Genomic DNA, 57,671 nt, shown 5'->3' with positions numbered 1-57,671 from the left:
TTTACGTAAGCTACTCTACACATAAATAAAAGAAGAATTCAGCAGTGATTGTTAATTTCGTGATATTCGTTCTAGGGCTTTTAGTCCTTAGTTGGAGCGCCGACCGGTTTGTTTACGGCGCCTCCGCCCTTGCTAAAAACATAGGCGTCGCCCCTATGATGATTGGCCTAACTATTGTAGCAATGGGTTCTTCTGCGCCTGAAATTATGGTCGCTGCAACCGCGTCTTTCGCAGGCAACACCAATACTGCAGTGGGCAATTCAATCGGCTCAAATATTACCAACATCGCGTTGGTGCTTGGCATAACGGCACTTATCAAGCCACTAGTAGTGTCGTCTACCACACTAAAACGCGAGTTGCCCATCATGCTTGTGATCACTTTAATTGGTGTTTATTTTCTTGCCGACAATGAATTGTCTAGGATTGAAGGTATTGTGTTAATTACGCTTTTTGTATTAGTCATTGCAGGGATGGCAGTTCTTTCTTTTACTGTAGAAAAAAACGACCCATTAGTGGCCGAAGCAGGAACCGATGTACCGAGTGACGTAGCCATGAGCACCGCTATATTTTGGGTAGCGGTAGGGCTAATCTTACTGCCTACAAGCGCTCACTTTTTAGTCGATTCAGCGGTGGTTATTGCTAAACACTTCGGCATAAGCGATTTAGTAATAGGACTCACTATCATCGCTATAGGAACAAGTTTACCCGAACTTGCTGCATGCGTAGCAAGCGTACTAAAAGGCGAAGACGACCTTGCTCTGGGGAACATTATTGGCTCCAACATTTTCAACTTACTGGCCGTGCTCGCCATGCCTGGGCTAATCGCACCGGGGGTAATAGATGAAAGTGTTGCTAACCGAGATTCGCTGGTAATGCTAGGCTTGTCTATTCTTTTATTCGTTTTTTGCTTTAATTTGCGCGGCTCTCGGCGAATAAACCGCTTTGAAGCTGCCACTTTTCTTGTGATTTTTATCGGCTATCAATACATTCTTTTTGCATGAAATATTTATGTGAATAGAGGTATATCATTTAACACTACAACTGCATAGTGGCTAATATATGACTTACTTACAATCTGCGCACCGTACGTTTAACAATCAAATTGAGGCGCTTTCGCATTTGAAAGAAAGCCTCGATGAAAATTTCACCCTTGCCTGCGATATTTTAATGCAGTGCAAAGGTAAAGTGGTGGTGTCGGGCATGGGAAAATCTGGGCATATTGGCAACAAAATGGCGGCCACTTTTGCAAGCACTGGCACCCCGTCTTTTTTTATGCATCCAGGTGAGGCTAACCACGGCGACTTTGGTATGCTGGGCAAAGATGATGTAGTGATTGCAATATCAAATTCGGGCGAAACCCATGAACTAGTGGGACTACTACCTTCTATCAAACGCATTCAAGTACCTATAATTGCTATTACCAATAATGGCGACAGCAGTTTAGCCAAGTTTGCCGACGTAGTGCTAGCCCTTGGCGTACAAACAGAAGCTTGCTCCTTAGGCTTGGCGCCCACGACTAGCACTACCTCTACCTTGGTGCTAGGTGATGCATTAGCGATTTCCTTGCTGGAGGCAAAAGGCTTTACCGCACAAGATTTCGCCTTTTCTCATCCAGGCGGTGCTTTAGGCAAGCGTTTATTACTTACCGTTGCCGATGTTATGGTAAACGGTTACGCCGTGCCCACCACACCAGTAACTGCCACTGTCAAGCAGGCTTTATTAGACATTTCATCCAAAGGTTTAGGCGTGACTGCAATTGTCGATGAAAACAACATCTTGGTAGGAATATTCAGCGACGGTGATTTACGCAGGGCTTTAGATAAGCGCATCGACATTCATGAAACATCGGTAAGCAAGGTAATGACTATTGGCGGTGTCAGTACATCAGCCAGTTCACTGGCGGTAGATGCGGTGAACTTAATGCAAAATAATCGCATTAACGCCTTGTTTGTGTTGAACGATGAAAAGCAGCCCACCGGCGCACTTAGTATGTACATGCTGTTAAAAGCAGGAGTTGTCTGATGCCCAATATACACCCCGATATAAACTCCGATGTGAAGTCCAATACACAAACCTTATATCAAACCGTATCAAATGATTTCTTTGAGCAATGCAAACAAGTGAAGTTGGTCGTGTTTGATGTAGACGGTGTCTTTAGTGACGGTCAAATTTACCTAGGTAACAACAATGAAGAATTTAAAGCTTTCAACACTAAAGACGGTTACGGTGTAAAAGCACTGGCAAAATGTGGCATTAGCGTGGGCATTATTACCGGCAGAAAATCGGCCATTGTTGAGCAACGAATGCGCTCCTTGAATGTCCATTACTTACTGCAAGGGCGTGAAGATAAGTACGCAGCATTGACTGAACTTATGCAGTTAAGCGACTATCAAAGCCATCAAGTTGCCAGCGTAGGCGATGACATGCCTGATTTAGGCATGTTTACTTTAAGTGCGATTAAAATAGCTGTGCAAGACGCGCACCCTTTAGTGAAAAAACAAGCCAATCACATCACCACACTCGGTGGCGGCAAAGGTGCAGTGCGTGAAGTCTGTGACCTTTTTTTACAAGCAAACAACCTACTTAGCACCATACATGGTGCTAGTATATGAATCGTATCAGCTGGAGCATAGCACTAGTTTTTACCATAGTACTGGTGCTGTATGTACCCATTTTATTCGAAGAAGAAGAGCAGCTAACAACAGATGATAGTAATCTTGAGCTTATTCCTAACTACCAAGCTGTAAACTTAAATAGTAAATCATTTGATAAGGAAGGAAGACTAAGCCATCAGGTTGCCGCTACAAAAATGGACCACTACGAGGCACTCGGTTTCGCGGTGTTCCAAAACCCTGTCTATACACTATATTTAGACGACGGACAGCCATGGCAGGTAACAGCAGGCGAAGGCACGATTTACAGCAACAACAGAATTCAATTAGAGAATAATGTCAAGATTGTGAATTTACGATCTCAAGAGTATATTAAGGAAATAAGAACTGAATATATTGAAATTAATATAGTAGACAAAACCTTGAGCTCAGATCAAAAAGTTACTATAAGCGGCCTTAATTTTGAGCTTAAAAGCATAGGTATCTTTGGCAATTTAACGACACAACAATATGAGTTTAAAGAACATGTACAAACCGAATTTAATCCAGTGCGCTAAACAAATTTTGGCATTTGCATTGTTAGGTATGCTTCTAAGCTTTGGTTTTTCGGCGAATGGTACGCAAACACCAGACCTAGACCAACTGCCCGATGCAGCCGAAATAGCGACGTTGGGCAGTGAAGGCAGCAATATTGAGAACGATTTTTTATTACCGGTAACGGCAAGTTCAAGAGAGCAATCTTTGGACGGTAAAAAGATGACTTCTATTTTTAAGGACAGCGTTGTTATTAAGCAAGGTAGCCTCGAAATTTTAGCGGATCAAGTCATCGCCGATGCGACCGCAGGAAAAGGAAAAGAAATTATTACTGCAAGGGGTAAACCAGCTAGTTACCAACAAAAACTAGAGGATGGTTCGATTGTGATTGCCAGTGCAAATGAAATTCAATACAACGTTGAGTTTCAAACTATTTTATTAAAAGGTAATGCATCAATCAAACAAAAAGATGTTCAGGTTAACGGCGACTCCATTGCATTTGACATGGCTAAACAACAGATTATGGCGTCGACCGACGCTAACAGCGATGCTACCGTCACTACCGTGTTAAGCCCAGGCGCATTTTCTTCTGATGAAAAAGCGGATGAAGCAGAAAAAAAACGCGAGGATCAACCGTGAGAAGTACCCTATACGCCAAAAATTTAGCCAAGTCGTATAAATCCCGACAAGTAGTCCGCGACGTCAGTATCGAGGTTTCTACCGGCCAAATAGTAGGTTTATTAGGACCTAATGGCGCAGGCAAAACGACCACTTTCTATATGATAGTAGGTCTGGTTCCCTTAGACAAAGGCGGCATTTTTATAGATCAAGTTGACTTAAGTTTTCAGCCCATGCACGAGCGAGCTAGACAAGGCATTGGATATTTGCCCCAAGAAGCCTCAATATTTCGAAAACTCACCGTTTATGAGAATCTGATGGCAATACTGCAAACGCGTAAGGATATATCGAACGATCAGCGCGAACAAATAGCCGACGAACTACTTGACGATTTTAACATTAACCATATACGCAATAGCCTTGGAATGAGCCTGTCAGGGGGCGAAAGGCGGCGCGTCGAAATAGCTCGCGCCCTATCTGCAAACCCAAAGTTCATTTTGCTTGATGAGCCCTTTGCTGGTGTTGATCCAATATCGGTTAATGATATTAAAAAAATTATTTACCAGCTTAAAGAACGTGGTATCGGTGTATTAATCACCGACCACAACGTAAAAGACACCTTAGACGTATGTGAGAAAGCCTATATTGTAAGTCACGGCGAGTTAATAGCGGCGGGCACTTCGCAAGAAGTACTTGCTAATCAGACAGTAAAAGATGTTTATTTAGGCGAGCAATTCTCCTTGTAAAGGCCCCGTAAAACGCTACTATGCAGGCAGGGCGTTGTTAATAATAATTGCAGTTACCTAAAAATATTAGTGGAAACCGCGTTTCTTATATCGGAGATATTAAAGTCGTCTATGCACATACATCGCATTAAATTAGTGGAAGGACGTTAATGAAACCTTCGTTACAGCTTAAGTTTAGTCAGCAGCTCACAATGACGCCTCAACTACAGCAAGCGATTAAACTACTGCAGTTGTCAACGCTTGACCTACAACAAGAAATCCAAGAAGCACTTGAATCAAACCCCTTGCTCGAAATGGCTGAGCATGACCAAGACAACGCCTCACTTGACGACAACCAAACGCTTGACTCTCGCACCGACAAAGAACAAGCGTCGATTAGTGCTGAGGCGACTAACAACAACGATACCGGCATGGCAAACGGCGATACTGACGTACCCGACACCATGGACACTCACGATGCGCTTGAAAATAGAAATCTTCCAGATGACCTACCGCTTGATCACTCGTGGGAGGAATATTTAGGGTCTACCTCAGCACCATCGCGCATGACCGGGTCAAATCCTGACGACGACTATGTTTTTCAAGGCGAAACCACCGAATCAATCCAAGGCCATTTAATGTGGCAGGTAGAGCTTACCCACTTCAGTGACAACGACATATCTATCGCCATTGCAATTATCGACTCAATTGATGAGTCGGGTTACTTGACCGTTAGCAGTGATGAAATATTAGACAGCTTAGACAACGAAGATATAGATTTAGACGAAGTTGAGTGTGTGCTCAAACGCATTCAGATGTTTGACCCTGTTGGCTCAGGTTCACGTTCAGTTAAAGAGTGCTTGCTAGTGCAACTGCTACAATTTAGTGATGACACCCCGTGGTTAAATCAAGCGCGCAATATAATTGAAGAGCACTCCGATTTACTGGCAAGCAAAGATTATCGAACCTTAATGCGTAAGACACGCCTTAAAGAGGACCAACTGCGTGAGGTAATGCGCTTATTAAAAACACTGAACCCACGCCCTGGCAGTTGCATATCAACGGTTGAACCAGAGTACATTGTACCCGACGTAAACGTGTACAAAAAGAAAGGTGTGTGGACTGTTGAACTAAATAACGAGGCCTTGCCCGCGCTTACTGTGAATGAAACTTACGCAAAGCTATCGAAATCGACGAAAAATCCGAACGATTCGCAATATATAAAGTCTCATTTACAAGAAGCAAAATGGTTTATTAAAAGCTTAGAGAGCCGCAATGAAACCTTGCTAAAAGTCTCTCATTGTATTGTTGCTAAGCAGCGAGAGTTTTTCGAGCAAGGTCCAGAGAAGATGCAGCCCATGGTACTAAATGATGTTGCTGAAATGGTAGACATGCATGAATCAACGATTTCGCGCGTGACCACGCAGAAATATATGCATACGCCTCGTGGTATTTTTGAACTGAAATATTTTTTCTCGTCGCACGTATCCACAGATTCTGGTGAGAATTGCTCTTCTACCGCCATCCGTGCTTTTATTAAAAAGTTGGTTGCCGTGGAGCCTGCTCATAAACCCTTAAGTGATAGTAAGATTGCGCAGATGCTCGCCGATCAAGGCATTAATGTTGCTAGGCGGACAATTGCAAAATACCGAGAATCGTTACACATTCCGCCTTCGAATCAACGTAAGAGCCTTGTCTAAGGCTAAACATTAGAGGATTAAAATTATGCAAATAAACCTGACCGGTCATCACGTCGAAATAACAGAATCGCTACGTAACTATGTCAACACAAAGTTTGAAAAATTAGAGCGCCACTTCGACCACATCAGCAACGTGCACGTTATCCTTAACATTGAAAAACTCAAACAAAAAGCAGAAGCAACTTTGCATTTACAAGGAGGTGAAGTTTTTGCAAACTCACAGCATACAGATATGTATGCTGCAATAGACGGTCTTATTGATAAGCTTGACCGACAGGTTATAAAACATAAAGAAAAACTCAAACGTCACTAAGCCACTCATGATAATTAACGACATAATTTCACTGGACCGCACTCAATGCGCGGTTCAGTGCAACAGTAAAAAACGGATTTTCGAAATAATTTCCGAAATGGCCGTTGCGCAATCTCCTGAATTAGACCAAATTGAAGTATTAGCTAGCTTGCTAGCCCGCGAAAAAATGGGCAGCACCGGCATAGGTCACGGCATTGCCATACCACATGGTAAAATTAAGGGCTTAAACAATATGATTGCGGTCATCATAACCACTAATCAGCCAATCGATTTTGATGCTATTGACAGTAAACCCGTTGATATTTTCTTTACAATACTTGTGCCCGAAGAGCAAACTGATAAGCACCTGCAAGCTTTATCAGGCATTGCCAAAAAACTCAGTAATAAAGACACCGTAAAAACAATCAGGAAAGCGACCACCAAAAACGAATTAGTAGCCGCGCTTATATAAGTGCTTAAACGCAATTCCTAAAGGGCAACATATGAAACTTCTCATTATTAGTGGGCGTTCAGGTTCAGGCAAGTCCATTGCACTTCGCTCATTAGAAGACCTTGGCTATTATTGTGTCGATAATATTCCAGTGTCGCTGCTGCCTACCTTGACCCATACAATTGTAGAGCAGCACGAATTAGTAGCGGTTAGCATAGACGTACGTAATATGCCAAAATCTGAAAACGAAATTAACGAATTGCTAGAATATTTACCCGAATTTTGGGAAATCACGATAATCTTCCTGGATGCCAGCGACGATGTCCTATTAAAACGCTATAGCGAAACGCGTCGCCTGCACCCTCTTTTCAAGCGCAGTAACTCACTTGTAGATGCCATAGACGAAGAACGCGCAATACTAGTGCCCGTGGCCGAAAGAGCCGATCTGCATATAAATACTGACAAACTTACGGTGCACGATTTAGCCGAACTTATTCGTGAAAGGGTACTGGGTAAAAAAAGCTCTGATCTGGTGATTGTATTTGAATCTTTTGGCTTTAAATATGGCATCCCTAAAGACGCAGATTATGTGTTTGATGTGCGGTTTTTACCCAACCCCCACTGGGATCCTGATTTACGCCCAATGAATGGCTTAGATGGTCCCGTTGAGTTATTCTTATCGGGTCAGCCTTTGGTGATGAAAGTTATTTGGCAAGTTCAGAATCTCATCACAACTTGGCTGCCGCATTTGGAGCGTAACAACCGCTCCTACGTCACAATAGCCATTGGCTGCACTGGCGGGCAACACCGGTCAGTTTATGTTGCGCAATCCTTAGCAGAAGCGTTTAAAAGTAGTCACGGTGACGTACAGGTTAAACACCGTGAAATTGGCATATCAAAGCCGCTACGCAAACCCACTTCAAGTAGTAGTGTAGAGCCAAACATAAACGTGCAAAACGAGTCATAAATGTAACCTTGGCGAGCAAAATTACGATGAAGCTAAAAAAAACGCTGACTATAGTGAACAAGCTAGGTTTGCACGCAAGAGCAGCAACAAAGCTTGTACAACTAGCGAATAGCTACGACTGTGATATTGTGCTAGAGCAAGGAACAGAGCAAGCGCCAGCTAATAGTGTTTTGGCTCTGTTAATGTTGCAAAGCAGTCAGGGTAAACAAGTCACACTGATATGCAATGGCAATGACGCAGAACTTGCGATGCAAAGCATCGAGAATCTTATCGCAAATAAATTTGACGAAGGTGAATAAACACACGAAGCGCATGCCCGAAACTACCGATATATCGAATACTCAAGCCACACTGTCATCTATTTCCGAATCGTTGAGCGCCGGTGCGTTTGTGCGTGTTCGTAAACTTTTACACGATATTGCGGCAGGTGATGTTGCCCTTTTGCTTGAGTCATCGCCCACGAAAACCCGCGATATTTTGTGGCAAATGCTTGACGCTGACTTTCACGGTGACGTACTAGAAGAGTTGTCTGAAGACGTCAGAAACGGCATCATAGGGAAGATGATCCCTTCCAGGGTAGTAGATGCGCTAGAAGATATGGACACCGATGATTTAGCTGAAACATTAAGCTCCTTGCCCGAAAATGTACTCAATAATATTCTTGCCACAATGGATGCACAAGACCGCTTGCGCGCCGAAAAAGCAATGTCTTACGGTGAAGATACGGCCGGCTTTATCATGAATACCGACACTATTACCTTAAGGCGTGAAGTAACGGTAGACGTGGTCATAAGATACTTGCGCTTAAAAGCTGAGCTGCCTGAAAACACTGACACCCTATATGTAGTAAACAGGCATGATTTTCTAATAGGCACCCTATCTCTTTCACGCTTATTAACATCAAGCCCGGATGTAAATGTAGAAGATATTATGGACGATGAGCCTGAAGCACTAACGGTCAATATGGAAGAACGTGAAGTGGCCAGCATGTTCGAACGCTACGATTGGCTATCGGCTCCAGTTGTTGACGAAGACGGCAAGCTCGTAGGACGGATCACGATAGACGACGTGGTTGATATTATCCGAGAAGACGCTGAGCACTCCATGATGAGTATGGCTGGACTTGAAGACGAAGAAGATACCTTTGCACCAGTCGGGCAGTCTACAAAACGACGCTCAGTCTGGTTGGGCGTTAACTTAGTTACTGCCCTGTTAGCGGCAGCCGTTAGTGACATGTTTGAAGAAACATTAAGCCAACTGGCGGTATTAGCAATATTAAATACTATTGTGCCCAGCATGGGAGGGGTTGCGGGTAATCAAACATTAACGCTTGTTATACGGGGAATGGCGGTGGGCCATGTTACTGATGCCAACGCACTGTGGTTAGTCAGAAAGGAGCTTGCCATTGGCTTTTTCAATGGCATCATTTGGGCGGTTTTAATTGCCTCTGTTATTGCCCTTTGGAAACAAGACTACATGTTAGGCTGCGTAATTGCATTTGCGATGATGATTAACATGATAGCCGCTGGCTTAGCCGGGGCCACACTGCCTATTATCATGAAAAAGATGAAGATAGACCCCGCGCTAGCCGGCAGTGTTATCCTCACTACTATTACCGATGTAGTAGGTATATTTGCCTTTTTAGGCACCGCTACTTTGTTTTTGATGTGAAAATAGTCACATAATACCCTATTAAACTATGCGAAATGCACACCCATGCTTAGTCATCAAATTGATGCTGCTTTAACCACTCATGCAAATACACAACGTCTTTGCTTATAGCCATTTGCAATTGCTCAACCCACTCATGCACATTTTCCCACCACGCCGGATGATCACCTTGCTGGATCATATTCGCTGCTTTTTGCACTCTGTCTAGCCCTACCGAACCTGCTGCACCTTTTATTTTGTGTGCCTGAGAACATACCTCGTCTTTATCGTCTGCTGCCAACGATACATTTAATATTTCCATATACTCTGGAATTTTGTCTTCAAAAACAGCCAAGCTTGCCTCTATCAAACCTTCTCCAATAGTCTCAATAAGCATAGTGAGTAGATCTAAATCGAGTACTTTTTGAGACTCTTGCTCAATAATCATCTTTGGACGGCTACTCTGTGAAGGCAGGTTGTTGCGCACTTCACCTGCAAAGAGCTCATTAAACACCTGTACTATTCTACTTTTTTTCACCGGTTTAGAAATGATATCGTCCATGCCATTTTCCAGATATTCTTGCCTTGTTTTAATAACATTAGCCGTTAAGGCCACAATTGGTGTTCTTAGCACTAAGTCTTCTTCGAGCAAAATCCGGGCTACGTCAAACCCGGTCATATCTGGCAACTGTATGTCGAGCAATATAAGATCATAACTTGTTTGCCTCACCATATCGATAGCTTCTTGACCGGTCATAGCTACAGCAACATGCTGACCGAGTTTCTCTAGCAAAGCTTTTGCGACCATCACGTTTAACTCAATATCTTCCACCAGCAAGATACGTAAACCAGTTACCCGGAGCTCCTCTAGTTCTGGAGTTTGATTTATGGTGCTAACAGGCAGCTTAATTTCAAAGCAGGTACCTTCATTGAGCGCGCTGTTTACCTTTATGCTGCCGTTCATCTTATCGACCATTTGCTTACAAATGGCTAGGCCAATACCAGTGCCAGTAGCCGACTGGAAATCTTCTCGCTGCACCTGATAATACATCGCAAATATCTTCTCAAACTGGTTTTTTTCAATGCCAATTCCGGTGTCTTGAATGGTAAAAGTAATGTCGGCTTGGCTTTCAGAGTGTATTTTTGCAGACATCGTGAGTGATACCGAGCCCTGCACAGTGAATTTCACGGCATTGTACAGTATGTTCCACAGCACTTGCCTAAGCCTTGTGCCGTCTGCTTCAAACGCAACAGGCACCGGCTCAATAATTTCCCAGTTGAAGCTTAAGCCCTTATCAGCCGCCAATAACTTAATGATACTGGCGAGTTCGTTAATAAAGTTAACCGTACTAACTGTTTTGTATTGCATTTCTACTTTGTCGCGGTCAAGTTTATCAAGGTCTATAATATCGTTAAATATGTTGCCTAAGGTAATGGCGCTTGCGTAAATAGTACTTACCCATTCAAATTGTTCAGCGTCTAATTTAGTGTCGCGCAACATACGAGACAGGCCAACAATGCCATTTAGTGGCGTACGCAATTCGTGTGAAATGGTCGCTATAAACCTTGTTTTATCTTTACTTGCTTGTTCAATCGCAAGCTGGGACTGTTTGCGCTCTGTCATGTCTCGACCAAAGGCAAGTAAACCCAGACGTTTTCCATTATGATCAAAAAATGGCACCTTGCGCATTTCAAAATATCGGCGACGATCATCTGCAAATTTCAGCCATAGCTCTTCGGTAATAGGCGCGTTGGTTTCTAAGACCTCTTGGTCAGAAGCTGCCACTTGTCTAGCAAGGTCAACGTCGTATACCTGATGGGGCGTAAGCCCCATGAGCTCTTCTTGAGACTTTCCGGTTAAGTCTTCAGCTACTTTGTTACAACCTTCAAAGCGACCCTCTTCATTGCGGTAGTATATAAGGTCTGGCGAAGCATCAATGATAGAGCGAGTAAGAGTCGATAGCCTGCGGGCTTCAAGCTCCTGCTCAGACTTTTCTTTTATTTCTTGTTCCAGTTTTCTAAACAACGCTTCACGCTCCAGTTGAATTTTTTTGCGCTGCTCAATTTCATAGTTCAACTGGCGAATATTATTTTGGAGTTCTCTGTTTAAAATAACGTCATGACGACGCAAGCGTTCTAACTGACTAACTGCTTCTTCTAAATTGATTCGAGAGTGCTCTAATTGTGTAATTAATTTCCCAAAGAATAATAACAAGCATGGCGCGCCAACAAGGGTCAATACAATTGCGCTTAAAAAATCGTTCGTGTGGATCTCGCTGCCAAGCACTAAGCGAACCAAGTATGAGCCTAAGATAGTGAAACAAAGTGTGAATAAAACGAACAACACGCTGACTTTGACCGTTCCCAAATTTTTGACCATTTGAGATACTTTGATCGCCCATAAATCGCTCGATAATTTTGAGAACATAGTGTTATTAAACCTTAGCAAGGCACCGCCGTGATGACACAGCATAAATTAATTTTGGATGCTGGCATGCTACCAAGAAATTGAAGTGGGGAATAGTCGAATAACTAAACGTCTGTTTTTAGTGCACGTCTCACTTTACTTAAGATTACGCTTATAAAACATATTTATGCGCTAAAGATGTATTTCTCTTCACCTTAAGTTGAATTAAAGTTGCAAATTCAACTAAAATTTACACTTCATTTACCTTACTTGTCAAAAAACGACCTTAGTGCAGAATCATCCAAATAATTATTTATTATTTTAAAACAACAATTTAGCTTAAGTTTACATATTGATTATTAATAATATGATGCAAGGTAATTGATTTATAGCGCGTAAATAGGTAAGTTCAGGCTCCTGCTTAGCGAAATGAATAAAAATTCGGTATACAACAGTATCCTCAAACGCTAACGATGTCGAACAAGTACAATAAAAAATCGGCTTAAAAAATTCAAAATATGGTCCGAACCATTACTAGGTTGACTGGGTTTCATTAAAAAGTAGGGCACAACCAGCGTGGCCAATTATTGCGGCGCGCGAAGGAGTAATGTATGGGTTTGTATCATTCGTCTGATTCAAAAGACAACTGTGGATTTGGCTTAATTGCGCACACACAAGGTAAGGCTAGTCATGTATTAGTCGCCACTGCCATTGAAGGCCTTGCTCGTATGCAGCACCGAGGCGGTGTGGCTGCCGATGGTAAAACAGGCGATGGCTGTGGTTTACTATTACAAAAACCCGATTCATTTTTTAGAAAAGTCGCCAGTGACCACTGCTGGACTTTAAATAAAAACTATTCGGTAGGCATGGTTTTTTTATCGCAAGATCCGATAAAAGCGCAGACATCACGGTTAATTCTCACAGAAGAATTAGAAAAAGAAATGCTAAGTGTACTTGGCTGGCGCCTAGTACCCGTTAACCACAGCGTACTGGGCGATTTAGCCAAAACAGGCGTTCCTCAGATTGAACAAGTTTTCATAAATGCCCCTAGTGGCTGGTCGGTAGCTGATGTTGAGCGTCGTTTATATATGGCGCGCAGACGCACAGAAAAGCGAATTGCCGATGACGGAAATTTTTATGTCGCGAGTTTATCCACATCGGTAACCATCTATAAAGGCTTAGTTATGCCTAAAGATTTGCCTAGATTCTACTTAGATTTGGCAAACACCGAGCTAAAATCAGCCATATGTGTATTTCACCAGCGATTTTCAACGAATACCTTACCGCAATGGCCACTAGCACAACCGTTTAGATACCTTGCGCACAACGGTGAAATAAATACTATTAAGGGTAACCGAGACTGGGCGTATGCTAGAACAAGTAAGTTTGCCACCCCGCTTATTCCTGACCTTATGCAAGCGGCGCCTTTTGTCAATTTAAAAGGCTCTGACAGCAGCTCACTAGACAACATGTTAGAGCTATTTTTAGCTGGGGGCATGGATTTATTTAGGGCTATGCGTTTATTAGTACCGCCAGCATATCAAAATAACAAAACCATGGATCCAGACTTACGCGCGTTCTATGAGTTTAATTCTATGCACATGGAACCCTGGGATGGCCCCGCGGGTATTGTGCTAACTGACGGACGCCATGTCGCCTGTAACCTTGATAGAAACGGCTTACGCCCGGCACGCTACGTCATCACCAAAAATGGCTTTATCACGCTTGCCTCTGAAGTGGGTATTTGGGACTACAGCGAACATGATGTGATTGAAAAAGGCCGCGTAGGCCCCGGCGAAATGTTGGCAGTTGACACCCAGACGGGTAAAATTTGGCGTTCAAATGAAATTGATGACGAGTTAAAATCGCAGCACCCCTATGCTCAATGGCTAGAATCACATATATCAAAGCTAATACCCCTTGAAGGTTGCGATGCCAGTTTAATTGGCAAACGTGCTTACGATGACTATGAAATGTCGACCTTGCATAAGCTTTTTAACTATAGCTATGAAGAAATAAACCAAGTAATAAAAGTATTAGCAAAAGACGGCCAGGAAGCCACAGGCTCAATGGGCGACGATACGCCCATGGCGGTTATGTCATCGAAACATCGCACATTATATGATTACTTTAGGCAGCAGTTTGCGCAAGTCACTAATCCGCCTATCGATTCACTGCGTGAAAATCACGTAATGTCGTTGGCCACCTGCATTGGCCGCGAACAAAACGTATTTAATGAAACCAGCGGCCATGCACATAGGGTCTTGTTTGAATCGCCGGTGTTGGTCTACACCGATTTAAAACAGTTACGCAACTTTGACAAAGAATATTATTACAACGAAACAATTAATATTAATTACAAAACTGAAGAAGGCCTAGAAAAAGCCATTAGACGCCTGTGTGACGAAGTAGTGGACGCCGTTAGAAATAGAAACGCAGCCTTTGTAATTTTATCCGATCGCAAAATAGCTAAAGACACCTTGCCTATTCCTGCTGCTATGGCGGTGGGCGCAGTTCAAAGGCGCTTAATAAATGAACAGTTACGCTGCGACGCTAATATTGTTGTAGAAACAGGATCGGCGCGTGATCCACACCATTTTGCGGTCTTAATTGGTTTGGGCGCAACCGCCATTTATCCCTATCTTGCTTATGAAACAATAGAACAAATGGTAGAAAAAAATGATTTAGATATGACACCTTTAGATGCCCTTAAAAACTATCGTAAAGGGATTAACAAGGGCTTGTATAAAATCATGTCTAAAATGGGCATAAGTACCATCGCCAGCTACCGCTCCTCGAAACTTTTTGAAGCGGTCGGCATTAACAAAGCGGTAGTAGATTTGTGTTTCCTTGGCGTGCCAAGTCGGATCCAAGGTGCAGGATTTGAAGATTTTGAACAAGACTTAATTAACGTATCTAGAATTGCATGGTTAGCGCGCAAGAGCATGTCGCATGGTGGCTTGTTGAAATATGTTCACGGCGGCGAATTTCACGCCTACAACCCTGACGTTGTTAAATCACTACAAACCGCCGTGAAGAGCGGTAAGTATGAAGATTATAAGGTTTTTTCTAGCCTAGTGAATGATCGCAATCCTAGTCATTTACGCGATTTATTGGGTATTAGAGCCGGCACCGCTATAGATATTAGTGAAGTAGAGCCAAACGAACAATTATTTCCGCGCTTTGATACTGCAGCAATGTCTATGGGCTCGTTAAGCCCAGAAGCACATGAAGCGTTAGCCATTGCAATGAATCGCTTAGGTGGGCAGTCAAATTCTGGCGAGGGTGGCGAAGATCCAAAACGCTTCAATACCGAGAAAAACTCTAAGATTAAGCAGGTTGCTTCAGGCCGTTTTGGGGTAACGCCACATTATTTGATGAACGCTAACGTTATTCAGATTAAAGTTGCCCAAGGCGCCAAACCTGGCGAGGGCGGTCAGCTACCCGGTGGTAAGGTCAATGAATATATTGCTGAATTGCGCTATTCCGTGCCGGGGGTTACCCTCATATCACCGCCACCCCACCATGATATTTATTCAATTGAAGATTTAGCGCAGCTTATTTTCGATTTAAAACAAATTAATCCAAGCGCCTTAATATCGGTTAAATTGGTGTCTGAACCCGGCGTAGGCACCATTGCCACCGGTGTAGCTAAAGCGTATGCCGATTTAATCACGATATCTGGTTACGATGGCGGCACAGGCGCAAGTCCATTATCATCGGTTAAATATGCCGGTAGTCCATTTGAGTTGGGCCTTGCAGAAACTCAGCAGGCACTGGTGGAAAATGGTTTGCGCCACAAAGTACGTCTGCAGACCGACGGCGGTCTGAAAACTGGACTTGATGTGGTAAAAGCCGGCATGCTGGGCGCTGAAAGTTTTGGCTTTGGCACTGGGCCCATGGTAGCTCTTGGCTGTAAATATTTACGCCTATGTCACTTAAACAACTGCGCAACAGGGGTAGCGACACAAGACGCTGGGCTGCGTGAAAATTACTTCATTGGTTTGCCCGAAATGGTCATGAACTACTTTATCTTCATAGCGCAAGAAGTCAGAGAAATTATGGCCAGTATTGGCGTTCGACATTTTCAAGATTTGGTAGGCCGCACCGATTTGCTAGAGTTACTTGAAGGCCAAACCGCCAAACAAAGTAAACTCGACTTATCGCCTTTGCTTGAAAAACCATCCGCGGGTTCTCATACTCAGCTGTTTTGCTCTGAGGTAACCAACGATCCCATTGATAAAGGTGAGTTGAATCAACGCATAGTGACTGACTGCGAGGGCGCAGTAGTGGCTAAAAAACCCAAATCATTGTCCTACAAAGTGCGTAATACCGATCGCTCTGTGGGTGCTACCTTAAGCGGGCTTATCGCTCAGCGCTACGGCAATTTAGGCATGACTGACTCGCCGATAAAAATAACCTTAACCGGCACTGTTGGACAAAGTTTTGGGGTATGGAACGCAGGTGGCCTTGAAATGACGCTTATAGGCGATGCTAACGACTATGTAGGCAAAGGCATGGCAGGCGGCCGTCTAGTAATTCGCCCCTTGCCAAATGTAAGTTTTGACATTCACAGTAGCGCTATCATGGGCAACACCTGCCTGTACGGTGCCACCGGTGGTAAATTATATGCAGCGGGACGTGCAGGAGAACGTTTCGCCGTTAGAAACTCTGGCGCTATTGCCGTTATTGAAGGCGCGGGCGACAACGCCTGTGAATACATGACCGGTGGCATAGTGGCTATCTTAGGCAGCATAGGCCTTAACTTTGGCGCAGGTATGACAGGTGGATTTGCGTATTTGTATGACGAATTAGGCGATATTGATCGCCGCATTAACCACGACTTGGTGGACGTACTGTCTATCTCAGATAAAGTAATTTTATCTGAGCACTTACGCGGCTTAATTAATTCTCATTATAACGCCACCGGCAGTGTAAATTCATTTAACTTACTCACAAACTTTGCTGATGAGGTAGCGAAATTTCAATTGGTGAAACCAAAAACCAGTGACGTTAAAAATTTATTAGGTCACATCAGTCGCTCAACCGCAGAACTGCGCGTGCAGGCTCAATAAGATGCGTATTACCTTAGGAGAGCATTAGCACATGGCAAAGAATGTATATCAATTTGTAGACGTTGGGCGGATCGATGCGCCCAAGAAACCTATTATTGTGCGTAAAGAAGAATTTGGGGAGATTTACCACCCAATGATGCCTGCGCAGGTAGCGGGTCAAGCAGACCGATGCTTAGACTGTGGTATCCCTTACTGCGAATGGAAATGCCCCGTGCATAACTTCATTCCACAATGGTTAGACTTGGCCAATGAAGGCAAAATAATAGAGGCGGCTGAGCTATCCCATAAAACTAACAGTCTACCTGAGGTGTGCGGGCGAGTTTGCCCGCAAGACCGGCTGTGTGAGGGCGCCTGTACCTTAAATGACGATTTTGGCGCAGTCACCATTGGCAGTATTGAGAAATATATTACCGATACCGCGTTTAAAATGGGCTGGCGTCCTGACATGTCGCAAGTTGTGTGGACAGATAAAAAAGTGGCCATTATTGGCGCTGGACCGGCGGGTTTAGCCTGCGCCGACGTATTAATCCGCAACGGCGTAAAACCTGTCGTGTTTGACAAGTACGAAGAAATAGGTGGTTTGCTTACCTTTGGCATCCCCTCTTTTAAGTTAGAAAAAGAAGTGATTACCCTTCGTCGTCAAATATTTACCGACATGGGCATTGAATTCAGACTCAACACTGACATTGGTAAAGATATTGCTTTTCAAACCTTAATAGATGAATACGATTCAGTATTTTTAGGCATGGGTACCTACAAAGCGATGCAAGGCGGTTTCGCGCATGAAGATGCTTCGGGCGTACATAAAGCTCTGCCCTTTTTAGTCGCAACAGCCAATCGCGTAATGGGCTTAGAAAAATCCCCTGATGACTACATAGACATGAAAGGCAAAAAAGTCGTCGTACTTGGCGGTGGAGATACCACAATGGATTGTGTTCGTACCTCTATTCGCCAATCAGCGGCGCAGGTAACCTGCGCTTATCGTCGCGATGAGCAAAGCATGCCCGGTTCGCGCCGCGAAGTCGTCAATGCGCGCGAAGAAGGCGTTGTGTTTAAATTTAACCACAAGCCTGTTGGTATTGCTATTGATGAAGCAGGCAACACAGTTGGCGTAAGAATGGTACGCACAGAGATGGGCGCACCCGACGCTGCTGGAAGACGCAGCCCTGTAGAAATACCTAATTCAGCGTTCATATTAGAAGCAGACGCGGTCATTATTGCATTTGGTTTCCAACCCAGTCCTGCACCTTGGTTCGGTGAGTTTGGCATTATGCTAGACGAGATAGGGCGGGTAAGAGCCCCTTCTCAGGGACACTTTGCTTTTCAAACCAGTAACCCAAAGATATTCTCCGGTGGTGATATGGTCAGAGGCTCTGACTTGGTGGTAACCGCAATTGATGAAGGACGCCGCGCCGCGGAAGGAATATTGGATTATTTGGGCGTATAGGGATTTGGCAGCATCAGTACAGGTATAAAAAAGTCACCCACTTAAGCCCACCTTGCGTGGGCTTTTTTCTGTTTATGACGCTTACAGGAAAATTTATATTGTGCAATAAAAGCGACATGACGCCTGTGATGGCTATTGATCTAGTCTACGGAATAGGGAAAAACGGCCATAATACCTAGCTAGGCCGTTAAATGCTCCACGCAATGTAGCGGCCTAGGACGTAATGCCTTACACTAAGCCTTTTGAAAATACCCGATGTATTTACTAAAGGCTTCGTTATGAAAATTGTCATTATTGGCGCGATGGAACAAGAAATTACTTTATTGAAGGCGCAAATAAATCACTGTAAAACACAGCAAGTTGCTTATTTAAGTGTCTTTACAGGCAGCATAGGCGACAACTCAGTATATTTGGTCCAATGTGGTATTGGCAAGGTGGCGTCAGCGGCAGCCGCCGCATTGTTGATCCACGCCTTTGAACCCGATGCTGTCATTAATACGGGCTCTGCAGGCGGGTTTGATCCGAAGCTTAATATTGGCGACGTTGTGATTGCCACATCATTATTACATCATGACGTGGACGTGACACATTTTGGCTATGCTTTAGGCCAAGTGCCACGAATGCCAGCGTTTTACGAAAGCGATTCGCACTTAGTTAACTTGGCACAAAACGCACTAGCAATGCTACCGAATATACAGGTAAAAACGGGACTGGTGTGCAGCGGCGATAGCTTTGTCGGCAGTGATGAAGCCGCCGGCAGTATCAAAACTAATTTTCCCACCATGGCGGCCGTTGAAATGGAAGGCGCGGCAATTGCGCAAGTGTGCCATTTAATGCAGACCCCTTTTGTGGTCATTCGAAGCCTGTCAGATATTGCCGGGAAGACATCTACCGTATCGTTTGATGAATATTTAGAAACGGCGGCAACAAACTCTGCAACGTTGGTGCTAGATATCGTTAAAAACTGTCATTAATAAGCTTATTTATGCTGTTTAGTAAAATGATGATTTTTTCTATTGTAATTCAGTCTTTCTACTACACCTTGCGACTCTCGTTTAGTATAGCGTGCTGTTTGGTCTTAAATATTCTATTGCCTTCGCCCACATTTGCGCAAATCGATTCTGAGGCAGCAAACAAACCACTGCGTATTATTACCTTAAGCCCTCATCTAACAGAAATGGTGTTTGCACTTGGCAAAGGTGAACATCTAGTGGCAGTAAGTGACTACAGTGATTTTCCAGCAGCGGCGTCTGACCTGAAATCAGTCGCAAGTTATCAAGGCGCTAATATTGCCGAGATTGTCCGCTTACAGCCTTCTCACGTGCTAGTATGGAGGGGTGGAAACAAAGATGCCGACATTGAGAAGTTAAAAGCGCTTAATATATCTGTCTATGAATCAAACATCGATTCTGTTGAGAACTTATTAGATGATATAGCAGGCATTGGCGTGTATATCTTTGAAGAGCAAGCGGCGCAGACGTTAATACAGCAGCTCACAAACTCGATAAACGCGATGGCAGTGCAATATACAAACGCGTCTATAAACGTTGTGTATTACTTAAGCACCCAACCCTTAGTAGGTCTTGGCAACGATAAGTGGTTAAACAGTTTACTGGGTTTATGCGGCATTACTAACGTTTACGCCAATAGCCCTAGTGCCTATCCGCAGCTACAGCTCTCAGATATTATTCGTCGCCAACCCAATATGTTAATAGCAGCAAGCAAGGCTAATAAACTTCAGCTTGCACAGTTTTGGGACGCGCATAAGGCTGTTTTAACGAACGTTATTACGCGCGCTAACCCAGACGCTCTGCACAGGTTCACACCGCGCGCCATTGCTGAGATGACGCAGTTGTGCGAAAGAGTCTACGCTGAACCTACACTAAAGTAATACGCGCAAATTTACGCTTACCCACTTGATAAACAAACTCACCCTTGTGACTTAACAACAAACGGGTGTCGGTCACTTTGTGGCCGTCTATTTTAACTGCACCCTGTTTTATCATGCGCATTGCGTCTGACGTTGAATCAACCAAGCTTGCTTTTTTCAACAAGTTGCCAATGACAAGACCTTCATCAGGCAAATTTATACTTAGTTCGGGCATGTCATCTGGAATAGCATTTTTTTGAAAACGTTGAATAAAATCTTGCAGCGCAGCCTCAGCCGCACCTTCACTATGAAAACGCGCAATAATCTCTTGAGCAAGCTCTATTTTTACGTCGCGCGGGTTTTTGCCTGCCTGAACTGAAGCCTTTAATGCTATAACATCGTCAATAGGCCTAAAACTCAGTAAATCATAATAGCGCCACATTAAATCATCACTAATAGACATAATTTTACCAAACATATCGTTTGGCGCATCAGTTATACCGATATAGTTGTGCAGTGATTTGGACATTTTTTGCACGCCATCTAAGCCCTCCAGCAGCGGCATCATTAATACGGTTTGCTGCGCCTGTCCCTGCGATTTTTGTAGTTCACGCCCCATCAGCAGGTTAAACCGTTGGTCAGTGCCGCCCAGCTCTACATCGGCCTTAAGAGCGACCGAGTCCCAACCTTGCACCAAGGGATAAAGAAATTCATGGATCGCAATGGCTTGTCCATTAGCATAACGCTTTTTAAAATCATCACGCTCAAGCATTCTGGCAACTGTTTGGCTAGCGGCTAATTTTATCATGCCAGCAGCGCCAAGTTTATTCATCCATTCACTATTAAATGCGATAGTAGTTTTAGCGGGGTCGAGTATTTTAAATACTTGTTCTTGATAGGTTTTCGCGTTTTCAAGCACCTGCGCTTCTGTTAAAGGTTTGCGCGTCACATTTTTACCCGTTGGGTCGCCAATAAGCCCGGTGAAGTCACCTATAAGGAAAATAACCTCGTGGCCCAACTGCTGAAAAGTGCGTAGTTTATTAATTAACACGGTATGACCCAAGTGCAAATCTGGGGCGGTTGGGTCAAAGCCCGCTTTAATTTTGAGTACCCTACCCGTTTTTAAGCGCTCAATGAGTTCGCCTTCTATCAGAATTTCATCTGAACCACGTTTTATCTCTGCGAATGCCGATTCCCAACTTGCCATTTTACTTCCTATAATCAATTTTAAATAAGCAAAACCCTACAAAAAGGGCTTGTTATGAAGTGTAGATGTGCTACACAAGTTTAGCTGCGTGTAAATAAGATTAGCTACAAATGTTAACTATTAGTCTATACTAGATGACTAATTTGAACCTTTTCACTGGAATACTGGCTAAAAGCGGTATATTCTTGTTTTCTATTTTAAAGCATTTTACGAGTGTATGATCCACAATACAATAAAACATCTTCCAAAAGCGCACCGATTGGGCATATTAAGCTTAGTGATTTTGCTGCTTGTTATTTTATTCTGGCCAGCCGAAGAAGTAGCTGCCTCTGGCAGTGCACCCAAGGTTACCCTTGAACTTGGGATCGAATATCCTGTTGCTATACCAAACTTTGCCTTTGAAGGCATTAATGATACTGGCGACACCGATACTACCGATTATATTTCTTATAAGGTAAAATCGGGGGATACTCTGGCGCAAATTTTTAATCGGTTTTCCTTAAGTCCGCAGACAACCCATAAAGTGAGCCGCGCAGGAGAGTTGGCAGAAAAACTTACGCGCCTCAAACCTGGTGACTTACTTTATTTTCGTATAAACGAAGCGAATCACTTACTTGGTTTGAAGTTTCCATTGTCAAATATCGACACCTTACTCGTAAACGCAAAAGACAACGATTTTGAAACGACTATCGAAACGAAAGAAATCGAGTCCGTGCTGAGTTTCTCCCAGGGCTCTATAAAAAGTAGTTTTTGGAACGCCGGTGTTGAAGCCGGCCTTAGCGATCTGCAAATTATGGAGCTAGCTGGTATTTTTGGCTGGGATATCGATTTTGCGCAAGAAATTAGAGCCGGTGACAGCTTCAATGTTGCCTATGAAGCCCTGTATATTGACGGTGAACTTATTGGCACCGGCAATATTGCAGCCGCTGAATTTATAAACCAAGGCGAGACTTTTACTGCCATAAGATATACCGACAATCAATATTACACGCCACAAGGGACTAGCATGCGTAAAAGCTTTTTACGCGCGCCAATTAATTTTAAATACGTCAGTTCTAACTTCAATCCGAAACGCTTTCACCCTGTTCAAAAACGCTATAAGCCTCATCGAGGTGTTGATTATGTCGCAAAGATAGGCACCCCCGTCTTGGCCGCTGGAGATGGTAAGGTCATTCGCTCGCAGTACGATCGTTTTAATGGTCATCATGTTTTTTTACAGCACGGCGAACGCTATCAAACTAAGTACTTACATTTTACTAAGCGCGCAGTTAAGCTAGGACAAACGGTCAAACAAGGTGACGTTATTGGCTATTTAGGCGCTACAGGGATGGTTACAGGTGCACATCTACACTATGAGTTTTTAGTGGACGGCGTACACAGAAATCCAAAAACAGTGAGTTTACCTAAGGCTGAGCCTATCAAGGCTGCGCACAAGGCCAAGTTTTTGGAAATTGCTAGTCAAAAAGTAAGCTTGCTCGATAACCACAAGCGTATACTCTTAGCGATGAATTAATAACTGCTGTGAACCAATATTATCGGCACGCAAAGCCATCTCGTTACCTGTACTTTCGATGAATGCTTAATTAACCTTTTATAACACCGCAGCAGGCCCGTATGAAAAACGTAGTGATTATAAGTCGTGATTGGGAACTATACGAAGACCGATTTGAGTGCAGCAAAGTGCTTCATGAACACTTTACTTTACTTGGCGCATCACAAGTACCTAGCAAAAAGTCTTTAGCGCTTGCCAATGTGATTATATCAGAACCAGACTTAGCCTCAAGGTATATCAAAGATTGCCTAAATTTAGGCTGGCTCCAGTCTACTTGGGCCGGCAACAATAAGCTTCAAGCCCTCAGCAAACAAGACTACATCTTAAGCGGTGTAAAAGGCGTTTTTGGTCTGCAAATGGTTGAATATGTATTAAGTTACTTGCTCTATTTTACCCGCCGCATTGAAGACTTTAGCCACGTAAAAGCAAATAATCAGTGGCTACAGCTGCCGTGCAAAACGCTCTCACAATATAAAATTGGGATTATGGGTTTGGGCAATATTGGTCAGGAAGTCGCGAATCGATTGCTGACATTTGGCATGCAGGTGAATGGACTTTCAAGAAGCGACAAGCAAGTAGAAAATGTCAGAATGTATCGCTATGAGCAGCTGAGTTTGTTCCTAGAAAGCTGTGATTTTGTATGTAATCTATTGCCCGAGACGCCAGCCACTATAGGCTTGTGCGATGAAACGTTTTTTGCGCAGATGAAGCCAGGGAGCGTATTTATTAATGCCGGCAGAGGCAGCGTGGTGGACAAGCCGAGCAGCATTATTAAGGCAATTAATACCGGTAGACTTAAGGCCGCAGTGCTTGATGTTTACGAACAAGAGCCACTGCCATCTAGTCATCCATACTATACTGCGCCAAATATCTACCTAAGCTGCCATACCGCAGCTATATCTGATGCAAACAAGGTGTTTGATGTATTTGAAAAAAATGCCCTTAAGTATATTGCCGGTGAAGCACTGCACTATCAGCACGACTTTAGTCTAGGCTATTAAACCTTAGACCTTGAGCCAGCCTATTGATTTAGGTAATCGGCCATGCCTTTACTAAATAGGCGTAGCCACTTAGCACTAAATAAATGCTTGTATTCTTTGTTGATAATAATAACCTCAATTTCACTCCCCTACGGCTTATTGCGCTTAGCCACCAACCTTAGGTTTATGTAAGTATCAATAATCGCCAGTAGTTTAGCGCGTCTTGCTTTTTCACCAAATCTTCGGGCATAAAGACCATGCCAAAATCGTGTATATAACAGGCTACAGCAAGCTGCTCTTAGGCAGTAATCTCTTCTTTAAGATCGTGCAAAATATCATATTCTAATTCTTCAGATATAAATATCACCATTATCTTCATTTTTTACACTTCAATAGCCGTTTATTGGCCAATTTGATGGTTTATTTAAAGCTAAGGTGTTTATCTTAATCTTTGCGGGTATAATTAAAGGTACATTGATGCTCGAGGAAACGCAGTGCTCGCTTTTGTACGTTTTATTGTGATATTTATCTATTTTATTTTGATGAATTTAGGCTTAATTATTTATTTTATTGCACGCCCTATGCATCGCGACAGCGTTCACGTTGCTGGGAAATACTATTCGACCATGGCTAAACTAATTGGCGTTACCTTGGTGTATAGAGACTCAAGTGAGGTTGATACACAGCAGTCGTATGTTTTTATAGGTAATCATCAAAATAACTATGATTTACTCACTATTAGCCAAGGCGCTAGAAAAGGCGTGGTCACGGTAGGTAAAAAAAGTTTAAAGTGGGTACCGATTTTCGGCCTAATCTATTGGCTCTCGGGCAACATAATGATAGATAGGAAAAACACTGGTAAAGCGCGCGACACCTTAAGTTTAACCGGCGAAAAAATGCGCGAGCGTAACCTCTCTGTGTGGATGTTTCCAGAAGGAACACGCAGCCGAGGAAAAGGGTTACTGCCGTTTAAAACCGGCGCTTTTAGGCTAGCATTATCGCAAAATAAAGACATCGTCCCCGTTGTATGTAGTGAACTCGACAACGGCAAGATAAAGTTAAACCGTTGGAATAACGGCGTGGTCATTGTTGAGTCTTTAGACCCCGTTAAGCTTGATCACTCTAAAAGTGCAAAACAAACAGCCAAGCAATTTCAGACTATTATGCAAAACGCGTTTGAACGGCTAAGCCAAGAAGCAGCATCGTTAAGTAAATAAGTAAATTAATCAAATTAGGAAAGTCAAATGAGTAATGAAGCGCAAGAGTGGTACGAATTCAATGAAGAGACCATTCAGGCATTAACACAAGACGGTACCGATCTGTCACAAGAACACACCATTGAACATCATATGGCTAGCAAAGATTTTGATGTGCTAGAGAAAGCCGCCGTAGATGCTTTTAAAGCAGGCTTTGAAGTAGGTGACGCTGAAGAACTTGTTTTAGACGACGGCGGCACAGTATTTTGCTTTGACGCCGTCGTTGAAAAAAAGTTAGACCTGGCAGCCTTTAATAAAGATATCGATGCACTGTTGTTAATTGCCACAAAACACAAAGTACACTACGATGGTTGGGGTACGTATTACGTGGGCGACGACGCCATAGACGACGAAGATGTGTTTGACGACGAAATGTATGATGGTGACATCTAAGCACTAGGCCAAATAAAAAGAGCGTAAAGCATATTGAAAATTCATGTCCTAAAAGGGTTTATACAGAACATATTTTTGGTCGAATACCCTGACAAATGTATGCTGCTTGATGGTTGCTCCAAGGCTGACTTTTCTACGCTTGCAGACTTTTTTGAAAGATCTCTAAAAAGGCCCTTGTCTGATCTAAAGGTTGTTGTGGTCACTCACATGCACCCTGACCATGCTGGTTGTGCGCTTTTTTTAAGACATAAAACGGGCTGCAAAATTGTCAGCTGTGACAAGCAAACGCAGTGGTATTCAGGCCTAAAAGGTCGACTCGCGCACCTTATTGACATAGCTTTAGCGCTGTGGGTTGCAGGTAAAATGAATAGGCCTAAAAAGAACATTTGGTATCCGCCTCATTTAAGACCTGACATTGCGCTTAGCGACCAGCAAACCATTCCGGGTTTTGAGGAATGGCAGGTTTTCGAAACGCCTGGTCACACCGACCGAGACCTGTCTGTGATGCACATGCCTTCGAAACGTATATACATTGCCGATCTTATTGTTAGGGTTAAAGGTAAACTGTCACCCCCTTTTCCTGTCTATAAACCCAAGCAATATAAGCAATCTTTGTTAAAGCTTCAAGCCTTGCAAACACGCTCTGTTATGATGGCCCACGTTGGCGAACTTAGTTTAACGGACAGTGATTTTGCATATTTACTCAGCAAAGCGCCTCTTAAGCCTAAAACAAACAAGCTGGCTATTCAAAAAATGATTAAGAGCAAGCTGTTTAAGACACGTTTGCAATCTTAATCTGGTGACTCGTGCTGGAGAATCAAAACATCACTACTTTCAATAGCTTTGTCAATGCTCGGCACTAAGGAATTAAGCGTGCTAAAGGAAAGCTCTTTGCCTTGCTTACTATTCCGGTCCAAGTCTTGCGTCTGGCGTCTTTGGACATATATAAGGCTTTGTCAGCCAGCAGGTGAACTTGGTCCCAGTTTATTGAGTGAGGCGCATGATAGCTAAATGGAAACAATGCAAACCCTAACAAACTAGACAGGTGGAATTTATTAGGTAAGCCAACATCAAAGCCTCAAGTTGGTATTTATACTTATGTTCCAAAGAGGCTGCAAAATCTAGAACTGCAAATTCAAGGCTAAAATATATAAAAGCTCTTGATAATTGGTAATTACTGTTTGCAGGCAAAGCTCATCTGCTATCTCAGTTTGCGCCAATCTACTATTGTCCACTGATGCAAGTAATAAATTTGCATAGCAAATATGCGTAGATGATTAATGGCATGTAACTTGCGCCACACACATGCTGATTTTTGGTATTATTTAGGAAAGAATTGACACGAAAACTAACATAATGGGCAAGTCACAAAGAAGTCGACCGCTAAAGCGCTGCAAAAATTGTCTTAAAGAAGATCCTGTGCTGCACCGGGTAAAGATACAGCATAAAGAACCATGGGCGTTTATGTGTAGTGAATGTCAAAAGAGCATAAAAACTCGGCCTACATACCAGTATGGCGGCACTTGGAAACAAGATAAACGTAACTAGCTATTTAACGCTCAAGCGATAACAAATGCAAAAGCCCGCTAGATGCGAGCTTTTGGGAGCTATTCAACAGATGACTAAGTAGCATCACTGAAAGCAGGGCTTACTGCCTCAACTAACCATGAACGGCAGCAAAACCAGGCTCTTTGTTGAAGGTGTAAAGGTTCTCAGTTTTCACTACATCAAAGCCTGCTTTATGCAAGCGGGTTTGCAACGCTAGAACTTCATTGAAGCTAAGCAGATTGTTAGACGACATAAAACGACAGCGCCAGTGATCGACACAGTACGTTTCGGGAAAACCTTCGGGCCATACCTTAACGCCACGATTAGTAATAAGCTTTAATATAAGCTCGGGGCTGCCATAACTGTTTAAATCATCTCCTAGTAGCTTTGGCTCACCTTCTTGCCACTGCAAGAAGATATCGATGCCGACTAATTCTTTTTTACATGGCTCTTTATGCCTTACCGCAGGCAATACAAGGGGTTTACTGTTGGCATAGGACGGCGCCGTTAAATACTTTGGAGATTGACCTAGCCTAGCAATAACTGCGTCTGCAAATTCAATCGTACCCATTCGTTTTTTACTAAGGTCTTGCCGATAAATGTCAGCGGTATGCAGGCCTTCTTCTAAGGTAGCTAGCCATGCATGATGTATTTTTTCTGCAACACCGTTCTGCCCAATATGCACCAGCATTTGAATAGCGCCGTGTAGTAACGCTGACGGGTTGGCAATATTACGCCCTGCTATGTCAGGGGCTGAGCCATGAATCGCTTCAAACATTGCGCATTGATCGCCAATGTTAGCAGAACCCGCCATGCCCACCGACCCCGCTATTTGCGCCGCTATGTCAGAGATAATATCGCCATACAAATTAGGCATTACTAGCACATCAAAATCTTCAGGCGTATCGGCCACTCTCGCCGCGCCTATGTCGACTATCATACTGTCGCTCTGTATGTCTGGGTATTGCGCGGCAATTTCTGTATATATCTGATGAAACAAGCCATCGGTAAGCTTCATAATGTTATCTTTCACAAAGCAAGTGACGCGCTTTCTGTTTTGCTGCTTTGCATATTCAAACGCGTAACGCACAATACGTTCGCAACCCGGGCGAGTAATTAGCTTTAAACATTGAAACACTTCCTCGGTTTGACGATGCTCGATCCCCGCATACAAATCCTCCTCATTTTCTCTTACAATAATCAAATCCATATCAGGGTGTTTAGTGCTAACAAAAGGCGCGTAGGCAATACACGGGCGTACATTTGCATATAAGCCTAAAGCTTTGCGCATGCTCACATTTAAACTTTTGTAGCCACCGCCTTGAGGCGTAGTAATAGGTGATTTCAAAAATACTTTGGTTCTGCGCAGCGATTCCCATGAGCTTGGTTCAATCCCGTTTGTTTGACCTCCTAAATAGATTTTCTCGCCAATATCGATCGTTTCAGGGGCAATACTAGCGCCTGCAGCCTCAAGAACGTTTAGTGTTGCCTGCATAATTTCAGGGCCAATACCGTCGCCGTAGGCCACGGTAATAGGAACAGGTTTATGGGTCATAATAACTCCGTATTTAGGTAATTCACCTAGTGAAAATCAAATTTTTAGATAAATAGCGCAATTCCATGAGACTGAACGCGTACTGTTAATCACATGTAAATTGCTCAATGCGGGCATTGTAATGATTTTATATATTTGCGATAATCTATTTAAACACTACATAACATCTATAAAAACAAATATAAATGAACTGGACTCGCCGACTACATACAAGACAAACCACCTTTCGCCAATTAGAAATATTCATGGCGGTAGCGGATCATGCTAGCGTAACGCTTGCCGCTAAGGCACTGCATTTGGCTCAGCCAACAGTATCCACACAAATTGCCAAGCTGGCCGAATCCCTAGAGTGTCAGTTATTTGAGCTGGTATCTAAAAAAATGTGTCTCACAGACACTGGACAAGAGGTACTTGATGCTGCGCGTAAATTATTTGCGGTAATGGACAACCTAGAGGCGCGCTTAGCTAAACGGGCAGGTTTGTCGCTGGGGCATCTGCGTATAAGCGTTGTTACCACCGCGAAATACTTAATTCCGCATTGGTTAGGTGAGTTTTGTGAACAATATCCGAATATTGAGCCTGAGTTTCAAATTGGTAACCGCGCTGAAATAATACAGCGCCTCAAGCAAAATTTAGACGATTTATACGTGTTTAGTAATCCGCCGCGAGAACTTGAAATTGAGGCTGAATTTTTAACACACAACCCACTGGTGGTGATCGCAAAGCAAGATCATGTACTCAAAGACAAGCATAATATTAAATGGCATGAACTCTATTATGAAAGGTTGCTTATGCGCGAAAACGGCTCGGGAACTCGATTTGCCATTGAGGCGTTTTTCAAAAATAAGAATGTGAAAATGCAAAACCCCATTACCATCGCCAGCAATGAAGCCATAAAAGAATCGGTAATGGCCGGGTTGGGCATCGCCATAGTAAGCCGGCATGCTTTAAATCATATGGCGCCTGGCAACCTAATTGAACTAGCAGTTGAAGACTTCCCTATCCCCAACAGCTGGTATTGGGTGCTGCCAAAAGGTAAAAATAGCTCTAGCGCAGCCAAAGCCTTTCAAGCTCATGTAAATCAAGGACTTAGCGAACAAGTAAATCTTGGCGCGCCATAGAGTAAAAACTACAGAGCCTGTATAGCCTCAACCTGCTCATGAATTTTCTTGAGCTGCATTTTAGCGTCCGCTAGTTTCGCTTTTTCCTTATCAATCACCGCCTCAGGCGCTTTGCTTACGAAGTTTTCATTACCCAACTTTCCTTGCGTGCGTTGTATATCGACTGCTAGCTTGTCGGCTGCTTTACTCAGTCTGGCTAATTCAGCGTCCTTGTCGATAAGACCGGCCATGGGGATCATAATTTCCATTTCTCCCACAAGGGCTGTGGCGGATGCTGGCGGAGTTGCACCTGGTGCTAGAATATCAATGGAGGCTAATTTAGCTAACAAAGTTAAATACTCAAAGCTTTGCTTTACGCGTACTTTGTCATTTTCGCTGGTGTTGTTTAGCAACACTGGCAGCTTTTTAGACGGCGCGATGTCCATTTCTCCGCGAATGTTTCTTATGCCCACCACAAATGCTTTGACCCATTCTATGTCTGCCTCGGCCTGCTTATTCTTGCGCGCTAGATCAACCTGCGGGAACACGTCTGACATAATGCTGTTGACCTCGGTGTTGTTAACCGAGAGCGGCTTGATTTTTTGCCAAATTTCATCTGTTATAAATGGCATTATAGGGTGTAACACCCGCATTAAATGTTCTAACACATTAATAAGCGTATGGCGCGTACCACGCTTTTCGGCTTCGCTAGTAGTGCTTGAGTTAAGTACCGATTTAGATAACTCTAAATACCAATCACAAAACTGATTCCATGTGAATTCATACAAGTGCTGCGAAGCAATATCAAAGCGATACTGCCCAATTGCGGTTTCGACGCTTTGCACGGTGTCTTGCAAGGACGACCAAATCCATTGGTCAAACACGCTCAACTTAAGCTCGCCACCGGTGTTGCCAGTATCAAAGTCTTCGGTATTCATCAGAACAAATCGCGTTGCATTCCAAATTTTATTGCAGAAGTTGCGATAGCCTTCTACTCTGCTCATATCAAAATTTATGTCGCGACTCGTAGACGCCATAGACGTGAAAGTAAAGCGCAGCGCGTCAGTGCCATAGGCATCTATACCGTTGGCAAACTGTTTGCGTGTGGCTTTTTCTATTTTTTTGGCGTCTTTGGGATTCATCAAGCCGCTGGTACGTTTCGCCACTAAAGACTCAAGCTCTATGCCGTCTATCAAATCAATAGGGTCAAGTACGTTGCCCTTTGATTTAGACATTTTATCACCGTTCTCATCGCGTATGAGGCCGGTTATATAGATTTCTTTAAAAGGTGCTTTGCCCGTGAACTTTTTGGTCATCATGACCATTCTGGCTACCCAAAAGAAAATAATATCAAAGCCCGTCACCAACACCGAGCTAGGCACAAAAATATCCATCTCTGGTGTTTTATTTGGCCACCCCATCGTTGCAAAAGGCCATAAAGCTGAGGAAAACCACGTGTCAAGAACGTCTTCGTCTTGCCGTAAACTGACTGAGTCATCAAGCTTGTGCTTAACGCGCACATCTTGTTCATTTTTACCTACGTAAATTTTACCTTGCTCGTCAAACCAAGCTGGTATGCGGTGTCCCCACCACAGCTGACGCGAAATACACCAGTCTTGAATATTATTCATCCACTGGTAGTAGGTTTTATTCCAATTTTCCGGTACAAATTTAATTTCGCCCGACTCAACCGCTTCAATAGCGGGTTTAGCCAAGGACTCTACCGCCACATACCACTGATCGGTAAGGTAGGGTTCAATAATAACGCCAGAACGATCGCCCCGCGGCACCTTTAATTTATGCGGCTTAATGTCAACCAGCAAGTCTTGTTCAGTTAGGGCCTCTACTATTTTTGTGCGGGCATCGAAACGGTCCAAGCCTATGTACTGCGCTGGCGCTTGATCGTTAATCTTAGCGTCGTCGGTTAAAATATTGATAATAGCCAAACCATGGCGTTTGCCCATATCGTAATCGTTGAAGTCGTGAGCGGGCGTAATTTTTACGCAGCCTGTGCCGAACTCGGGATCTACGTAGTCATCGGCAATAATTGGGATTTGCCTGCCGCTGATGGGCAAGGTAATCATTTTGCCAATTAAGGCCCCGTAGCGCTCATCATCGGGGTGAACGGCCACGGCAGAATCACCTAGCATGGTTTCGGGACGGGTTGTAGCAACGACTATGCTAGTGCTGCCGTCGCTTAAGGGATAGCGCATATGCCACATGAAGCCGTCTTCTTCTTCGTTTATGACTTCTAAGTCAGACACAGCGGTCAATAGGGCTGGGTCCCAGTTAACTAAGCGCTTACCACGATATATAAGGCCTTCATCAAATAAAGTAATAAAAACTTCTTGGACCGCCGCGGATAAGCTGTCATCCATGGTAAATACTTCGCGTGACCAGTCGGGGGAAGTGCCAAGCCTGCGCATTTGTTGGGTTATATTGCCGCCCGACTCTTCTTTCCAATCCCATACGCGTTCAATAAACTTTTCGCGGCCTAAATCGTGGCGAGTTTGACCATTTGCATTGAGTTGGCGTTCAACCACCATTTGGGTAGCTATGCCGGCGTGGTCGGTGCCAACCTGCCATAAGGTGTTGTCACCTTTCATTCTATGATAACGAGTAAGAGCATCCATAATAGTGTGCTGGAAAGCATGGCCCATATGTAGATTGCCAGTAACATTGGGAGGCGGCAATAAAATACAGTAAGGTTTGCCTTGGCCACTAGGGGTGAATAAACCTTGTTCTTCCCAATGCTGGTAACAGGCTTGCTCTATTTTATGCGGGTTAAATGTTTTTTCCATCAATGTACTCTTTAAATATGTTCAGTCGACAATAAAGCTTAAGACTAATAAGCTGTTTTGTATTGGCTAGCACGGCATTCTAAAATTTAGGCGCTCTTGTATTCAAGCTGGCAGCCAGCCTGCTTATATTTCTTATAGCGCTCGCGTGCCTTTGCTTTTTCATTTTCGTCAACGGGCACAAAATCAATAATGTGCTTAATGTTATTAATATTTTCTATGAACTGCTGCGATAAGTTAATGACTACCGCCGTATTTCTTAATTTAGACATACTCAAAAAAGCAGAGTGCCAAATAATTTCTACAGGCGTGCCCATATCGGGGCCTTCCCCATAAAGATTATGAGGAATAAACTTGTTAGCAGGAAACTGCCAGATGAGGTCGTCAAACGATTCGGCTTGAGCTTGACTAGCGCACAACACGGTGACTTTTTTGCGGCTAACCACATACTCACTCAGTAAATCGGCAGCCATTGCCAATTCAGTCGCAAGTTCAGCGCTAACGGTCTCATTTTGGGCACTATTAACGCGCATATCGGTCTGAGTATGAGCGTTAATGGTTGCCTCGCTTATTGCATAAAAGGTTACTAAAGCCATGTATAGATGATTCGCTTTTATTATGTGGAATTTGCAGAGGCTACCGGCGCCTATTGCCTATTCGTCGGTAGCAATATTTGCTTTATTCATCAAAAATTGCGAAAGCATCGGCACTGGTCTGCCCGTTGCACCTTTATTTTCGCCGCTTAACCATGCAGTGCCTGCTATATCTAAGTGCGCCCACGTGTATTTACGGGTAAATCGCGCTAAGAAACAAGCGGCGGTGATCGCTCCAGCCGCTCTGCCGCCTAAATTCGTCATGTCAGCAAACGGGCTGTCAATCTGATCTTGGTACTCCTCCCAAAGCGGTAATCGCCATGCTCTGTCGCCGCTTTGCTCTGATGCATTCAAAATTTCATGCGCAAGCGGGTTATGCTGAGTTAGTACAGCACTTGCATGTTTACCCAACGCGATCACACAGGCACCGGTTAAGGTCGCAATATCAATGACTAGTTCGGGATCAAAACGCTCTACATACGTTAGCGCATCGCACAATACAAGACGACCTTCGGCGTCCGTGTTGAGAATCTCAACGGTTTGCCCTGACATTGTGGTGAGTATATCACCTGGTCTATAGGCATTAGCATCAGGCATATTTTCGCACCCTGCTATCACACCAATAATGTTGATAGGTAGCTTAAGTTCGGCCACGGTATGCATCACGCCCAGTACAGATGATGCGCCGCACATGTCGTATTTCATTTCATCCATTGCTTCGCCGGGCTTTAAGGAAATACCGCCGCTGTCAAAAGTTAAGCCTTTACCTACTAATACGTATGGCTTTTCACCTTTTGCACCGCCTTTGTGATGAATAACAGACATTATCGACTCGTTGTGCGAGCCGCGGCCAACCGCTAGATAAGTATGCATACCCAGTTTTTCCATTTCGGCTTCACCAATGGTGTTAAGCGACAATGACTCGTAGTTTTTAACTAGCTCGGCAGATTGTTCGTTCAAGTATTTCGGATTACAAATATTGGGTGGCATGTTGCTAACGTCTTTAGCAACTTTAACACCTTTACTGACCGCAGTAGCATGCACCACAGCACGTTCTCCTAGGTGCAGATCTTTACGAGTAGACACATTGAATATCATTTTACGCAAAGGTCGACGAGGCTCGCCTTTTTTAGTTTTTAACTGCGAAAAACTATATACCGATTCGTTAGCTGCCTCAACTGCTTGGCGTACTTTCCAATAAGTGTCGCGTCCTTTCACGTGTAGCTCTGTTAAAAAGCTCACCGCTTCCATAGAACCCGTTTCATTTAGTGTTTTGATTGTTTTAGCTACTATTTGCTTATACTGACGTTCGTCTAGTTCACGTTCTTTGCCGCAGCCAACTAATAGCACGCGTTCACTTAATACGTTTGGTACATGATGAAGCAGCAACATTTGACCGGCCTTGCCTTCTAAATCGCCGCGGCGTATGAGGTTACTAATATACCCTTCGCTTATTTGATCGAGCTGCTCTGCTGCTGTGGTAAGCCTTCTTGGTTCAAATACGCCTACTACTACACACGCGCTTCTTTGCTTTTCTGGGCTGCCACTTTTTACGCCAAATTCCATATTATCCCCTTAGGATTATTATTGTTGTACCAGCAACATTTCTATACTGCATCTTATAACAAACGGTAGTGGCATTTTTATGCGAAATATAAATAGCGTGCTCACTCAAGAAAGTCTAATTTTTTGTTCTTGCTAAAAATGTTTGTGTTAAACTGGCTAAAAATAGTCGGTGTTACATACAAAACTACTATATAAACAAAGTTTACTTAAATAACACCAGATTTTCATCAAAAACCGCTATTTTAGTGAAAAAGACTTTTATCATCCATGTTAATTTTTCGATATTTACTACGTGAAACCTTCAAATCACAATTAGCTGTGTTTTTTATACTAATGTCGATTTTCATTACCTTACGCTTTGTGCGCATATTAGGGGACGCCACCGACGGTAACGTACCAGCCGACCTAGTCCTTGGCTTTATTACACTTTATAGCCCAGTACTGGCCTCTTTAGTACTACCTTTAAGCCTCTTCTTAGGCATTATGCTAGCGCATGGTCGTCTTTATGTAGACAGCGAAATGACTGTGCTGCGCGCCTGTGGCATAAGCGAATGGTACGTTGTGCGGGTTACATTATTCGCCGCTTTGTTACTCGCAATAGTCACTGCAATCGTTACCCTATATTTAACACCTTTGGCATTAGAACAAGAGTACCAACTGCAAGAGGAAGCCGCCGCAAAGTCTGGCCTAGCAGCTATTATTCCCGGTAGGTTTCAAGAAACGGGGGAAGATAACGCTATTATTTTTGTGCACGACTTAGACAGCTCGAATCAGAGCTTACTCAAAGTCTTTGTGGCTCAGCCTGGCAAAAATGAAGACGATATTCATCTGATCTATTCACAAAGCGGTCGTATTGCGCAAGGCCCATTGGGCGGTCAACAACTTGTGCTAGAAAAAGGCATGCAGTATGAAGGAACTACAACGGCCAACGACTACCAAATTGTACAGTTTGACGAATACGCCGTAACGATTGAACAACCCAACACCCAAGAAGAAAGGCGCAAAATGGTGGCTATTCCCACCTTAGAACTCATACAAATTGAAACCATAGAAGCAAAAGCTGAACTTCAGTGGCGTTTAGCAATTCCTTTGTCGCTGCCGTTTTTAGTGCTAATTGCCGTGCCATTAAGCGCAGTCGATCCGCGCCAGGGCCGTTTTGGTAAAATGCTCCCCGCGCTGCTGCTATACTTAGGCTACTTCTTACTTTTACTCGCCAGCAGAAGGGTTATGGAAGACGGCAAATTACCGAGCTACATTGGCCTATGGTGGGTGCACGTAGTCATGTTAGTGGTGGGCACGGTACTTATTGCTAGGGAGCGCAAAACAGGAGCGTTTATTCGCCAGCTATTTCTGGGCAAAAAGAAGGTAAGCTCATAATGTTTAAGCTCATCGATTTATATATTGCGCGCACACTTTTCAGTTCTATCGCAGTAACCCTTTCGGTACTTATTGGCTTAAGCGCATTAATCAAATTTGTTGAACAACTCCGTAGAGTCGGACAAGGCGACTATGACATGACGCTTGCAGGGCTTTATGTGTTACTGAGTTTACCGCGTGAAATTGAATTATTCTTACCCATGGCCACGCTGCTTGGTGCATTAGTTGGCATGGGCTTGTTAGCGCAAAGCAGCGAACTGGTGGTTATGCAGGCGGCGGGCTTGTCGCGCACAAAAATCACGGTAAGCGCAATGAAATCTATCGTACTTATTATTATTGCGATTATGGCACTAGGTGAGTTTGTAACGCCTGCCAGTGAGTCTAAAGCTAAACAGATAAGAACCCAAGCGCTTTCTGGAGGCAGCCTGCTGTCGTCAGACTCCCTAACGTGGGCAAAGGATGGCAACGACTTTGTCAGTATTGAGCAAGTGCTCGAACGTGATGCTCTGCGGGGCGTGAATATTTACAAATTCGATGATAATTTGCACTTAGTCAAAATAATCAGTGCAGGACAAGCTACATACACACAAGAAAGCTGGCTGTTATCCGATGTTAAGCAAGTAACGTTTACACCACAGCGTATTCAAAATAACCAAATGCAAAGCTTTCAGTGGAATAGCTCTATCACACCCGAAAAATTAGGCATAGTGGCCATCAAACCCGAGGCTTTGTCTATTGTTGGTTTAAATGAATATATAGATTATTTACAAAATAATGGACAAGATTCAGCACGCTACGAACTGGCGCTGTGGCGCAAAATACTCCAGCCTGTATCAGTAGCCGTTATGCTATTGCTGGCAATGTCATTTATATTTGGACCCTTGCGCTCTGTTACCATGGGCGCGCGAACCGGTATGGGCGTGTTAGCGGGCTTCGGATTTTTTGTCAGCAACGAGATGTTTGGTCAAGTGGCGCTGGTGTTCCAAATTCAACCGGCAATAGGTGCGGTATTGCCTAGTTTACTGTTTGCCGCTGTGGCAGTATTTTTACTGCGAAGGTGACGCTTATTGGCTCTGATTTTGTTTTAGTTAACAACACTACCAATTTTTATGATCGTTCTGAGCGGTGGTCAACACAAGCATTTGTGTACCTGCTATCCTGTCTTGCAAAGACTGCTTAGACTTAAAATCAACAAGTACAAGCAACGTACCTAAGCCACCTAAAGAAGTAATCAGTCTTATTATTAAGCGGCCGTAGCCTATAGATGTGCCCTCCTTTACGCTATAAATGCGCAAGCGCCATGCGCGCATACCCAGTGTTTGCCCACCATTCTTCCAAAACCATAGGAAAAAGCCCGCAACCCACAAGCTTACCCAAACTTGAATGATTAATGAATAATAAAATGAGGACTGTATGAGTACACTTACGTGCTCATTACCTTGCTTAGACAGTAATCCTGTTTCAAACAGCACTGTCAAAATTGTAATAATAGCCAGCGCCGATAGCATGCCCACAGCAACGGCGATAAGCGTGTCGTAAATCATTGCAGCGAGGCGTCTAAAAAACCCGGCTCTTTGTAAATCAGGTGTGTCCATATAGGTAAATGCTAAATGATAATTGTTAACTACCCTTATATTATCACCCTTGTTACGACTTAGGATGAAATTATTACTAGGTGCACCATTTTTATGGTCATTGGTGTAAATAAGACTTGATACCATAAACGATATAGCTATACTCCTTACCTCCTCAATAGAGGTATACCAATACAAGAAAAACCCTCAATGCCAGAGTGGCGAAATTGGTAGACGCAGCGGATTCAAAATCCGCCGGTAGTAATACTGTGCCGGTTCAAGTCCGGCCTCTGGTACCACGCTCCCATTCCGTCTCGTTCATTAAGCATAAAAACCCAACAAAAACAACTACTTAACTCAAAACCACGTTCGCTAAGGTTCGTTAACGCTTGTTAATGGTCACTTTAAAAAGTTACATTATTAGTTACACAGAATGAAAACCCGAAAAGTTGTGTAACTTTTTTAATAATGTGAGTGTAACTAATGGCAATCAAAGACGACCTACTTAACTCGATGCAGGTGACCACAGCAAAGGCTAAAGATAACGAGTACACCCTGAGAGACGGTAACGGCTTATTCTTGCGTATACGTCCATCTGGCACTAAGCAATGGATATTCAATTACAAACACCCTGACACGAAAAAACAAAATAATCTAAGTTATGGCTCATATCCCGATGTTAAATTGAAGCAAGCACGAGCTTTAGCAGAAGAAGACCGCGCATTACTCAAGCAAGGCATAAACCCAAAGTTACACAAAGACATGAGAGCATTACAGCGCAAACAAAACGCAATGATGACTTTTAAGGCGGTAACATTAGACTGGTTAGCACTAGAAAAGGCTAAATTAGCCGCTTCTACTTATAAGAAGAACTCGCGGTACTTTGAAAAAGACATATTCCCCGAAATCGGTAACTACCCCATTAAAGAGATAACCGCGCCTCTTGGCATTGAAGTAATCAAGCGCATAAGCGGCCGAGGCAGTTACGAGATTGCTAGGAAATCAGCCAGAGCAATGAACAGCGTAATGACGTATGCGCTGAATACTGGACTGATACCGTTCAACCCGTTAACAGGCATCAAAACCACGATACCCAAAATTGAGGTAGTAAACCGCCCTACTTTATTGGTTGAACAAATAACCGAGCTAATGCAAACGCTGCACTATTCATCTGCAAAGCTGGTTACTCGCGTCTTAATAGAGTTTCAACTGCACACAATGACAAGGCCAAGAGAGGCAGCAGAGGCTAAATGGTCTGAGCTTGATTTAGATAACATGCTTTGGACAATACCAGCCGAACGGATGAAAATGAACAAAGAACATAAAATACCGTTAACGCCTCAAGTTATTAAGCTAATCGAAACGGTGCGCCCTATTAGTGGACACAGGGAATATGTTTTTGTGTCACATATAAACCCTAAAAAATCTGTGAACGCTCAAACAGCTAACAAGGCCTTACGTGATATGGGCTTTACTGGTCGTCTAGTCGCACATGGCTTGAGAGCATTAGCCAGTACTACACTGAATGAACAGGGCTTTGATGACGACATTATAGAAGCCGCGCTGGCACATCAAGACACCAACAAGATACGCAAAGCATACAATAGAGCGCAGTACCTAGAGAGGCGCAGAGTATTGATGGAATGGTGGAGCAATCACATAGAGCAAGCCGCTACTGGCAATATGAGCTTGGCTAATAGTAGAAAAGGTTTACGACTTGTTAATGAATAGGCTATTTAAAGAGGTAAACATTATGGCTGATTTAAAAAAAGTAGATGAAGAATACAACGCGGTATTAGGAAAATATTTACCCATAGTTGATAAGTTTTTAAACGCAAAAAACAAATCGAAAAGTTTAAAAGCAGATGATGTTATTAGCACTTTAATTAATGATGGTTTTTTTATTTATGACGAATATAAAGCAGGCAAGTCGAAAGACCCCAGCTTAGTTATTGAAAGCTTATTTAAAGCACTTCAGGCGGCCACTTATGAAGCTGAAAGAAATGAAAACGGCCTAGTCATTATGGAAGAAAAAGAACGCAACAAAAAAGCGGTGCTATTGGTAAGAGAGCGAAAACATAAATCAACTGGCGGTAGAAGAGGCAGATTTAATGAAGCAAAAGAGCCTGAGATTTTAAAGTGCTTCGAAGAATACGATAAATTAAAAAGAGTAAAGGGAAATAAACTAGAAACTATGGCTTCAAATTTTGACATACCTATTGAGACGTTTAAGGTCTATAGAGCGAATTATTTAAAAAGCAAAGGAAAGACAATATATAAAGAGTGAATCTGAAAAAGGCATATTGAAAATTGCCAACAATAGTTACATTGTGATAGGTTAAAGCATCTTGCGTAATAATAACTAAATTATTTGAACTATTAAGACAATTGAGTATGGTCAAACATGACATGCCTTTTTTATAAGTAGGTTTGCCTTAAGTTAAATGCAAATTACAATTTCTCTCTGCACTCCTTGGGAACACATCATTATAAAAAATATACAAGGATATTTTATTTTGACAAATATTCGAATCAATAATACTTGCGCTAATTTCACCACCCGCTCCAGCATTGATAACGCTTCAAAATCTTTTAAGCTTTTTTTAGTCTGTCTAGCAATTCTGTCACTTAGTGCTTGCGGCGGAGGCGACAGTGAGACAGAGACTACACAGCTGCCAGTCGTCACTCCGCCTGCGAATCAAAGCCCAACGGCAAGTGCAGGCGCCGCTCAGGATGTTGATGAAAATACGAACGTCACAGTTAACGGTTCAGCCAGTGATGCTGATGGCTCTATAAGTTCTTACTCATGGGCACAAACAGCGGGAACTAATGTCAATTTAACCGGCGAGAACACCGCAGACTTAAGTTTTACAGCCCCTTTAATAACGGCACAAGAAACGCTTACATTTCAACTAACCGTAACTGATGACGATGGCGCAAGCAGCAGTGACTCTGTCAACATTACCGTCCTTGTTACTCCGCCTGCGAATCAAAGCCCAACGGTAAGTGCAGGCGCCGCTCAGGATGTTGATGAAAATACGAACGTCACAGTTAACGGTTCAGCCAGTGATGCTGATGGCTCTATAAGTTCTTACTCATGGGCACAAACAGCGGGAACTAATGTCAATTTAACCGGCGAGAACACCGCAGACTTAAGTTTTACAGCCCCTTTAATAACGGCACAAGAAACGCTTACATTTCAACTAACCGTAACTGATGACGATGGCGCAAGCAGCAGTGACTCTGTCAACATTACCGTTCTTAATACTTTAAATGATGCGCCTGTTGCAGAAAGCCTCACAACCACTTCTAATTTTTCAACACCGTATGTTCAATTAAACTTACTCGCAAATGACCCAAATAATGATACCGTTAGTTATGTGCTTGACTCTGAATTTTCAGGGGCTGGTTATAAGCAGGCCTTTATTCAAGATGGTGTTCTCTATTTGACTTTGACCGGCAGTGATGAGTCCCAAGCTACGTTAAGTTATCGCGCTACCGATGGTCAGCTATTTAGTGAGCCTGCTGTCATTACTATTGTCTTTGAAAATATAGAAGAAAATGGCGCAGGTGCAACACCCGTATCAGCCAGTGATTATGCGCAATTGCAGGTGGCTAGTTTTGACAGTACCACATTTACCAATAGTGACAGGCAAGCTAATCAAACCCCCACACGAATCGATCTATCTGGTTTATTCCCAGTAGTAGGGAATCAAGGAAAACAAAGCAGCTGCGTAGGTTGGGCTCTTGGGTATGCAATAAAGTCATACCATGAAAGAGTAGAATATCAATGGGATTATACTCCCGAGACTACCTTCAGTCCGGCTTGGATTTACAACCAGATTAATAATGGTCAAGATAAGGGTTCAGACCCAATTGCTGCCATTAACTTGCTTATTTCACAAGGGGCAGCAACACTAAGCGCGATGCCATATAATCCCAATGACTTTCAGACTCAACCAAGTGCGTTTGCTACATCGCAAGCGCAAAGTTATAAGGTAAGTAAAGCGGCCAGGGTTGGCGTCCAAGACGCAAAAGACGCGCTGTCAAATCAAGTGCCGGTTTTCGCGGTAATAACCCTCTACGAATCATTTCGTTCGCTCTCTTCAGCCGGTGAAAATGCGGTTTATAATACCTTTAGTGGCGCTATCACGGGCCGCCACGCGGTAGTACTAGTTGGTTTTGATGATAATAAGTTTGGTGGTGCATTCAAGGTTATGAATTCTTGGGGGCCTAGCTGGGGCGACGATGGTTTTTTCTGGCTCCCTTACTCAAATATTACTGATGTTGTCACTATTGCAGTGATACTCTTTGACGATTCCCAAGGGGACGTGCCCGAGGTTTCTATTAACGTGCCAGTTCAGACAGATAGGCCCAATTTAGTCGTGCAAGAATGGAATATTGTTTATGATCCTGTTTCTGGTGGTAGCGGCGAACTCTATTACACCGTTTTAAACTCTGGCGCCAGCACTGCACCAGAAGGTGTCGATGTTGCGTTTATTTTATCAGACGACCCAACCTTTTCTAGCCGCGGTAGTCTCGTTGCTTTTGAAGAAGTGCCATTTGCCTTAGAAAGCGGTAGTTCTGCTTTTCGTGATGAGACCAATTCTTTCCCGTTCACTTTGCCCGAGGGATTAGAGACCGGCTCATACTATCTTGCAATGGTAGTAGACGCCGTTAATAAAGTAGATGAAAGTATTGAGAGTGACAATATTACGTTTGCCAGTGATGCGGTCCAATTAAAGGGCTCTAATTTGCCAGACTTAGCAATAGACAGTTGGTTTATTCAGCCAATTGAAAACAATCAAGCTACGTTCGAGTATCGTGTTACTAATATTGGTGCAGGAGACATCGATATTACTGGCTGGGATGTTAGCATTGTCCTGCATGATCAGTTAGATTTTCAAGGCCAGAATTTTTTCCCTTTCACTGAGCCAGTTAGCTTTGGTTTGCAGTCAGGCAATAGTGTATTTAGAAACGAGAATAATCAGGCAGTATTCGATGTGACAAAGGATTTTGAAGGTAATGCTCTGCCTGCGGGCGAGTATTTTGTGTCCGTCGCTGTTGATACAATTGTTATAGTAGATGAGGCTAGTGAGAGTAACAATTTCTCAACCGCTTTCGAAACTTATACTATAGATTCGACCCGTCAGGCAAGTGCCAGCACAGCAAATAAAAGCAAGAATAATAAGGCATTTTTTAATGGACAAAAAATTGATAACGGCCTTGTGTTAAGCAAGAAAGTTACGATTAGTAACAAGGATGGTATCGCTAGAATTGTGTCTGTTGTTGACGTAAATAAAAATCAAAAGACTGACGTTGAAGGAGATATTACTAGAAAAAATCAGGGTCAGGGTCCTACTTTTCGCGAACCATTAAGAATTGGGGAAGCCAAAAAACTTCCTCGTAAGCAACTGGAATCTAGCAATAATAAAATCAGCCCCATTGAACAACGGATTAAGATGCCGAAAATTCAATAATAGAAGGTTGTCAAAATCCCGTTTAGGGGTTCTGGGGAATGTGTATACCTAACACTATGCAAACGTAAAAAAGTGAGTATAAAAATGAAAACTAGATTTAGAGTATAAGATGAATTAACACTATACCCTGATCTTCCTTACAGCCGTCTGTCAAGATGGAACGATGCTAGCTAAAGGGAGTTTGAGGTAACTTTCGTGAAATCAGGGCCGTTAATTTCTCATATTAACAGTCCATTGCTAATGAAACCTGCGGAGTCGTTTACAACCGCCCCTACCATTAAATTTTCTATTGCTTAGAGTTGTGTCGAGTGGATAGCCTATGCTCCGAAATCAAAGTCGCATTGGGTATTGAAATCATTTACAGGCTCTCATAACCACGTGTATTAGCACATGGTTAATTTGCATAATATTTGCATTTAAGAACTGAAACAAACGAAAGCAGCTATTGCACAGTGAATAATTGCCCTATTTGTTGAAATATGTGGATTATTGCAGGGTGAAAATATATAGGAGCCATGGATTATAATCGTGCGAAAAAGTGACAACTACTTGCCATCTCGACCCTATGAAAAATGTGCTTACAATCCTTTATCAGTCATTAACAACTGATACAGGTAGCAAAAATGAAAAACAACAAAACATCTATACTAATTCGACGCCCCGAATGTTTAGCTTTAACAGCTAGATCAAAATCAGCACTTCAACACGACATCAAACAGGGCTTGTTCTGCCCGCCTATAGCAATCGGTGAGAGAGCTGTGGCGTTTATTCGCCATGAAGTGGAAACCATTATTCAAGCGCGTATTGAACAGCAGTTACCTGACCAAATTAAAATATTAGTAAAAAAACTAATAAAGAACCGCTCGGCTAACATGGGAGCGCAAAGCCAATGAGCGCCATTCGAATACTACGTAAAACCGAAGTGATTAAAGTTACTGGTTTAAGTAATACGACTATTTTTGAACGCGCAAGAAATGGCGCTTTTCCGCCAGTCATATCATTAGGCGGTAGAGCAGTCGGTTATATAGCGCATGAAGTAAACGCGTTGCTATTAGCCTATTCAGCTAACTATACTGATGAAGAAATCAAACAACTGATCAAGCTTATGCTTGAGCAGCGCAAACAAAACGCCAGCGCCTTTATGACTTCCCTAACGTCTAACGATGGGGGCGCTTAATTATGACAATCAATCAATTTATATCAGGTTATGGCAAGTTTCACACCAATAACCCACTGAAGCGCGGCAAGCCTTATTTTAGTGAAACGCTGCCGATTATCAGCCTAGACGAAATAGAGGGAATGTTATCCAATCCGCAACAGGTGGACAAGGAAAAAGCCCGCTGGATTGTTTTCTCGAACTTACAAAGCCGCGAACATAAAACCCAACGCGAAAGCGGCCTGTATGGCGCCCTATGGTGTGATATTGACGAAACAGCCTTACCTGTTAATGAACTATCAGAAAGGCTAGAAACAATCACTGGCGGCTGTTTAGCGTATGTTTACACCAGCAAGAGCAGCACTCCAGGAAAGCCAAAGTATAGGGGCATTATTCCGCTGGCTGAAAGCTTAACAGGCCACGAATATATAGTTTACCAGTCTATTTTAAGCGATAAGTTAACAGCCTTAAACATAACGCCCGACAAGGCAGCAGAGAGAGCCGCACAGCCCTGTTATTTGCCTAACAAAGGCGATGATTACCACTATAGAATAATTAGCGGTGAAGGTGAACTGCTGACGCCTGAAGCATGGCGTTATGAATATGGTGTAAAGCTTCAGCAGCTCGCAGCAAAAGAAAAAGCGCAGGCAGCTAGACGACAACAGGCAGAGATAAAGAGGGAAGCTTTAGCCGCTCAAGGGTTAAGCGTATTTGAGGCGGTGAACAGGTCTTATACTATAAACCTATGTTTAAGAACATACGATTATCAAGCCAATGGTACGCGATGGTTAAGCCCTCTAAGCCAATCAGGAGCCGCGGCAGTTATCATAAAGAACAATAAATGGATCTCACACCATGGAAGCGACATAAACGCAGGCATTGGACAAGTCGCAGAGGATGGCAATAGTTGCTTTGGAGACGCGTTCGACTTAATGGTTTTCTATGAGTATGGCAACGACCGCACAGCAGCGCTCAAGTCATTAGGCGACCGCATAACGACCAACAGCGGGCAAACAATCAACGAAGCCAATCAGCAAGCTTACGCAACGCAAAAAGGAGATGAAGACACGCTGCAAATGTTTACTAAAACGGCAGCAAGTGAACCGTTTTATAAGCCTAAATTAGATTTAGCGATGTATTCGCTCAAAGGCCAATCAAAAGAAATGGAAGCTCAAATGTTAGAAGATAAGTTTGTATTAGGTGAATTTGCGCTATTAGGACAAGCAACGGCATTTTACGCCCAGCCTAACGCAGGTAAAACCCTTATGACATTGTGGCTATTGATCCAAGCCATTAAAGAAAACAACATAAAAAGCGAGGATGTTTATTACATTAATGCTGATGATAATCACAAGGGACTGGTAACAAAGCTTAAACTAGCTGAAGCCAACAATTTTCACATGCTGGCACCCTCTTATAACGGCTTTGTCGCCAATGACTTTTTGCTGATGATTAGAACGCTCATCAATGAGCAATCAGCGAGGGGTAAAATAATCATACTTGATACACTTAAAAAGTTTACTGATGTAATGGACAAAAAGACAGGTACTGAGTTCGGCAAGGTCGTACGTGAGTTTATCTCAAATGGCGGTACCGTTATCATGTTAGCACATGTAAATAAGCACAGAGATTCAGACGGCAAGCTTATTTATTCAGGTACCAGTGATATTGTCGATGATGCCGATTGCGCCTATACGCTCGATACAGGCGACCCCGATCAAGCGGGGCGAAAGGTGGTGACGTTTGAGAACTTTAAATCAAGGGGCGATGTTACTGCGAAAAAATCATACAGCTACCTTATTCAAACTGGTTTGACGTATAACGAGATATTAGAATCAATTGAACAGGTAGACGATGCCAACGCAGCAAAAGCAATCCTACAAAAACAAGTAAATGACAAGCTGGAAAAGAATGAGATTATTATCCAGTCGATTACGGATTTTATTAAAAGTGGCGTTATAACTAAAACCGAATTAGTAGAGGAAGTACGAAATAACACAGGTGAAAGCCTCAAAAAGGTACACGCAGTATTAAGAGACCATGACGGCAAGGACTATATTAGAGGCGACAGGTGGCGAGAGACGAAAGGCGATAAGAATACTCGCGTTTATATGCTGACCACGTTCTTTTGCTCAAGTGATGAAGTCAACGAGTACAAACAAGCCAAAGGAAGATAAACATTTTTTAAGGGTTTATTGCAATAACTGGTAAACCCTTATTTTTTTATAAAAACACGCGATTACCCCACCCACTGTAAAACATACAAAATGTAGCCGTAAATGGTTAAAATATTTGCTTCAAGCTATGAGATAAGTTATAAATTAGAAAAACACAGGAAATAGTCTTAGTGAAATCTACAAGCATTATAATAGCAATATCAGCCATTTTTATTTTGGGTTCAATTACGGGGTGTGCGAGTAAATCCACTGACATTCCTGCAACCTATGTATCACCTAATGAATATGCAAGTTTTAGTTGCCTGACATTAGAGAATGAGTTGAGTGATCTTTCTCGTAGAGTTGCGACAATTACTGGACAAGTTGACAGTGAAGCATCAGGTGACGCATGGCAAATGGGCGTTGGATTAGTTCTGTTTTGGCCTTCCTTATTTTTTTTAGAGGGTGGTGATGGGAACTTACAAAATGAATATGCTCTACTGAAAGGGAAGTACGAAGCAGTCAATACACAGCACAAAAGAAAAAATTGTGCTGATGAAGGTCAAACACCAGAAATTAATGGCTAAATAGACTAAAAGGTTTCGAGAGCACTTGCTTAATAGCAGGTGCTTTTTTATGTCTAAATTTAAATCGTCCCGAATTACTATATGATCAAGGCCTACTTAATTAGTGGGCTTTTTAATACCCACCCACTGTAAAACATACAAAATATATAAAATTAGAAAAGTTAGGCGAGCGGGTACCCTTAGCCACTCATTCTTATTGTCTTATTGGTACCCTTGCTGCCATAACTAGACAGGCTGGAACCCGCATGTAGCCTTAATTTCGTTAACTTTGTTAATTCTTTAACTTCTTATATTTATTATACTTTTTATACTTCTCAAAGGGTACCCACTATAAGTAAGTGGATTGGCTAAAAAGGTGTTTGATACCAGATAAATATTATGGATTGTTGATCTTCCCTGTAATGTGACTATCAATGCTGGCTGATTAAAAAGTGTCCGCACAGGTCAACACGCCTTAGTTACTTTATAAAGAAAACATAAACCAAGCTTACAATTAATATTGCACCAATTACCCATGAAGCTAGTAGCAAATTTGTTTTAATTTTTAACTCGCTTTCGTCACCAATATGAGAAAATAGATCAGGGTTCTTGAGCACCACAAAATTCTATTCCCTAGCATCTGTAGGCTAATACCAAACCAATCTATTACAGATGATCCACTTCTCTATGCAAGTGAAGCTGCGGCTTACTCTAAACAAACATACAGCATTTTGTTAAATGTATAACTACCTATTGAGTACATAGCTAATTGAATAATTAGTGACTTTAGTTATTTCTATGGAGACACCCTCTAGCTTTAGAGTCTTTTCTGCTGGGTCAAATAAAAATTCGACGGTACTAGGTGGTAACTGAGTAACTGTTGTTTGTGGTTTTTCATAATGCCTAATCGTAGAGTTTGTGTTTGCAGATCCATATGCAGAGTTACCAACAACTGTAGCATTAGCTGTAGTATTTGAATTAACTGTTGTGGAGCTAGAACCATACCTACTCATGGTCGTTTCGTTAGTCTCTATATCTATGTCAGTTAGCCTGAAAAGAATAATTCCATCTCGGTTTAAGCCCATAAAGCGTAACTCGGTGTATCCTGCACCTACTTTACCTCCAAAAATATCAGCTTTGCCAAAGACATTTTTTAGATCACGTTTCTTAGTAACGCGATAAAGCTCATTTCCAATTGAAGTTGTTTTCTCAACACCAACTTGTGTTGAATAGGACTCATGTGTTTGTATTGTTGCGCTGCAACCTGAGAGTATAAAAAACATAGCTACTATTGTGAAATACTTCATGATATCCCCTTATATATTGAACGGTAAATTAAACCGAAGTCGAGTTAGAAACATTTGATTCTATCAAAAACCATCTTGACATTCAGGTAGGTAGTTTTAGCATTTCATAAATTTAACTGTTTGAAAAGAAAAATCTATATTTGATATTTTATGAACAAACGAAGCCATGTATTAAGCTACAGACTCAACGTCACTGTCCATATGGGTGGTTTAAAAAATTATAACCTTTTAGTAAGATTTATTGCTGTGTAAAACCAATTGCTAAGTGATTGAAATGTATTGACATGGTCTAATTGATTCGGACTCACCGGTTAGGAGATAATACTTAAAACCGGAGTGCATTATGAATGCTAGAAAGAAATATTCAGAAGAATTTACGTTAGACGCCATCAGTTTAGTGGTGGAGCAACAATACACGAGAGCTGAAGCAGCGCGAAGTCTGGAAATAAATCCAAATCTGATAACTCGCGGGATAAAAGAAAACGAACAAGATAATAATGGTCAGGCGTTTCGAGGAAATGGCAAGTAAACGCCCGAGCAAGAAGACATCCGCAAGTTAAAGGCAAAGGTTCGCCAGCTTGAAATGGCTTTGCATAGGAGAACTTTCAAGCGCTAAGAAATCAGTTCACCGTGTTATCTAACTGTATTGTGCACAAAGGAAAATCTGATCGAATTGTTTAGTGTAGGCATGAATAATAATTTGGGTAGTAGAGGATGCCTGAGCATTATGGAATTTAGATAAAATCCTCTTGAAGCAATAACGAATAACATTTATTCTAAAAACAAGTTTTGAGGAATGATTTCTTAATTAAGGAGGCTAGTATATGTTCAATTTTTTTAAAAGCAGAAGAGATAAGAAAATAAAAAAACAATCAGAATATGCTTTAAAAGAGATATGGGGCATTCTTTGCGACTGGGAGTTGCAGTCAGGCATGGAAAATGAAAACATCCCACAACAACTTATAGACGGCTCTCATCAACCAAAGACAGTTTTGGAGGTATTTGACGAGTACTGTGACACGCAAGATTTTGCAGGACGTGGATTTGCGCCTTCAGTATCCGCCAATCAAGATGATACTAGTTTTGAGGCTTATTTCTTTCCATTATTTATTGTTATGTCAATGACACTGTCAAGAGATAAAGCTGGATATTATGTTTTTTCTCGAAAAGATAAAGACCAAGCTAATTCAAAATTAAATACTGTATTTTTGGAAATGATTTCACTCGCTAATCCTGAAGAAGTCATATTCGGTATTAGGAAATGTATGATTAATACAAAAAGACGTGCTAACAATTAGGGTGTTTAACCTAAACCTTTATTGATTAGAGTTCTTATAAAGCTTCAAAATTAAAATTGATAAAGGTAAGCTGCTTTTCTATTTCTGAAGTAATTTCTTTGCTCGCATGATTCACGAGTGGTGATTTGCGAACGTCATCAATAAGCGTGTCCAAAGAGGATGTAACAGCCTCGGGTTCTTCCCTAATTTTTTTAACTCTTTGATAGCAAATTCAGACTTACTTTCCAAAGTCATTGGCTTATGAGAGCCAGTTTCCATTTTGATAAAACTTTCGTCCTTTAAAAATATTATAAATTGATTATTACACCATTGGATAAGTTTTAACTCTGAGTTTGCTTTAGCTTCGTCGACGCTTTTAATGGATTCAATAAGCTCAATATCCATATTTATCTCTTCAAATTCAGAAACAACAAAATCCATATTTTTACTGTCAGTGTCTATATTTAATGACTCGTCATGTGTAACAACAATATAATTTTTGTCTCTTAAAATCACTGCAAAGCTATTGTCCATATTGTCTATATTCCTATTAATGGTTAAATCAATTCATGACGATACAAGATTAAGACAACAAATACACTAACCTTTTATTCGCCTGTTTTTCGTACTAAAGATTATGTTATAATATAACGAATGACTAAAAGCGGAGTAAATTATCATGGCAGCAAACAAATCGAACGGCATAAGCGGTGACGTTAGGCATTTAATAAACGATGCCGTACAGACAGAACTGGCTAATCTAGCGGCTACGTTAAACGATGTAAAAGAGCCAATTGATAAACTCAACTTTTTAGCTAAATTGCTGCCCTATGTATGCTCACCTATTAAGCCGCTGGCAAGTAGAGGCGCTCGGATAGAACTTGGCGAAGAAGAATTTTAGTTTTGCGGAGTAAAACACTGTGCCAAAAGGTGACCATAGCGGAAGAACACAAACCAGAGCTTACACCCACGAGTACCAGCGCATCTATGCCAAAGCTTTTAAGCCGCTATTAACCGAGCCTTTAGGCAGTTACACCCTGACAGGTACAAATCTATTCGCTACGCATAAAACATTACAACTAAAAGAACTAAACGGCCAGCGTTTCGCTCAATTCACGATTAACGACAAGCCTCACCTTGTAGGCTTATCGCTTGATAACAGCAGCGCAAGCAATAAGCTATATATCACTTGCCCTAAATGTTCAAAACAGCGCCAGAGCCTTTACGCGATCAAACAGGGCTACTATTGCCGCGAGTGTATCGGTTTACATTATTCTAGCCAGTCTGAACGGCTAAAGCATAGACGCATAAGACGTATACGCAAATTAAGAAAGTCGTTATACGGTTGCGATCATCCTGACATTAATAATTTAGTTGTGAATATAGTCTATTGGCAGAAGCCACCTTACATAAGATGGGATACGTTCGAAGCAAAGCGTAATATAATACTGAAACTAGAGCGCGAATGCTGGGGCGCATTTAACCCTCAAGAAACCTATCAAAACTTAACATTCAAATAGAAAAAATGCTGGGAGTGTTCAGCCTTGAGAACTTATCAAAACTTAGTATTCAAAACAATAGCGCGAATGCAAAAAGTTACACATACGGTTACACAAATCAGACAACAAAAACACCTACTCTATATAAATCAATAATTTATAGCACCAATTCAGTACTGGCCTCCTACCATTGCTGTTGTTTTCAACGGTAAGACTCCTCAAACCGTTCACATCGCATAACTCAGGATCAAAAAAAATACCTAGCTCTCTCGGCGAAACCACTGCGCAATGGCGAACGCTGGCATCCGTTATGGTGCAAGCCAGCATGGCAGTCGCAGGCTGCAACGGTTGTTCTGAGCTTAATGCCGGCTACATCTATACACCTTGATCTAAAGAGTTTTGTTTCACAAGTGATTCTGATTCCCTTGCCTTACATGATTTTGTTGACAATTTTATTTCAATCGAATTTCACATATACTGTGCACTCATACTAATTAAGACGAGGCTATGATGACACAAGATCATCGACATGAATCCATATTGACACTTCTAAAGCAAAGAGGCTCAGTGACAATTGAAGAATTAGTTGATTACTTCAAAGTTACTCCACAGACCGTCAGGCGTGATTTGTCTCATTTATCTGAACGTCAAAAATTAAGGCGCCATCACGGTGGCGCCGGGCCTATATCCAGTATAGAAAATACCTCTTATCAAACAAGGAAAATCATGGATCTTGAGGCAAAAGAAAAAATAGCGGCGCATGTCATTAAGATGATCCCAAACGGTTCTTCTTTGTTTATTAATATCGGAACAACCACCGAAACGATCGCTAGAGCCTTGCTCAATCATGAAAATTTGCAGGTTGTTACTAACAATTTGAATGTCGCTGCTATCTTGGGTGTCAAAAAAGACTTCTCAGTGTTAATCGCAGGAGGAGAAGTGCGTTCTCGTGACGGAGGCGTTATCGGTGAAGCCACTGAGGAATTTATTAATCAATTTCGGATGGATTTTGGAATTATTGGTATTAGTGGTATTGAAGATAATGGTTCTTTGTTGGACTTTGATTTTCGTGAAGTAAAAGTTGCTCAAGCAATTATTAAAAATTCTAGAAGAGTATTGCTCGCCGCTGACAATTCGAAATTTGGCCGCTATGCCATGGTACGCCTCGGCAATATCGATCAGGCACATGATGTGATAACTGACAGTATGCCACCAAAGAGCATTCAAACAATTCTAAACAACCATGATGTTAAACTACATATCGTATAGATAACTGCAAACCATCTAGTTTTAATCAATTAGGTCACTTGCCAATTATTTTCTTTTTATGTTCGAAAATGTTTGCAAGTATTCGTTAATGAGTGTTATTTTACTAAATAGAACATGCGAAAACAATCTAAAACAAATCTTTAGCATTATTTGGTCCTTTTTTATGAGATTAAAAAGCATCAGCCACATCTTCTAATAGTCCAAGACCAGTAATCGACGAGGTTAGATATCTATGATTTTAAGAGAAACCAATATAAAAAAATTATCGGCCGAAGTATTTGATGTGCTGGTAATAGGCGCAGGCATAAATGGTGCCGTTTCTGCCGCCTCTTTATCTAGAAAAGGGGCAAGCGTAGCGATGATAGATAAAGGTGATTTTGCCGGCCATACCTCTTCTAATTCGTCCAATCTTGCATGGGGCGGTATTAAGTACCTTGAAAACCACGAATATTTTTTGGTTAACAAACTGTGCAAAAGCCGTAATCATTTAATGCGTAGCTACCCTTCTACAGTACAAGAAATTCGCTTCTTAACCACATTACAAAAAGGCTTTCGTTTTCCTGCATGGTTCGTATTCATGGGCACTTGTATGTATTGGATAATGGGCAGGTTTTTCACGCAAATGCCGATCCTTTTATCAGCAAAAAAAATAAGAGAGGCCGAACCAGCCATCAATATATCAAATGCGCAGGGAGGATTTGAATATTCGGATGCGTTTTTACATGATAATGACGCTCGTTTTGTTTTTAATTTTGTGCGCAGTTCGATGGACAATGGTGCTATTGTGACTAACTACGTTGGTGCACTCGGTAGCGAAAAGGTAGATGGTATTTGGCAGACACAAGCTATCGACGGGCAGTCGGGTAAAGTATTTACCATACAATCAAAGGCGATCATTAATGCCTGCGGACCTATGGTTGACAAGTATAATGATGAAATTAAGCAACAAACGGAACACAGCCATTTGTATTCGAAGGGCGTGCATCTAATTGTTGATAAGCTCACAAAAGTGGATAAAGTATTAGCTTTTTTTGCATCTGACGGTCGTTTATTTTTTGTTATCCCAATGGGACAGAAAACCTGCATAGGCACCACCGATAATCAAGTTGAAAACCCAATGACGTCGGTAACTGAAGAAGACCGAGACTTCATTCTTGATAACGTAAACGCACTGCTAAATTTACCAAAGCCATTAACCCGCGATGATATTATTTCTGAGCGTTGGGGTGTGCGTCCATTAGCAGTGAAAGGCGCAGGTGGCACTGCTGACTGGGTTGCATTGTCTCGAAAGCATGCGGTAGATGTGAACAAAGAAGACAAGTACTTGAGTATTTTTGGTGGCAAGTTGACCGACTGTATAAATGTAGGCGAGGAAGTTGCTGATCTTGTTGAAGATTTAGGTATTTCACTGCCGTATAAAGACGCGATTTGGTATGGTGAATCTTCGCTTGAGATTAAAAAGGAATTTGAGTATAGAGCAGGGTTGATTGGTCTAGACGATATGACGCCAAGCTATAGTTCCGAAAAGCTCACCGTAAGACTGTGGCGACGTTATGACATTCATGCACTACAAATATTAGACGAGATTCAGCGTGACCCAAGCCAAGCTGAGCAATTAATGCGTAACGCAGAGTACTTGCGAGCTGAGGTGCACTATGCAGCAAGAAGAGAAATGATCACAAACCTTGAAGACTTTTTACGTCGTCGCTCTAAGATTGAAATGGTGTTAAGGAAAACTGAAATTATCAACACACAGGGGATTATCGAAGCATGCCAAATTTTATTTGGTGACCAAGCAGAACAGAAACGTAAAGAGTATGTTGATAAAGTGCTGCAAGACTATCCTGATGCACCCGTGGCACAGCCAAGAGCTATATCATAGAATACTTAAGTAGGCTCATGCTCACCCTAAGGTAAACAATAAGCTATAGACGCCAACTAGTTGGTATCCGATATCTTTTCTACTTCCCAAGCACATTTTTTTTGTAACGCTTGGTCAGTTTAGCAAGCCTTATCCTATCTTGAATTAGACTAAACAATGCAGAAGCATTTTGTTTAGGCACTTTGGACCTGCCCAATCTTTGCAATTGGCGTCTTACTAGTGCCATTGTGGCGAGTGCTGCAAGTGTTTTATTTTTCCAATCCACCTTGGGCGTAAACCCAAGCGCTTCGGCATTAGTTTTCCATATTCTGACTAAATCAGGTTTATATGCCATTGCACTGGCAATACCCACTAAATCGATGTGTTCGTTTCTTACTTGATTTGCAACAGCCAAACGTTTAATACCGCCCGTGGTCATTATTTTAAGTGTTGTCTGTAGCGCTATAGATTTAGCAAATTCCAGAAAATATGCTTCACGCGCTAGTGTACGATCATCGGCGCTACGCCCTTGCATTGCAGGCGCCTCGTAGCTTCCGCCCGATAACTCAACAAAGTCAACGTCCATTTTTTCTAGTTGCTGAACCACAAGTATTGCGTCGGTAATATCAAATCCACCGCGTTGAAAGTCGGCAGAATTAAGCTTTACAGAAATGGAAAAGCGAGTAGACACTGCTTTTTTAACACTACACACTATTTCGATCAATAAGCGAGAGCGATTTACGATTTTGCCGCCCCATTTGTCTTGTCGTTTATTAACCAACGGGCTTAAAAATTGAGATAATAGGTAACCGTGAGCTGCATGGATTTGAACACCATCAAAGCCCGCCTCTTCGGCTTTTTTAGCGGTAATGGCAAAGCGTGATATAACATCTTGAATGTCAGTCTCACTCATTGTTTCTGGCTGAGAAAACATAGAGGAGTGTTTACCTAATTCAAGCGGTGTGCTTGAAGGCGCAATTGTTTTACCCCCTAAGCTTCTGTAGGTCTGTCGACCAGGATGGTTAATTTGCATGATTATTTTCACACCATGCTTTTTGCTTAATTTCGCCCATTCTGTAAATGGTGCTAGCTCACTATTTGCATGTAAAGCGATGCCGCCGGGTCCTGTCATGGCTTGGGGGTCCACCATAACATTGCCGGTTATGATTGCGCCCATTTCGCCCTTAGCCCATGCAGTGTATAAATTAAAAATATCACTGCCAGGTTGCTGCACTTCGTTTGCCATATTTTCTTCCATGGCGGCTTTAATCAATCTATTGTGTAAAAATAAGCCAGATGTCAAAACGATAGGTTCAAATACATCCATTTAAAAAACCTCTATGCCTGCAAACTAAGAGAGTAACCAGAATATTTACGCATATTAATGACTCTGTCTTCATCAAGTAAAAGATACTGACCTTTAATACCTAATAAGGTTGCTTCAAATATAGGTTCTTTATCTAAATTTATTGATTTAATTTTAACTGGGTAATGATTAACCGGATAATTGATTTCAACTGGCTTAGGTTCTAACGCTTGAACAGCTTGAAGGCCATATTTATCTTGAATTGCTTGCAAGGGTTTTTGGATGAGAATATGCACTTTTTCCTGCATCGTCACAAGATCTAAGGTGTCGGGCTGACCTTTTAGCATGGTTCGCCAATTAGTTTTATCACCTATGTGCTTAGCTATTTCTATTTCAACTAAACCGCTTAGTAAGCGCTCTTTTACTCTAAATATTGCCATCGCTTGAGAAGCCCCCTGGTCTATCCATCTCGACGACACCCCCTTGCTTACATGCCTCGTTATGCCTACTTTAATTTGACCTGTGTTGGCTAGATATACAAAGTGATCTTGCAGGCAGTTCTCCTCGCCCCATTTAGGTTCTCGGCAGGTGCCTTGTTCATAGTGACATTTTTCTGGTTTTATAATACAGGAATCACATCGTGCTAAACGAGTCAGGCAAACATAACAGTATCCTTGACTAAAGCTCTTTTTAGTCTTCCTATTACAATGAATACAGTTAATTTCACCGCTGTATTGGACTGCAATTTCGTGACCAATTAGCGCGTTCATGTTTACCTGTGAATCACCCACAGGAAGTTGATATTGTGCATTGTTGTCACCATCTACCGAAACATGCATTTTGGCGATTTGGCCAGACCATTCATTGGGCATTTAGAAACCTATATTTTGTATTTACGGATGCTAGAAAAATTTTAGTAATATAGATTAGCTATTGCTTTTAGCACACCTATCTTTTGGAGATTATAGCATCTAATGACTCTAAATTAATAAATCAAGAGCTCCTTGTAAGTATAAAACCTGAATAAAACGAAGATGAATGCTAACGTGGTTTTTATCTAGTTTTAATATGAGCTTAGTCTCGCATGAAGAACAGCTTTAGTTGAGAATGTGAACGACTTGAGTATAATCCTTGGTAGGTCTACTTACTTAACAGAATAATATGAAAATTTGTGGCATAGAAATTAAAGGCACTGAAGCGGTAATTTGTTTACTCAGTTATCAAGATGGTTTGTTCACCATACCTGACTGCAGAGTGCGCAAAGTTGATTTTAGCAAAGAGAATAAAACCTCTGATATTCGCTACTTTCAAAGCACATTTGCAAAACTTACGGAAGACTACAAAATTAATAAAGTTATTATTAAAGAGAGGCCGCTGAAGGGGAAATTTGCAGGTGGTGGTTTAGGCTTCAAAATGGAATCAGCAATTCAATTAATTTCATCACTGAACGTTGAATTAATGTCTGCTACTGCATTAAAAGAATCGTTAAAACGTAATCCGGTAACTGTTTCTTTTGGTGAAACGGGGCTTAAGATTTTTCAGCAAAATGCTTTTGAGATTGCTTACGCTGCGCATATGAATGAGGTGTATGGTAGTGGAGAATAATACGTACTAAGTGCAGATTTTTAATGACCGCGCACCATGCAGATTTTTAGTGACCGCTCTTGTCACTGAAAATACTGCGCGACCGTTGGTAGGTTTAACAGCGGGGACGGTGGGACATCCTTGATCCCTTTTTGCTTCCATAGCCTCATCAAATTTAAGCGGCGTGTTTTTGACCAAGGTTGATGTTGCTACATGGTATCTTTCTACATTGTCTCTTTCTCACAGGCACAAAAAAAGCCCGTTCGCAACCAAGCAACGGGCGTTTTGTTGTCTTTCTTCAAGACGAATAGGAGTCTGGCGATGTGCTACTCTCACATGGGAACCCGACACTACCATCGCCGC

At 42.3% G+C, this 57,671-nt stretch carries 48 protein-coding genes, 1 tRNA gene and 1 pseudogene; 39 read left to right on the top strand and 11 right to left on the bottom strand.

What is annotated here, in order from left to right:
* Positions 1–44 precede the first annotated feature (44 nt).
* The 12 genes from BAE46_RS11095 to mgtE all read left to right on the top strand — a co-directional run bounded on the left by BAE46_RS11095 (position 45) and on the right by mgtE (position 9,570).
* Positions 45–1,001 carry a calcium/sodium antiporter gene (locus BAE46_RS11095; RefSeq protein ID WP_070112835.1) on the top strand — a complete coding sequence of 319 codons (957 nt, stop codon included), beginning with the start codon at positions 45–47 and terminating at the stop codon, positions 999–1,001.
* Positions 1,002–1,059: 58 nt separating this feature from the next.
* Entirely contained in the window at positions 1,060–2,022 is a 963-nt protein-coding gene (locus BAE46_RS11090; RefSeq protein WP_070112833.1) for a KpsF/GutQ family sugar-phosphate isomerase, read from the top strand.
* A complete protein-coding gene (gene kdsC / locus BAE46_RS11085; RefSeq protein ID WP_070112831.1) occupies positions 2,022–2,612 on the top strand; it encodes a 3-deoxy-manno-octulosonate-8-phosphatase KdsC in 591 nt (196 codons plus the stop codon). Before BAE46_RS11090 ends, kdsC begins: the two co-directional genes overlap by 1 nt.
* Entirely contained in the window at positions 2,609–3,169 is a 561-nt protein-coding gene (gene lptC / locus BAE46_RS11080; RefSeq protein WP_006003020.1) for an LPS export ABC transporter periplasmic protein LptC, read from the top strand. Before kdsC ends, lptC begins: the two co-directional genes overlap by 4 nt.
* Positions 3,123–3,785, top strand: a complete 663-nt coding sequence (gene lptA, locus BAE46_RS11075) for a lipopolysaccharide transport periplasmic protein LptA (protein WP_081483882.1) — start codon at positions 3,123–3,125, stop codon at positions 3,783–3,785. Before lptC ends, lptA begins: the two co-directional genes overlap by 47 nt.
* Positions 3,782–4,510, top strand: coding sequence for an LPS export ABC transporter ATP-binding protein (gene lptB / locus BAE46_RS11070; RefSeq protein WP_006003022.1), 729 nt, complete (start codon positions 3,782–3,784; stop codon positions 4,508–4,510). The genes lptA and lptB overlap by 4 nt, the downstream gene beginning before the upstream one ends.
* A gap of 149 nt (positions 4,511–4,659) precedes the next feature.
* Complete coding sequence (locus BAE46_RS11065; RefSeq protein ID WP_006003023.1) at positions 4,660–6,189, top strand: RNA polymerase factor sigma-54; 1,530 nt, start codon at positions 4,660–4,662, stop codon at positions 6,187–6,189.
* Positions 6,190–6,214: 25 nt separating this feature from the next.
* On the top strand, positions 6,215–6,502 hold the full coding sequence (gene hpf, locus BAE46_RS11060; RefSeq protein ID WP_006003024.1) for a ribosome hibernation promoting factor: 288 nt from the start codon (positions 6,215–6,217) through the stop codon (positions 6,500–6,502).
* Between the two features lie 7 nt (positions 6,503–6,509).
* Positions 6,510–6,953, top strand: coding sequence for a PTS IIA-like nitrogen regulatory protein PtsN (gene ptsN, locus BAE46_RS11055; protein WP_040520029.1), 444 nt, complete (start codon positions 6,510–6,512; stop codon positions 6,951–6,953).
* 31 nt (positions 6,954–6,984) lie between these two features.
* A complete protein-coding gene (gene rapZ / locus BAE46_RS11050) occupies positions 6,985–7,899 on the top strand; it encodes an RNase adapter RapZ (RefSeq protein ID WP_006003026.1) in 915 nt (304 codons plus the stop codon).
* 26 nt (positions 7,900–7,925) lie between these two features.
* The gene (locus BAE46_RS11045) at positions 7,926–8,198 is read left to right on the top strand and encodes an HPr family phosphocarrier protein (RefSeq protein ID WP_006003028.1); all 273 of its coding nucleotides are present in this window, start codon (positions 7,926–7,928) and stop codon (positions 8,196–8,198) included.
* Between the two features lie 13 nt (positions 8,199–8,211).
* A complete protein-coding gene (gene mgtE / locus BAE46_RS11040) occupies positions 8,212–9,570 on the top strand; it encodes a magnesium transporter (RefSeq protein WP_006003030.1) in 1,359 nt (452 codons plus the stop codon).
* 49 nt (positions 9,571–9,619) lie between these two features.
* On the opposite strand, the gene arcB is transcribed toward mgtE, so the two are convergent.
* Positions 9,620–11,977, bottom strand: coding sequence for an aerobic respiration two-component sensor histidine kinase ArcB (arcB, locus tag BAE46_RS11035; RefSeq protein ID WP_006003032.1), 2,358 nt, complete (start codon positions 11,975–11,977; stop codon positions 9,620–9,622).
* Between the two features lie 590 nt (positions 11,978–12,567).
* Between arcB and gltB the strand changes: the two genes are divergently transcribed.
* The 4 genes from gltB to BAE46_RS11015 all read left to right on the top strand — a co-directional run bounded on the left by gltB (position 12,568) and on the right by BAE46_RS11015 (position 20,369).
* Positions 12,568–17,031 carry a glutamate synthase large subunit gene (gltB, locus tag BAE46_RS11030; protein WP_070112829.1) on the top strand — a complete coding sequence of 1,488 codons (4,464 nt, stop codon included), beginning with the start codon at positions 12,568–12,570 and terminating at the stop codon, positions 17,029–17,031.
* Between the two features lie 31 nt (positions 17,032–17,062).
* Positions 17,063–18,478, top strand: a complete 1,416-nt coding sequence (locus tag BAE46_RS11025) for an FAD-dependent oxidoreductase (protein ID WP_006003036.1) — start codon at positions 17,063–17,065, stop codon at positions 18,476–18,478.
* Positions 18,479–18,756: 278 nt separating this feature from the next.
* Entirely contained in the window at positions 18,757–19,452 is a 696-nt protein-coding gene (locus BAE46_RS11020; protein ID WP_070112827.1) for a 5'-methylthioadenosine/adenosylhomocysteine nucleosidase, read from the top strand.
* Positions 19,453–19,463: 11 nt separating this feature from the next.
* Complete coding sequence (locus BAE46_RS11015) at positions 19,464–20,369, top strand: helical backbone metal receptor (protein ID WP_083256865.1); 906 nt, start codon at positions 19,464–19,466, stop codon at positions 20,367–20,369.
* On the opposite strand, the gene tyrS is transcribed toward BAE46_RS11015, so the two are convergent.
* Complete coding sequence (gene tyrS / locus BAE46_RS11010; protein WP_070112826.1) at positions 20,356–21,555, bottom strand: tyrosine--tRNA ligase; 1,200 nt, start codon at positions 21,553–21,555, stop codon at positions 20,356–20,358. The genes BAE46_RS11015 and tyrS overlap by 14 nt on opposite strands.
* A gap of 217 nt (positions 21,556–21,772) precedes the next feature.
* Between tyrS and BAE46_RS11005 the strand changes: the two genes are divergently transcribed.
* The 5 genes from BAE46_RS11005 (at position 21,773) to BAE46_RS10985 (ending at position 26,531) form a co-directional block, all read left to right on the top strand.
* On the top strand, positions 21,773–23,068 hold the full coding sequence (locus BAE46_RS11005; RefSeq protein ID WP_070112824.1) for a peptidoglycan DD-metalloendopeptidase family protein: 1,296 nt from the start codon (positions 21,773–21,775) through the stop codon (positions 23,066–23,068).
* A gap of 101 nt (positions 23,069–23,169) precedes the next feature.
* Complete coding sequence (locus BAE46_RS11000; protein ID WP_070112822.1) at positions 23,170–24,108, top strand: D-2-hydroxyacid dehydrogenase; 939 nt, start codon at positions 23,170–23,172, stop codon at positions 24,106–24,108.
* Positions 24,109–24,581: 473 nt separating this feature from the next.
* Positions 24,582–25,304 carry a 1-acylglycerol-3-phosphate O-acyltransferase gene (locus tag BAE46_RS10995; RefSeq protein WP_070112820.1) on the top strand — a complete coding sequence of 241 codons (723 nt, stop codon included), beginning with the start codon at positions 24,582–24,584 and terminating at the stop codon, positions 25,302–25,304.
* Positions 25,305–25,331: 27 nt separating this feature from the next.
* Positions 25,332–25,736 (top strand): ribonuclease E inhibitor RraB, encoded by a 405-nt coding sequence (gene rraB, locus BAE46_RS10990; protein ID WP_006003051.1) that lies wholly within the window; start codon positions 25,332–25,334, stop codon positions 25,734–25,736.
* 33 nt (positions 25,737–25,769) lie between these two features.
* Positions 25,770–26,531, top strand: a complete 762-nt coding sequence (locus BAE46_RS10985) for an MBL fold metallo-hydrolase (RefSeq protein WP_070112818.1) — start codon at positions 25,770–25,772, stop codon at positions 26,529–26,531.
* 865 nt (positions 26,532–27,396) lie between these two features.
* Here the strand turns inward: BAE46_RS10985 and BAE46_RS10980 are convergent.
* On the bottom strand, positions 27,397–28,839 hold the full coding sequence (locus tag BAE46_RS10980; RefSeq protein WP_070112815.1) for an NADP-dependent isocitrate dehydrogenase: 1,443 nt from the start codon (positions 28,837–28,839) through the stop codon (positions 27,397–27,399).
* Between the two features lie 185 nt (positions 28,840–29,024).
* On the opposite strand from BAE46_RS10980, the gene BAE46_RS10975 reads away from it, so the two are divergent.
* A complete protein-coding gene (locus BAE46_RS10975; protein WP_040520036.1) occupies positions 29,025–29,960 on the top strand; it encodes a LysR family transcriptional regulator in 936 nt (311 codons plus the stop codon).
* A gap of 8 nt (positions 29,961–29,968) precedes the next feature.
* Here BAE46_RS10975 and BAE46_RS10970 read toward each other — a convergent pair whose 3' ends face one another.
* From BAE46_RS10970 to pepA, 3 genes are all read right to left on the bottom strand, one after another.
* Positions 29,969–32,740, bottom strand: a complete 2,772-nt coding sequence (locus BAE46_RS10970; protein WP_006003059.1) for a valine--tRNA ligase — start codon at positions 32,738–32,740, stop codon at positions 29,969–29,971.
* A gap of 86 nt (positions 32,741–32,826) precedes the next feature.
* Positions 32,827–33,333 (bottom strand): DNA polymerase III subunit chi, encoded by a 507-nt coding sequence (locus BAE46_RS10965; protein WP_006003060.1) that lies wholly within the window; start codon positions 33,331–33,333, stop codon positions 32,827–32,829.
* Between the two features lie 57 nt (positions 33,334–33,390).
* Entirely contained in the window at positions 33,391–34,896 is a 1,506-nt protein-coding gene (gene pepA / locus BAE46_RS10960; RefSeq protein WP_006003063.1) for a leucyl aminopeptidase, read from the bottom strand.
* A gap of 267 nt (positions 34,897–35,163) precedes the next feature.
* Between pepA and lptF the strand changes: the two genes are divergently transcribed.
* Both lptF and lptG read left to right on the top strand, forming a co-directional pair.
* Complete coding sequence (lptF, locus tag BAE46_RS10955) at positions 35,164–36,273, top strand: LPS export ABC transporter permease LptF (RefSeq protein WP_006003066.1); 1,110 nt, start codon at positions 35,164–35,166, stop codon at positions 36,271–36,273.
* Entirely contained in the window at positions 36,273–37,334 is a 1,062-nt protein-coding gene (gene lptG, locus BAE46_RS10950; protein WP_006003067.1) for an LPS export ABC transporter permease LptG, read from the top strand. Before lptF ends, lptG begins: the two co-directional genes overlap by 1 nt.
* Positions 37,335–37,370: 36 nt before the next feature.
* On the opposite strand, the gene BAE46_RS10945 is transcribed toward lptG, so the two are convergent.
* Positions 37,371–37,868 carry an RDD family protein gene (locus BAE46_RS10945; RefSeq protein WP_040520090.1) on the bottom strand — a complete coding sequence of 166 codons (498 nt, stop codon included), beginning with the start codon at positions 37,866–37,868 and terminating at the stop codon, positions 37,371–37,373.
* A gap of 191 nt (positions 37,869–38,059) precedes the next feature.
* On the opposite strand from BAE46_RS10945, the gene BAE46_RS10940 reads away from it, so the two are divergent.
* From BAE46_RS10940 to BAE46_RS10905, 8 genes are all read left to right on the top strand, one after another.
* Positions 38,060–38,146 (top strand) — tRNA-Leu (locus tag BAE46_RS10940).
* A 184-nt stretch (positions 38,147–38,330) separates the two neighbouring features.
* A complete protein-coding gene (locus tag BAE46_RS10935; RefSeq protein ID WP_006003071.1) occupies positions 38,331–39,578 on the top strand; it encodes a tyrosine-type recombinase/integrase in 1,248 nt (415 codons plus the stop codon).
* A 22-nt stretch (positions 39,579–39,600) separates the two neighbouring features.
* Positions 39,601–40,134, top strand: a complete 534-nt coding sequence (locus tag BAE46_RS10930) for a hypothetical protein (protein ID WP_006003073.1) — start codon at positions 39,601–39,603, stop codon at positions 40,132–40,134.
* Between the two features lie 229 nt (positions 40,135–40,363).
* A complete protein-coding gene (locus BAE46_RS10925; protein WP_070112813.1) occupies positions 40,364–43,327 on the top strand; it encodes a C1 family peptidase in 2,964 nt (987 codons plus the stop codon).
* 623 nt (positions 43,328–43,950) lie between these two features.
* Positions 43,951–44,220: a helix-turn-helix transcriptional regulator gene (locus tag BAE46_RS10920; protein ID WP_040520914.1), complete on the top strand. Its 270-nt coding sequence runs from the start codon at positions 43,951–43,953 to the stop codon at positions 44,218–44,220.
* Complete coding sequence (locus BAE46_RS10915; protein ID WP_006006255.1) at positions 44,217–44,504, top strand: helix-turn-helix transcriptional regulator; 288 nt, start codon at positions 44,217–44,219, stop codon at positions 44,502–44,504. The genes BAE46_RS10920 and BAE46_RS10915 overlap by 4 nt, the downstream gene beginning before the upstream one ends.
* A 2-nt stretch (positions 44,505–44,506) precedes the next feature.
* Entirely contained in the window at positions 44,507–46,660 is a 2,154-nt protein-coding gene (locus tag BAE46_RS10910) for a P-loop NTPase family protein (protein WP_006006254.1), read from the top strand.
* Between the two features lie 170 nt (positions 46,661–46,830).
* Positions 46,831–47,226, top strand: coding sequence for a hypothetical protein (locus BAE46_RS10905; RefSeq protein ID WP_070112811.1), 396 nt, complete (start codon positions 46,831–46,833; stop codon positions 47,224–47,226).
* Positions 47,227–47,951: 725 nt separating this feature from the next.
* Here BAE46_RS10905 and BAE46_RS10900 read toward each other — a convergent pair.
* Entirely contained in the window at positions 47,952–48,512 is a 561-nt protein-coding gene (locus BAE46_RS10900; RefSeq protein ID WP_070112809.1) for a hypothetical protein, read from the bottom strand.
* A 343-nt stretch (positions 48,513–48,855) separates the two neighbouring features.
* On the opposite strand from BAE46_RS10900, the pseudogene BAE46_RS10895 reads away from it, so the two are divergent.
* Both BAE46_RS10895 and BAE46_RS10890 read left to right on the top strand, forming a co-directional pair.
* Positions 48,856–49,038, top strand: a pseudogene (locus tag BAE46_RS10895) (transposase); the annotation flags it as partial.
* A 298-nt stretch (positions 49,039–49,336) separates the two neighbouring features.
* Positions 49,337–49,810 (top strand): hypothetical protein, encoded by a 474-nt coding sequence (locus BAE46_RS10890; RefSeq protein ID WP_070112807.1) that lies wholly within the window; start codon positions 49,337–49,339, stop codon positions 49,808–49,810.
* 111 nt (positions 49,811–49,921) lie between these two features.
* Here BAE46_RS10890 and BAE46_RS10885 read toward each other — a convergent pair whose 3' ends face one another.
* Positions 49,922–50,323: a hypothetical protein gene (locus BAE46_RS10885; protein ID WP_070112805.1), complete on the bottom strand. Its 402-nt coding sequence runs from the start codon at positions 50,321–50,323 to the stop codon at positions 49,922–49,924.
* 145 nt (positions 50,324–50,468) lie between these two features.
* On the opposite strand from BAE46_RS10885, the gene BAE46_RS10880 reads away from it, so the two are divergent.
* The 4 genes from BAE46_RS10880 (at position 50,469) to BAE46_RS10865 (ending at position 54,439) form a co-directional block, all read left to right on the top strand.
* Positions 50,469–50,690 carry a hypothetical protein gene (locus BAE46_RS10880; protein ID WP_070112803.1) on the top strand — a complete coding sequence of 74 codons (222 nt, stop codon included), beginning with the start codon at positions 50,469–50,471 and terminating at the stop codon, positions 50,688–50,690.
* Between the two features lie 19 nt (positions 50,691–50,709).
* Entirely contained in the window at positions 50,710–51,309 is a 600-nt protein-coding gene (locus BAE46_RS10875) for a hypothetical protein (protein ID WP_070112801.1), read from the top strand.
* Between the two features lie 489 nt (positions 51,310–51,798).
* The gene (locus tag BAE46_RS10870; protein WP_040520915.1) at positions 51,799–52,557 is read left to right on the top strand and encodes a DeoR/GlpR family transcriptional regulator; all 759 of its coding nucleotides are present in this window, start codon (positions 51,799–51,801) and stop codon (positions 52,555–52,557) included.
* A 232-nt stretch (positions 52,558–52,789) separates the two neighbouring features.
* Complete coding sequence (locus BAE46_RS10865; RefSeq protein ID WP_006006241.1) at positions 52,790–54,439, top strand: glycerol-3-phosphate dehydrogenase/oxidase; 1,650 nt, start codon at positions 52,790–52,792, stop codon at positions 54,437–54,439.
* A 79-nt stretch (positions 54,440–54,518) separates the two neighbouring features.
* Here BAE46_RS10865 and BAE46_RS10860 read toward each other — a convergent pair whose 3' ends face one another.
* Both BAE46_RS10860 and BAE46_RS10855 read right to left on the bottom strand, forming a co-directional pair.
* Positions 54,519–55,745 (bottom strand): NADH:flavin oxidoreductase/NADH oxidase family protein, encoded by a 1,227-nt coding sequence (locus BAE46_RS10860; RefSeq protein ID WP_006006240.1) that lies wholly within the window; start codon positions 55,743–55,745, stop codon positions 54,519–54,521.
* 11 nt (positions 55,746–55,756) lie between these two features.
* Entirely contained in the window at positions 55,757–56,596 is an 840-nt protein-coding gene (locus BAE46_RS10855) for a DUF2797 domain-containing protein (RefSeq protein WP_070112799.1), read from the bottom strand.
* A 289-nt stretch (positions 56,597–56,885) separates the two neighbouring features.
* Between BAE46_RS10855 and BAE46_RS10850 the strand changes: the two genes are divergently transcribed.
* The gene (locus BAE46_RS10850; protein WP_070112797.1) at positions 56,886–57,329 is read left to right on the top strand and encodes a DUF3010 family protein; all 444 of its coding nucleotides are present in this window, start codon (positions 56,886–56,888) and stop codon (positions 57,327–57,329) included.
* Positions 57,330–57,671 lie beyond the last annotated feature (342 nt).

The sequence above is a fragment of the Glaciecola punicea genome, assembly GCF_001756615.1.
GTDB classification, from domain to species: Bacteria; Pseudomonadota; Gammaproteobacteria; order Enterobacterales; family Alteromonadaceae; genus Glaciecola; species Glaciecola punicea.
Note: the sequence above shows the minus strand (reverse complement) of the source record. Positions and strands in the feature narration are given on the sequence as shown.

Bases quoted from the DNA above. Each gene is read 5' to 3' on its own strand.
- BAE46_RS11090 (WP_070112833.1), top strand. From the start codon at position 1,060: ATGACTTACTTACAATCTGCGCACCGTACGTTTAACAATCAAATTGAG.
- kdsC (WP_070112831.1), top strand. From the start codon at position 2,022: ATGCCCAATATACACCCCGATATAAACTCCGATGTGAAGTCCAATACA.
- lptC (WP_006003020.1), top strand. From the start codon at position 2,609: ATGAATCGTATCAGCTGGAGCATAGCACTAGTTTTTACCATAGTACTG.
- lptA (WP_081483882.1), top strand. From the start codon at position 3,123: ATGAGTTTAAAGAACATGTACAAACCGAATTTAATCCAGTGCGCTAAA.
- BAE46_RS11065 (WP_006003023.1), top strand. From the start codon at position 4,660: ATGAAACCTTCGTTACAGCTTAAGTTTAGTCAGCAGCTCACAATGACG.
- hpf (WP_006003024.1), top strand. From the start codon at position 6,215: ATGCAAATAAACCTGACCGGTCATCACGTCGAAATAACAGAATCGCTA.
- ptsN (WP_040520029.1), top strand. From the start codon at position 6,510: ATGATAATTAACGACATAATTTCACTGGACCGCACTCAATGCGCGGTT.
- rapZ (WP_006003026.1), top strand. From the start codon at position 6,985: ATGAAACTTCTCATTATTAGTGGGCGTTCAGGTTCAGGCAAGTCCATT.
- BAE46_RS11045 (WP_006003028.1), top strand. From the start codon at position 7,926: ATGAAGCTAAAAAAAACGCTGACTATAGTGAACAAGCTAGGTTTGCAC.
- mgtE (WP_006003030.1), top strand. From the start codon at position 8,212: ATGCCCGAAACTACCGATATATCGAATACTCAAGCCACACTGTCATCT.
- arcB (WP_006003032.1), bottom strand. From the start codon at position 11,977: ATGTTCTCAAAATTATCGAGCGATTTATGGGCGATCAAAGTATCTCAA.
- gltB (WP_070112829.1), top strand. From the start codon at position 12,568: ATGGGTTTGTATCATTCGTCTGATTCAAAAGACAACTGTGGATTTGGC.
- BAE46_RS11025 (WP_006003036.1), top strand. From the start codon at position 17,063: ATGGCAAAGAATGTATATCAATTTGTAGACGTTGGGCGGATCGATGCG.
- BAE46_RS11020 (WP_070112827.1), top strand. From the start codon at position 18,757: ATGAAAATTGTCATTATTGGCGCGATGGAACAAGAAATTACTTTATTG.
- BAE46_RS11015 (WP_083256865.1), top strand. From the start codon at position 19,464: ATGCTGTTTAGTAAAATGATGATTTTTTCTATTGTAATTCAGTCTTTC.
- tyrS (WP_070112826.1), bottom strand. From the start codon at position 21,555: ATGGCAAGTTGGGAATCGGCATTCGCAGAGATAAAACGTGGTTCAGAT.
- BAE46_RS11005 (WP_070112824.1), top strand. From the start codon at position 21,773: ATGATCCACAATACAATAAAACATCTTCCAAAAGCGCACCGATTGGGC.
- BAE46_RS11000 (WP_070112822.1), top strand. From the start codon at position 23,170: ATGAAAAACGTAGTGATTATAAGTCGTGATTGGGAACTATACGAAGAC.
- rraB (WP_006003051.1), top strand. From the start codon at position 25,332: ATGAGTAATGAAGCGCAAGAGTGGTACGAATTCAATGAAGAGACCATT.
- BAE46_RS10980 (WP_070112815.1), bottom strand. From the start codon at position 28,839: ATGACCCATAAACCTGTTCCTATTACCGTGGCCTACGGCGACGGTATT.
- BAE46_RS10975 (WP_040520036.1), top strand. From the start codon at position 29,025: ATGAACTGGACTCGCCGACTACATACAAGACAAACCACCTTTCGCCAA.
- BAE46_RS10970 (WP_006003059.1), bottom strand. From the start codon at position 32,740: ATGGAAAAAACATTTAACCCGCATAAAATAGAGCAAGCCTGTTACCAG.
- BAE46_RS10965 (WP_006003060.1), bottom strand. From the start codon at position 33,333: ATGGCTTTAGTAACCTTTTATGCAATAAGCGAGGCAACCATTAACGCT.
- pepA (WP_006003063.1), bottom strand. From the start codon at position 34,896: ATGGAATTTGGCGTAAAAAGTGGCAGCCCAGAAAAGCAAAGAAGCGCG.
- lptF (WP_006003066.1), top strand. From the start codon at position 35,164: ATGTTAATTTTTCGATATTTACTACGTGAAACCTTCAAATCACAATTA.
- lptG (WP_006003067.1), top strand. From the start codon at position 36,273: ATGTTTAAGCTCATCGATTTATATATTGCGCGCACACTTTTCAGTTCT.
- BAE46_RS10945 (WP_040520090.1), bottom strand. From the start codon at position 37,868: ATGGACACACCTGATTTACAAAGAGCCGGGTTTTTTAGACGCCTCGCT.
- BAE46_RS10935 (WP_006003071.1), top strand. From the start codon at position 38,331: ATGGCAATCAAAGACGACCTACTTAACTCGATGCAGGTGACCACAGCA.
- BAE46_RS10930 (WP_006003073.1), top strand. From the start codon at position 39,601: ATGGCTGATTTAAAAAAAGTAGATGAAGAATACAACGCGGTATTAGGA.
- BAE46_RS10920 (WP_040520914.1), top strand. From the start codon at position 43,951: ATGAAAAACAACAAAACATCTATACTAATTCGACGCCCCGAATGTTTA.
- BAE46_RS10915 (WP_006006255.1), top strand. From the start codon at position 44,217: ATGAGCGCCATTCGAATACTACGTAAAACCGAAGTGATTAAAGTTACT.
- BAE46_RS10910 (WP_006006254.1), top strand. From the start codon at position 44,507: ATGACAATCAATCAATTTATATCAGGTTATGGCAAGTTTCACACCAAT.
- BAE46_RS10900 (WP_070112809.1), bottom strand. From the start codon at position 48,512: ATGAAGTATTTCACAATAGTAGCTATGTTTTTTATACTCTCAGGTTGC.
- BAE46_RS10890 (WP_070112807.1), top strand. From the start codon at position 49,337: ATGTTCAATTTTTTTAAAAGCAGAAGAGATAAGAAAATAAAAAAACAA.
- BAE46_RS10885 (WP_070112805.1), bottom strand. From the start codon at position 50,323: ATGGACAATAGCTTTGCAGTGATTTTAAGAGACAAAAATTATATTGTT.
- BAE46_RS10880 (WP_070112803.1), top strand. From the start codon at position 50,469: ATGGCAGCAAACAAATCGAACGGCATAAGCGGTGACGTTAGGCATTTA.
- BAE46_RS10870 (WP_040520915.1), top strand. From the start codon at position 51,799: ATGACACAAGATCATCGACATGAATCCATATTGACACTTCTAAAGCAA.
- BAE46_RS10865 (WP_006006241.1), top strand. From the start codon at position 52,790: ATGATTTTAAGAGAAACCAATATAAAAAAATTATCGGCCGAAGTATTT.
- BAE46_RS10860 (WP_006006240.1), bottom strand. From the start codon at position 55,745: ATGGATGTATTTGAACCTATCGTTTTGACATCTGGCTTATTTTTACAC.
- BAE46_RS10855 (WP_070112799.1), bottom strand. From the start codon at position 56,596: ATGCCCAATGAATGGTCTGGCCAAATCGCCAAAATGCATGTTTCGGTA.
- BAE46_RS10850 (WP_070112797.1), top strand. From the start codon at position 56,886: ATGAAAATTTGTGGCATAGAAATTAAAGGCACTGAAGCGGTAATTTGT.